Source organism: Flavobacterium kochi (assembly GCF_048286715.1).
Taxonomy (GTDB): domain Bacteria; phylum Bacteroidota; class Bacteroidia; order Flavobacteriales; family Flavobacteriaceae; genus Flavobacterium.
Genome location: NZ_JBLVPW010000033.1, coordinates 1 through 41128, shown reverse-complemented (window position 1 = coordinate 41128; position 41128 = coordinate 1). Strand labels below are relative to the sequence as shown.

The following is a 41128-nucleotide window of genomic DNA, read 5'->3' as shown; positions in this document are numbered from 1 at the left end:
AACCAGAATTCCGGCAGGGATAGTATTCACCATTGAGGTGCTAGGTTTTACCGCTGCAATAGTAAAGTTAGCTATTTGGTTCTACTTTTTGTATGTATTTGAATTCCGGTTTAAACTTTCGTCGGAATATCTATATATTTCAAATAATTGTATTTTAATGTCGAATAAAATAAAAACAATTTAATTTAAAGCATTCATTTTAAAAATCATAATGAGTCTAAATTATTATAAAAAAACCTTAAGGTGTTCGAACTCTCTATTACCAGTAAATATGGAGATTTGGAGATTTTACACAAATAGTCAACAATTTTTCGAACCATAAAAAAACCTCCAAAATCAAATGACTTTGGAGGTTTGTAAATTATGGTGGGCGATGAGGGGTTCGAACCCCCGACCCCCTCGGTGTAAACGAGGTGCTCTGAACCAGCTGAGCTAATCGCCCTAATGCTGTGCAAATATACATCTAGAAATTGTATTTACAAGCGAATTACAAAATAAAATAAACAAAAAATAGATAAAATTTCCTTTTACGCTCTTTTATAGCACTTTAATTATCCAATGAAACAGTGCTGTTTTTTTGTAATGAGTCGTTATAGTTATACATTTGCGATATAAATAATATATAATGGCACGATTCAAAGAAAACGATTTACCAAAATCAAAAATTACCGCAAGTTCACTCAATAAAGCGACTATTATATTTCAATATGCAGGAAATCATCGTTGGAAATTTTATGTGGGTCTTATTTTTTTATTATTTACAGGGGCAACAGCATTGGCTTTTCCTAAATTAATGGGAATGCTTATTGATTGCGTAAAAAACAAAGATAATTCACAGGCTAATACTATTGCTTTAGGTTTAATTGCTATCTTATTTCTACAATCCATTTTTTCATTTTTCAGATTGTATTTATTTGTCAATTTTACAGAACATACATTGGCAAATCTTAGATTATCACTTTACAGTAATTTGGTAAAGCTTCCGATGTCATTCTTTTCACAAAAGCGCGTAGGAGAATTAAACAGTCGAATCAGTTCTGATATAACGCAAATACAAGATACATTAACCTCTACAATAGCTGAATTCTTAAGACAATTCATTTTAATTATTGGGGGTGTTCTTTTGTTGGCGAATGAAAGTATCAAGTTAACATTGTTAATGTTATCTGTTGTTCCGCTTGTAGCTGTTGCGGCAGTTATTTTTGGAAGATTTATCAGAAAATATTCAAAAAATGTTCAAGATAAAGTTGCTGAAAGTCAGGTAATTGTTGAAGAAACCATGCAGGGAATTACTATCGTAAAGGCTTTCGCCAATGAATGGTACGAAATTGCACGTTATAATGGCAAGATAAAAGAAGTGGTTAAAATAGCCATCAAAGGAGGAAAATATAGAGGGTACTTTGCTTCATTCATTATTTTTTGTCTTTTTGGAGCTATTGTTGCCGTAGTTTGGTTTGGTGTTCGTTTGAGCATTAGCGGAGAAATGAGCGTGGGACAACTAATTTCGTTTGTATTGTATTCCACTTTTGTAGGTGCTTCTTTTGGAGGAATCGCGGAACTTTATGCGCAAATCCAAAAAGCAATTGGTGCAACTGAACGTGTTTTTGAATTATTAGATGAAACTCCTGAAAAAATTAATTCAGTTCAAAATGCATCAGCCAGCCATAAAATTAAAGGCAATGTTACTTTTAAGAATGTAGCTTTCAGTTATCATTCCAGAAAAGAAATCAAAGTATTGAAAGATGTGAGCTTCACCGCTAATTATGGCCAAAAAATAGCGATAGTGGGGCCAAGTGGAACTGGAAAATCGACTATTGCTTCTTTATTGTTGCGTTTCTATAATATTGATAGTGGAGAAATATTGGTTGACGGGAAAAACATCTACGATTATGATTTAGAAAATCTTCGCGGTAATATGAGTATTGTACCTCAAGATGTGATTTTATTTGGTGGAACCATTAAAGAAAATATTGCCTACGGAAAACCGAATGCTACTGAGGAAGAAATTCTTCTGGCAGCAAAACAAGCCAATGCCTTAAATTTTATTGAAGGATTTCCTGAAAAATTTGAGACTGTTGTTGGCGAAAGAGGGATTAAACTCTCCGGCGGACAAAGGCAACGTATTGCAATTGCGAGAGCATTGCTAAAAAACCCAAGTATTTTGATTCTGGATGAAGCTACATCTTCATTAGACAGTGAAAGTGAAAAATTAGTTCAAGAAGCATTAGAAATTCTGATGGAAGGAAGAACAAGCATCATTATTGCCCATCGTCTTTCTACTATCAGGAGCGCAGATCAAATTTTGGTTCTTGATAAAGGAAAAATTACTGAACAAGGAACACATCAGGAATTAATTGCTTTAGAAAATGGTATGTATAAAAATTTAAGCAATTTGCAGTTTAGCAATTCTTAGGCTACCTAAAATTCCAATAAAAAACTCCATTCGGCCAGTTCAAGCCGAATGGAGTTTTTTTATTTATACCCTTCTGCATTTAAATCCTGATTACAGAGGCTTTGTTACCTAGACCTATGATTCCTATTTCCCTTTTCTTCTGTTGCGTTCCGCTTTTATCATTGCTAATTCACGGCTGGTTTGCCCGGCAACTGAAGTGTTTTCTTCTGCACGACGAATCAAATACGGCATCACATCTTTTACAGGGCCAAAAGGCAAATATTTAGCAACATTATAACCATTAGCGGCTAAATTGTAACTGATATTATCACTCATCCCATACAATTGACCAAACCAGATTCTGTCATCGTTTGATTTAATTCCTTTCTCTTGCATCAATTCCATCAGCTTATAGGTGCTTTCCTCATTATGGGTTCCAGCAAAAATAGACATCGTATCTAAATGTTCAATCATGTAATGCACTGCCTCGTCATAATTTTCATCTGTAGCCTCTTTTGAAGTACATATTGGTGAGGGATACCCTTTTTCTTCGGCACGCTCAATTTCTTTTTCCATGTAGGCACCGCGAACCAATTTCATTCCAATTAAAAATCCTTCTTTTTTGGCTTGTTCATGTACTTTTTTCAAATAATCCAAACGGTCCCAACGATACATTTGCAGCGTATTGAAAACAATTGGTTTTTCTTTATTGTATTTACGCATCATTTCGGTAACTAAATCATCAGCAGCATCTTGCATCCAACTTTCTTCACCGTCAATTAGCAATGCTACATTTTTTGAATGAGCTTCTTTACAAACCAAATCAAAACGCTCCACTACCCTATTCCATTCTGCCTGCTCTTCTGCACTTAATGTCTGTTTTTCTCCAAGTTTTTCATACAATTCAAAACGTCCAAACCCAGTTGGTTTAAAAACTGCAAAAGGAATTGCTTTACGCTCTTTGGCAAATTCTATCGTTTTTAAAGTCATTTCCAATGCAGCATCAAACTGATCTTCCTCTTCTTTACCTTCTACAGAATAATCCAATACAGATGAAACCCCTTTGGTAAACATTTTATCCACCACTGAAAGACAGTCAACCTCATTTACTCCGCCACAAAAATGGTCAAAAACGGTAGCGCGAATTAAACCTTCAACAGGAAGATTTGCTTTCAGTGCAAAATTCGTAACCGCTGTTCCAATTCGAACCAAAGGCTGATTATCAATCATTTTGAAAAGAAAATAAGCTCTATCGAGCTCGGTATCGCTTTTTAATGCAAACGCAACTTGTGTGTTATTGAATATTTTTTTCATTTTTTGTGATATTTTTGTACAAATATAGATAGAGTTTTGAATATTATTCAGCAAAAATTACCTTATTTTGCTCTTTCAATTAATCAATACAGATGCAATCAATTCAAGCCAACAGTTATCCGATTCATTTCAACGAAAAAGGATATGAAGCATTAAACCTTCATTTAAAAGAGAACAAATATTCTAACATATTTATTATTGTGGACAGCAATACAAATGAGTTTTGTTTGCCAAAATTTCTAGCTTTTTTAGAAACTGATCTTACTATTGAAATCATTGAATTTGAAGCAGGGGAACATAACAAGAATATAGAAACCTGTGTGCAAATTTGGAATGTCTTAACTGAGCTTGGTGCTGACAGAAAAAGCCTTGTGCTTAATTTGGGTGGAGGTGTTGTTACTGATTTAGGTGGCTTTGTCGCTTCAACATTCAAAAGAGGAGTTGATTTTATTCATATCCCTACCACTCTATTGTCCATGGTTGACGCTTCAGTAGGCGGGAAAAATGGTGTTGATCTGGGAAATTTAAAAAACCAGATCGGAGTTATCAATGTGCCTAAAATGGTTCTTATTGACACCCAGTATCTAAACACATTACCACAAAACGAAATGCGTTCCGGTCTAGCCGAAATGTTGAAACACGGTTTAATATACGATAAAGAATATTGGGAACAATTTCTAGATTTGAAAGCCATTGATTTTGCTGATTTTGATGAATTAATATATCGTTCTGTCGCAATAAAAAACGAAATTGTTAAACAAGATCCAACGGAAAAAAACATCCGAAAATCATTGAATTTTGGTCATACTCTTGGTCATGCTATTGAAAGCTATTTTCTGGAGAATGAAAACAAAAATACTTTATTACACGGAGAAGCTATTGCTGTTGGAATGATATTAGAAAGTTATATTTCTTTGAATAAAAATTTGATCAATCACGAGGAATATTTTCAAATAAAATCAACTATCAAGACTATATATGATGACATCATTTTTGAAGAAAATGATATCGAACCTATTTTGGAATTGCTTATTCATGACAAAAAAAATGAGTACGGAACTATTCAGTTTGCGTTAATCGAAGGCATCGGAAACATAAAAATTAATCAATCAGTTGAGAATGAATTAATTCTTAAAGCATTTCTGGATTATAAATCTTAATTGTTTTTTTATAAAAAAGGATTGCATTACGTATATAATATTTTTTACATTTGCTGAGATGAAAAAAAATCAAAACAAGAGAAATTATAGTTCTAAGAAAAACCGAAACAATATGTCTTTTTTAAGAATATTGAAACGTTTTTATTCTATCAAAGGAAACTTTAGTTTTGATCTTTTTCAATATTTGAAATCAGACAATGAAAAGCTTCAAATAATTTATGCAAATATCAGAGTCTGAATTTTAGATTAATTATTTTTTCGTGTATTTAATCTAAAATTCTAAAAACCAAATGAATACAAAATATTCTGATTTAATAAATCAAACTTATTACTTTCCACAAGAAGAGTTTACTTTAAACAAAGATAATCTTCAGTTTCACAATATTGATTTGATGAAACTGGTAGAGAAATATGGTACGCCATTAAAATTTACTTATTTACCTCAAATTTCCAATAACATTAACAAAGCCAAAAGCTGGTTTCGTAAATCGATGGAAAAAAATAAATATGAGGCAAAATACTATTATTGTTATTGCACAAAGAGTTCCCATTTTGAATTTATCATGAATGAAGCTTTTAAGAATAACATTCACATTGAAACTTCTTCCGCTTTTGACATTAACATTGTTGAAAATTTATTGGCAAATGGAAAAATCAATAAAAGCACTTATGTGATTTGTAATGGTTTTAAAAGAGATCAATATATTGAGAACATCGCCCGATTAGTAAATAACGGACATAAAAATGCCATTCCAATTATTGACAATTACGAAGAATTAGATTTACTTCAAGGTCAAATAAAAGGAAAATTCAAAATCGGAATTCGGATTGCTGCTGAGGAAGAACCTAAATTTGAGTTCTATACTTCAAGATTAGGAATTGGATACAAAAACATAGTTCCTTTTTATAAAAAAGAAATCAAAGAAAATAAGAAATTGGAACTTAAAATGTTGCACTTTTTTATCAATACAGGAATTAATGACAATGCGTATTACTGGAATGAATTAGTAAAATGTATCAAAGTTTATGTTGCATTAAAAAAAGAATGTCCTACATTAGATGGATTAAATATCGGTGGGGGCTTTCCAATCAAAAACTCATTGGCATTTGAATATGATTACCAATATATGATTGACGAGATCATCAATCAGATCAAAATTGCCTGTGATGAAGCAGAAGTTGATGTTCCAAATATCTTTACAGAGTTCGGTTCCTTTACTGTTGGTGAAAGCGGCGGTGCAATTTATCAGATTTTGTATCAAAAACAACAAAATGACAGAGAAAAATGGAATATGATTGATTCCTCTTTTATCACCACTTTGCCAGATACATGGGCTATTAACAAACGTTTCATCATGCTGGCAGTAAATCGCTGGAATGAAACTTACGAAAGGGTACTGTTAGGCGGAATGACCTGTGACAGTGATGATTATTACAATTCAGAGCAAAATATGAATGCCATATATTTGCCAAAATACAACAAGGAAAAACCATTATATATTGGATTTTTTAACACCGGAGCATATCAGGAAACTATAGGTGGATATGGCGGTTTACATCACTGCTTGATTCCACAACCCAAGCATATACTGATCGATCGGGACGAAAATGGAATTTTGGCAACTGAGATTTTCTCAGAACAACAAACCTCAGATGATGTTTTAAAAATATTAGGTTACGACAAAAAATAAATATTTAATTATACAATTAGTCAATTTAAAAATTCGTTAAATTTGAAATACAAATTCAATGTTTCGATTTTTAAATCTTTAAATTTAAAAAAATGAGCAAAGGACCAATCAGTCAGTTTATTGAGAAGCATTACCTGCATTTCAACTCTGCATCTTTAGTTGACGCGGCTAAGGCATATGAACAACAATTAGCCAACGGCGCAAAAATGATGGTGAGCATGGCCGGTGCTATGAGTACAGCGGAGATTGGAAAGATTTTTTCGGAAATAATCCGTCAGGACAAAGTTCAGATTATTTCTTGTACAGGAGCAAATCTTGAAGAAGACATTATGAATTTGGTAGCCCATTCTCATTATGAAAGAGTTCCCAATTATAGAGATTTAACGCCTCAAGATGAATGGGATTTATTAGAAAGAGGTTTAAACCGAGTTACCGATACTTGTATCCCAGAACACGAAGCATTTCGTCGTTTACAAAAACATATTTACAAAATTTGGAAGGATGCCGATGATAAAGGCGAAAGATATTTTCCGCATGAGTTTATGTACAAAATGTTACTTTCCGGTGTTCTTGAGGAATATTATGAAATTGACTTAAAAGACAGCTGGATGTATGCAGCTGCCGAGAAAAATTTACCTATTATTGTACCAGGATGGGAAGATAGTACGATGGGAAATATATTCGCATCTTACGTGATTAAAGGTGATTTGAAAGCATCAACAATGAAATCAGGAATAGAATACATGGTTTTCTTGTCAGATTGGTATCCAAAAAACAGTACTAATGGTGTAGGTTTCTTCCAAATTGGTGGCGGAATTGCAGGGGATTTTCCAATATGCGTTGTACCGATGTTATACCAAGATATGGAAATGCACGACATTCCGTTTTGGAGTTATTTTTGTCAGATTTCAGATTCAACAACCAGTTATGGTTCTTATTCTGGAGCGGTACCGAATGAAAAAATTACTTGGGGTAAATTAGATATAAAAACTCCTAAGTTTATTATTGAGTCCGATGCTACAATTGTGGCACCTTTAATTTTCGCTTATTTATTAGATTTATAGAATAACTTTATGAAAAGAGTAATAGTTGATTACGCAAAACTTACGAACGAAATTTTGAACCTTTTGGTAGAAAAATTTCCTGAAGGATATGATGATTCAAACATTATCCGTTTTAGAAATGCTAAAAATGAATTAATAGAAGCTGTCGAAGTACGCACGGAAGACACCATTTATTTAGTAAAAGTCAGTACAAAATTAGCAGACAGAATTGAAAATTATGATGAAGATGATGATCTCGATGCAGTTGTTGAACCGATAAGCGGTTTAGAACTTGACGATGATGATTCAGTGGACGACGATGACGACGATGACGATGCTATCGATAAACCAGATTCTGATTCAGGAGATGACGGAGACGATGATGACGATGATATTGAAGATAAAGATATATCGGATGAAGACGATGAGGATGATGAAGATTAATTCAACTCTTAGATAACAAAAAAGGAACTCTCAAAACGAGTTCCTTTTTTGTTAATTTAGAATTCAAAATAAACGCCAAAATGATCCAGCAAATTTTACATACCAAACTCAAGGAAAACTTTGGTTTTGAAAAATTCAGACCCAATCAGGAAGACATAATAAATTATGTACTTTCCGGTCAGGATACTTTGGCTATAATGCCAACTGGTGGTGGTAAATCAATTTGTTTTCAATTGCCGGCTTTAATTTTGCCCGGAATAACAATCGTGATTTCGCCATTAATTGCTTTGATGAAAGATCAGGTTGACAGCTTAAAAGCGAACGGTATTGAGGCCTGTTTTATAAATAGCAGCCAAACTGAAGCCGAACGTCAATTTTATATTGAAAGCTTAAAAACGAACCTAATAAAATTAGTTTATATTGCTCCGGAAAGTTTATCGTATCTGGACACTATTTTCCATACTTTAACTGTAAGTCTTATTGCTATTGACGAAGCACATTGCATCTCAGCTTGGGGACACGATTTTCGTCCTGCATATACTAACTTGGGTTATCTAAAAAATCGCTTCTCCTCTACTCCAATCTTAGCTTTAACTGCAACTGCCGATAAAGCTACCAGGAAGGACATTAGCGAGCAATTAAATCTAACAAACCCTAAAACAGTTGTTGCTTCTTTCGACAGGAAAAATCTAAGTTTAGAAGTACGTCCTGCTTTAGATCGCGTAAAACAGATTATCGATTTCATTCAGGAAAAACCAAACGAATCCGGAATAGTTTATTGTTTAAGCAGAAAAACAACTGAAGAGCTTGCTGAAAAATTACAAAAAATTGGCATTAATGCTAAAGCATATCATGCCGGTTTAGACAATAAAATTCGTTCAAAAACCCAAGACGAGTTCATCAATGATGATTGTCAGGTAGTATGTGCTACCATAGCTTTTGGAATGGGAATAGACAAATCAAATGTCCGTTGGGTAATTCATTATAATTTACCAAAAAACATCGAAGGCTATTATCAGGAAATAGGCCGTGCCGGCCGTGATGGATTATCTTCAGAAACGGTATTATTTGAAAGTTATGGTGACGTAATTCAATTGCAAAAATTTGCTGCTCAAGGTTTAAATGCCGAAGTACAATTGGCAAAACTGGAAAGAATGAAGCAATATGCTGATGCCTTAAGTTGTCGCAGGAAAATATTGCTTTCGTATTTTGGAGAACTCGTTACGGAAAACTGCGGGAATTGCGACATTTGCAAAAATCCACCTTCCTTTTTTGATGGAACTGTAATTGCCCAAAAAGCATTATCGGCCATTATTCGTTTGCAGGAAACGGAACCTTTACCGGTAATCATTGACTTTTTACGTGGTTCAAAAAATGCATATATTTACGAAAAAGAATATCAAAATCTTAAAACCTATGGCATCGGTATTGATCTTTCTTGGTTTGATTGGAATCAATATTTAATCCAACTTATCAATCTTGGATATTGTGAAATTGCTTTTCATCAGCAAAACAAGATTAAACTGACTGCATTTGCAAAAAAAGTATTGTTTGAAGGAGAGAAAGTACAACTGACTATAGTCCAAAAAACCAATACCTACAAGCAAGAATTCAAAGAAACAAAAAGCAAATCTACTGCAAATACATTATTTGATCTATTACGAAAACTACGGTACGAAATTTCGAAAGAGGAATCTGTTCCTGCTTATGTGATTTTTAGCGATGCCGCTTTGCGCCATATGGAAATCGAAAGACCTACAAGCGACCAGGAATTACTGACAATTGACGGTGTTGGAAAAGCAAAATTGGAAAAATATGGCGATCTATTCATCAAAGCTATCATAGATTTTCAAAAGTCCAAAGTGGTAAAAAAAAAGAAGGAAGCCACAACTTATAAAAAGACATTAGAGTTGTACCAAAATGGATTATCAGTTGAAGAAATTTCTCAAAAGCGAAAATTAGGCTTGAGTACGATTATGTCACATTTAGCCAAATTATATGTTGACGGAGCCGCCATTGATTTAAATCCGTTTATATCAAAAGAAGAAGTATCTCAAATCGCTGAAGCACAAATAAAACTTGCATCTCCAAATGCTTTGAAACCATATTTTGATTATTTTGAAGAAAAAATAGATTACGGGAAAATTCGATTAGCATTGGCTATTCTTGAAAAAGAAAACGCTGTAGTTTAAAAATTATGATACAATCATTCTCTCCTTTTGTAAATTCTAGCACTAAAATTTTAATTTTAGGAACGATGCCTGGTATCGCCTCCTTGGAAAAACAGGAATATTACGCGCACAAAAGAAATCATTTTTGGAAAATAATGTATACTATATTAGGTCATCAACTCATATCAGAAATTTTTGAAGATAAAATACAATTACTACAAGATAACAAAATTGGATTGTGGGATGTATTGGGAAATTGTGAAAGAAAAGGAAGTTTGGATATCCACATCAAAAATCATACTGAAAATGATTTCGAAACATTGTTCAAAGAATTTCCGGCAATCACCAAAATCATTTTTAATGGAAAAGAAAGTCACAAGTACTTCCTGAAGAAATTCGGACAAATAAAAGGCATCACATATCATGTGATGCCTTCAACTAGTCCTGCTAATACAATGTCTTTTGAAAACAAGCTAAAAATCTGGTCAACTTGTTTCGAACAAGCTATAAATACCTTTCCTTAAAAACCCTTTGATGGTGTTTTTGATGACCAATAATAATAAAACCTATAGCACGAACTGAAATAGACGTATTAGAAGCTGTTCCAATTCTCTTTAGTTGTTCCTCTGTAAAGCTCTTAAAAAGAAATAAATTAGAATGTCTGACTGCTGATAATTCCGCCAATAAGTCTTGAATATTTCTATCGTCTGCATTCGTATTATCTACATAATCATTTTCTTCAAAACCAGGTAATGGTGTTTTGTCATTTCTGGAAATTCGCAACGCACGATAAGCAAAAATTCTTTCCGTATCAATGATGTGTTGAATGATATCCTTGATGGTCCACTTTCCTTCAGCGTACGTGTAATCAAATTTATCCATGGGGATATTTTGCACAAAACGAATAAAATCGTGAAGACAAATTTCCAATTCATCAATCATTTCAACATTCCCGGCAGCTTTAACATAAGTTGCGTTAAATTCAGAATATTCACTAATAGGCAGTTGATCTGTTTTCATTTTTTTAGAATTAAGCTGAATTTCTACTTGCGTTCGTATTTCCAAAAAGAGAACGGGTTACAATTTTTTCGTAAACTTTAATCAAGCTTAGATCTGGATTTTTCTCCTTATTAATTTCATTAATTCTCAACAAAGCATATTGTTGTATCGTTAATAATGGCAATACAATACGCTCTCTTATCTGTATAGATGCTTTACCATCAGGGTAATTCTCCATTAATTCTTTATGACCGGCTATTTTCAAAAGCAAACGTTTTGTTTCTAAAAATTCATCATAGATTATTTGCCAAAAAACACCAAATTCCGGGTCTTTTTTCATGTAGGCTGTCAATGGGAAAAATGATTTTGCCAATGACATCATACTGTTTTCCAATAAGGTTTTAAAGAACAAAGAGTTGTCATATAGATCCTGAACTTTATTCCATTGATCCGTATCTTCAAAATGTTTCAAAGCAGACCCTACTCCAAAAAATCCAGGTACATTTTGTTTTAACTGACTCCAGGATCCCACAAAAGGAATTGCTCTCAAATCTGCAAAATCTAAACTTTCCGATTTACTTCTTTTCGAAGGACGACTTCCAATATTTGTTTTAGCATAATATTTCAAAGTACTCATTTGCTCCAAATAAGGAATAAATTTAGGATGATTTTTAAAACTCAAATACTTTTCATATCCTAATCCTGCTAATTGATCTAAAATTTCTTTTTCATTAATTGACAATTCATTTTTACCTTTACTAAAAACCTGATTAGTGACACCGGCACTCAATAAATTTTCTAAATTGTAACGACAAGAATCTAAAGTTCCAAAATTAGAACTTATCGTTTGTCCTTGTACAGTAACCTGAATTTCGTTGTTTTCAATATTTGGACCCAGCGAAGCATAAAATTTATGTGTTTTACCGCCACCACGAGCCGGAGGACCACCACGACCATCAAAGAAAATAGCTTTTATACCATATTTTCTAGAGATTTCAGTAAGTTCTTCTTTGGCTTTATAAATACTCCAGTTTGCCATTAAATAACCGCCATCTTTCGTGCCATCAGAAAAACCAAGCATTATAGTTTGCTTATTATTTCTGTTCACCAAATGTTTCGCATAAGCCGGATTGGTATATAATTTTTCCATGATCGCATGCGCATTTTGTAAATCATCAACAGATTCAAAAAGCGGAATAATATCAACTGATGGATTTTCCCAATTACTTAAACGGAATAATGCAAAGGTTTCCATTACATTCAGAGCGCTTTCATTATTACTGATGATATAACGGTTTGCACCAAATTCTCCGTTCTTTTCTTGAATTGTTTTTATAGCCTGAATCGATTCAATAGTCGATCTCGTCATTTCATCATTAAATACATTTGGATTTAAATCCCCACCAATAGTAGAAAGAACTGCAAATTTTTCTTCTTCCGATAATTCAAAATAATTCTCGGGAAAAATATCAGGATTTGAATTCAAATAAAATTCTACAACATCATTAAATACCGCATCATGAATTTTACTGTTTTGACGAATATCCAAAGAGGCAAAATGAAAACCAAATAAATTAACTTTAATTAAAAGTGCATCTAGCTCATCAAGATATAATGATTGATGCTGGTCTATAATTATCTGTTTTATTTTTTTTAACTGTGACTTAAATTCATCCAAAGTGATATAAATCTCTCCTCGTGAATAAAAAACAGAACGATAAAGTTTATATTCAAGTTCTGAAACCAAAGTATCTACACCTGAAAATGTTAACTTACGTTTTAAATTTCTCATTTCAATGTAATAACATTTTAAAATAGAAGTTCTTAAACGCTCAGCAACTTTCAAAGTAATCTCTGTCGTAACAAATGGATTTCCATCACGGTCTCCACCAGGCCAAAATCCAAGTTTAATTAATGGATTTTTAATTGAATTTCCATTAAAAATATTCTTCTGAAGATAATGAACCATGTCTCCCGAAGTTTTATAAAATACATTTTCAAGATACCAAATCAAACTCACCGCTTCATCAAAAGGATTCGGTTTTTCATTTTGAATGAAAGGAGTTTTACCCAATTGAGCCAACAATTGTTTGATGTCAAGCAAATTATTTTTACGGATAGCATCCGTTAAATCATTGATAATACCAAGTACAGCACCTGGATAAAACTGTGTAGGATGAGCGGTTAAGACCGTTCTAACATTGAAATCTTCTAAGAAATCAATCAATTCCTCTTCCTTTTCTTTTGCTTCTGATTTTTCTTTAATGTCTCTTAACGATCCTCTTCCTTCCATATTGTTCACTACAGGAAAAGCAGCATCTTCAATAGCATCAAACAACACTATTTGGCGTTCGATATATTGAATAAAACGGAACATCAAATCAATTTTTTCCGTTTCTGAAGCACTATGCAAATATCTTTTAGCAAAAAAATCGACTATTTCTTTAGGTGTTTCTTGTTTTTTAAAACCCGTATCGCAAACATCTGTAAACAAAGGAAGTAAAACACCTGTATTATCTATAGAATCAAAAGGTAATGTAATAAAAACACTATTATAAATGTGATATTTTGAAAGAACATCTTGATTAAAACGTTCTATTTTAGGCAGCGTGTACATAATTCAGTTATAGTTGATTTAGTTAGTTAATTTGTCATAAAAAAACCCCAAGAATAAACTTGAGGTTATATTTTAGAATATAGCGTTCAAGATTAATTACATATTTTTAAAAATAGTATGCATTAGGCGCTTCTTATCATTTATACTTTCTTCAAGCGAAATCATAGTTTCAGTTCTGTAAACACCTTCTATATCGTCAATCATAAAGATAACATCCTTGGCATGTTTCGTGTCTTTAGCTCTGATTTTACAGAAAATATTAAATTTACCTGTTGTTACAGAAGCAACTGTTACATAAGGAATTTCATTAATACGCTCTAAAACAAATTTTGTTTGAGACGTATTGTTAAGAAAAACACCTACGTATGCAATAAAAGAATATCCTAATTTGTCATAATCAAGAACTAATGAGGACCCCATTATAATTCCTGCATCTTCCATTTTTTTTACTCTAACATGCACCGTTCCAGCTGAAATCAACAATTTTTTTGCTATATCTGTAAACGGAACTCTTGTGTTGTCTATCAACATATCTAATATCTGGTGATCTACTTCATCTAAACGAAACTTACTCATATTTCTTTAATTAATATTAATAATTGTAATTACAAAGTATAAATATACATAAAAATTAATAAAACGATATAAATATTAAACTTTTATCATTCCGTTAACAAATTTTATGTTATTATCTAAGCAAAAATCAGCTTTTTGATTTAATTTCGGAAAACCACCAAACTCATCTTTATATACTGCTCCTTTAGCATCGTACACATAATGACCAAAATGATTTTCTAATTCGCCAATTTGTGAAATGTAGGCGTTAAAGTAAATCTGATTTTCAATTAACTCTTCTTTGTATTGTGCTGCAAAATTGGTGATTTTTTCGATACCATCATAATTTATTTTGATGTTTTTATACATTAAATCATAAAAAACGACTTTATTTTGAGGAATATTCAAATATTTGTTAATTCCATTATCAACTATAACGTTTTCGCTAAGTATCGTAAAACTGGAAATTAACGCCATAAAGACAAATTTTCTCGTTTCTTCCCTTTCATAATCATTTGCAAAATGTCCAGCTTCAAACAATAAAGTAGGCGCCCCTAAATACTGAAATGTATCTCCGATACAATTTATATTAAAAGAATCGTCAAAACGTCCTATCTGACCTGGTAAATAGGACTGCAACACATCGTTTATTGCTGCAATTAAATTAATCGCCTTCAATCTGGATTCATTTATCTCCCGTCCTTCATTATAAGAAGGCGCTAAAAAAGATAATGTTGCTGGTTTGCCCGTATCATTAACTCCAAATATAGTACGTTGATCATGAAGATTAAAACAGTAGTCAGGTTTAAAAGATTCAAAAGTTTCTCTTAATACCTTGCTTTCGGGCTGTGAAAGATCCTGAGAGTCTCGATTAAGATCGATTTTATTAGCATTTTCACGGGTATATAAAGTAGCTCCATCAGGATTTAACATTGGGATACTGCAAAAAGTAAAGCTAGCAAGCAATTGCTTCGCCAAGTCTGAACCGCCAGTAAGCACATTTAAGAAATCAAAAAGAGCTTTTGTAGTTGTACTTTCATTTCCATGCATTTGAGACCAAAGAAAAATTTTAGTTTTACCTTCTCCAATTTGATAAGAATAAATCGACTTTCCGAGGACTGACTTTCCAATAATTTTAAGTTGATTATTGGTGTTTAATTTCTGCAATAAAGGTTCAATTGAATCTAAAGTAACATAACGACCACGAATAGATTCTTCTTTATATTGATTGAATAATTGTTCTAAATTCATACTATATTATTTGATTTACAAAAGTAAACATCTTTATATTTACATTTGTAAACAAATTAAATTTCAATTATTTCAATGATGTAAACACTTTTTCACTTGCTGCTATTCTAAAGTACGTTCCTGTAATTGACAAATGTTACGAATATATTAATACTAGATCAATCTGCTATTTATCAATCTAATAGACATAACTATTAATAGTTTTAGTTTAGACTAATTGTTAAATTAAAGGCTATTTACACTTGTAATTTTGGTGCTTTCGCTTAATTTAGTTACATTTGTAAATCGATTATTTTTAATCACAATTCACAATGGTAAACACAGAAGATTTTATAAAAAGATTAGAAATTATACTGGATTATTACGGTCTGAATGCTTCCTCTTTTGCAGATAAAATTGGTGTACAGCGTTCCAGTTTATCCCACCTGCTTTCCGGAAGAAACAAACCAAGTCTGGATTTTATCCTTAAAATTTTAGACGTTTTTCCGGATGTTGATTTGTATTGGATTTTGAATGGAAGAGGAACATTTCCAAAAAGCACGGAGTACAGTGATACAAAAGAAAATGCGTCTGAAGAAATTGTAAAACAAAATATTCCTACTCCATTAAACAACGAAAGTAATCAAGGAAATTTATTCGCAGAAATAAAAAATACGAATCTGATTAATGCTTTTGAAACAAAAAAAATAGAAAGTCAAAATATAGTAAGTAAATCTACTTCTGGTGAAATTGATAAGATTGTAATTTTTTATAAAAATGGAACTTTTAAAAGTTATGTTCCTGATTAGGAAAAAAAACAATCCAGATTTCCGAGGGCACTGAAAAAGTCCCCTATGAAAAATACTACGAGAAATAACCTGGTGTAAATACAAATAAACGCTCTAAGAATTGCTTATTTGATACAAAAATATTTAGGCATGCAAATATGACAAAGAAAAGGGCTTGTACACACATAATTGTACAAGCCCTTATCATGAGTTTTTCAGTGCCTTCCAGATTCCCGAATTGTTTTTTTTTCAAAAATAAAATAAATAACCAATTTTCTTAAGGATTGAAATTACACCAGTCTGTATTCATAAATTCATTGAAACCCTATTGGTTTAAGTTTTTGATCACTAAACGCTATTACTCTCTTTCCCCTTAGCAGTTACTCTGCTGTAAACAACTTCAACAGTATTTACTAAAAATGTTCTGGTTGCATCTGAACTTATTTAAAAAAATATCCCTTTTCAGGAATTTTTCCTTCTACTCCAATGTAATGTTTTTTCAGAATATCCATATCAGCTTCAAAATTTCCTGAAGGCATTAATGGAGTTCCTAAATTGACTTCTTTTTTACCAAAATTAAAAGTAACTGGTATCATAGGAACATTTGCTTTTAAAGCAATGTAATAAAATCCTGTTTTTAGTTCAGTTACTTTTTTACACGACTGACTTCTTTTGTTAAATAAGCACCCGCTTCAGTAAGTTCAACTTTTCTATTATTAACACGTTTTGCTTTATCAAAAAGTTCAAAACCCAACTCACTTTCCAATTGTTGAATTTGATGGGTCAAGGCAGGTTGAGTAATGTTTAATTTTTCAGCAGCATTACCAAAATGCAGTTCTTTTGCAACTACTAAAAATGATTTTAATTTACGCAATTCCATTGTTAATGTATTTTATAAAGATCCCCTAAGAATCAGTTCAAACGGATTTTCTATATGTTCTTTTGAAGCATTCAACACCAATTCCGCTGCAGATTTTCCCATTGTTGCAAAATCAGTTGAGATTGTGGTCAGTCCATTCATTATAAATTTTTTGAGAGGCGTTTCATTATAAGAAATTACTCCAACCTGTTCTCCTACCGTTAAATTTAATGTTATAATTTTATCCAGGATTTTTACTAAATCTTCTTCCATTAAATTGATGTAGACTTCTCCCTCATTTACTTCTTCAAGATCTAAATCATGAACTATTTTATAGTTAAAAGCATAACTGTAACAAAAATTTTCAAACCCTTTTACTATCTCTTTAGGAAAATAACTATTTTCTGGGAAAATTAGTTTTAACGTGTGGTATTTGCTTAAAGGTTCTAATGCTTTGCTAAGCGCGTTATAAATATCTTCTTCAAAATTCTCATAAACGGCGCCATAGTTTCCAGTAATTCCTTCAATTTTTTTACCTACAATGATTAATTTTTCTTTTGGAATTTCCTCAATCAATAATTGATATCCTTCTGCTTTTTCAATAAAATGGGGAATAATAACATAATGGGTATACGCATTTTTTTGTTGGTTTAACAATTTTTTGAACAACCCGTAGTCATTGTTATAGATATAAAAATCAATAGCCGCTTTTTCGCACAAAGTCTCTACAAAAGCATCGTAAATAATTTTCTTATGAGCACTTAACTTATTGAACATTAAGAATATTTTCAAATCCTGTGAGACATCCGTATTGGCAATAAAGTAGCCTTTTCCATGAAAAGCTTCTAAAATACCCATTTTACGAAGTTTATTATATCCTTTTTCTATTGTAACCCTGGATATTTCGTATTGAAAACTCAACTCATTAATAGACGGCATAGCATCCCCTTTTTTAAGAACACCTTGCTTTATCGCATTCAGTACCGCATTGACTAACTGCTGGTACTTTGGAGTAGCAGAAAGTTCATCAATTCTGAGGCTATCAATTTTTGACATTTTTTTCATATGTGTTTTGTTTTATAGCTTTTGGATCATGACGATTTCTAGCAAGTTTAAATTATCAGGAATCAAAATAACAAGCTAATTTTATTCACTAATGAAACAGCAGTTATAATTAAGTAAATATACTTACTTTGCATTTAGAAGCATAACTATTTTAAAAGTTGAATATAAAACATTTCTAATTCAATTTAATAAACGCATTGTGTTTTTTTTAGCACAATGACCTAAGAAATATAAAATTCTAATTATAACCTTACAAAAAAGCCTCAAGAAATTCTTGAGGCTTTAAAATTAATACGGTGTATCAAAAAACAAAATGTCTCTAATAAATCTGTCCGTTAAACATTTAATTTGGTTTCTTTCTTTTTTCTCGTTCCTGTACATCAATCACTGCTACAGCAGTCATATTAACGATTTCATTTAAGTACAGCCGATCGCTACGAAATAAAAATGATTTCAAGAATTAATGGATAAACAATAGGTGTAAATGACTCTCTTTTCATCTATTCTATCTAAGTAATTACTGTATATTTACGACCGTACTAATAATTCAAAACAGCACCAGAATAATCAATATATTTAAAAAATATCTTACATTTAACTTAGATTAAATACGATCACAACTGAAATCTTTATTTTGAGTAAAACTGTCTCCAATGATTAAAAAAATATTTAGTTATCTCATTCCAATAAAAATTTATCAAACGAAATCTTCATTAAGCAAATCGATAGAAGTAACTTGGGCAAATGGGGAGTTAGTTTTAGATTCTGAAAATGCCAATTATTCTTATGGAAGTCTGCAACGTATTTTAAGGATAGGACTAAAAAACATTGGCTACGAAAAAATAGCCAATATGGAACATATCTTGGTTTTGGGAGTGGCTGGAGGTAGTGTCATAAAAACGTTGGTTGATGAAATTAAATTTAAAGGAAAAATAACCGGAGTTGAAATTGATTCCGATATAATTACAATAGCTAACAAATATTTTGACTTAGACAAAATACCCCAACTTGATATTGTTATTGAAGATGCATTTGAATTTGTTTTGAAAACCAAAAACAAATATGATTTGATTATAATCGATGTTTTCCAAGATATTACAATGCCAAATTTTTTATTTGAAACATTTTTTATCAACCGTATCTGTTTCCTTTTAAGAAGTCGAGGTTTTATTCTTTTCAATACCATGATGTTGAATGAAACACAAAATATAAGAAATCAAAAATATGTTTCTGAATTTTATGAAAACCACTTCAAAATAAAAACGATTCCAAGAATTGAAATACACAATGAATTGATTGTAATTGAAAAATTAGAATAAAAACTGCTCCTACTAATCATTATAATAAATCGCAGATTTAACACTGAATCTGTGAATCTGCCGTTGAAATCAAACAAAAAAAATTACAAAATTACCGCTAGGAAAAACAGCTACAGGATATCAGCCCTAGTTTAATCCCATACAAAAACGGATTCTAACGATCCAAACGATTAAAAATAATGACCGTCAGGATGACAATTACAGCATCTTTCTCGCTTTTTCTAAGTCTTCCAGGGTATCAATTCCGATTCCGACATGAGTAGTTTCGACCATTTTTATTTTTTTTCCAAATTCTAAATAACGAAGTTGCTCTAGTTTTTCGGACGCTTCCAATGATTTCATCGGTAAACTATAAAAGTCTAATAAAGCCTCTTTTCTAAAGGCGTAAATCCCGATGTGCTGCATATAACGAACACCTACATTTTTTTCTCTGGGATATGGAATTACCGAACGCGAAAAGTATAGTGCAAATCCATTTTGATCCACCACAACTTTTACATTGTTGGGATTGTTGATGTCTTCTTCGTTTGTAATTTCGCGCATTAGTGAAGCCAAATCCACTTTTTCATCCAAATCATTTCTAAAAATTTCAATGACTTTTGCCAAAGGTTCCGCATCAATAAATGGTTCGTCTCCTTGTACATTAATCACAATATCAACATCTAGATTTTCGACGGCTTCCGCAATTCGATCACTCCCCGATTCATGTTCCTTGATGCTTCGAATCGCTTTTCCACCATGAGAAACAATTTCATCATAAATTAAATCCGAATCGGTTACTACAAAAACATCATCAAACAAATGGGTATTTATGGCGGCTTCATAGGTCCTTAAAATGACCGTTTTACCTCCCAGATCCTGCATTAGTTTCGCAGAAAATCGTGTGGAAGCGTAACGAGCGGGAATAACTGCTATTATTTTCATTTTTATATTTTTCATTTTGCCACGAATACATTAAGTTGCAAAGTTTTTATTTTTTAATTTTTATCTGCTGCAAACGGGACGATCAGGTTAGTTGGGCGCTAAGTTAGTATGTTTTTAGGATTTACAAAATTGTTCTTAAGGCAATCCCTAAGTTTGTTTTAAGGCAACTAATGAGCAATTTTAAAACATCCTACATAATCTTCATCGAAGTCATGCTTAACGAACCCGCCAATAATTTGTCATTAAATAAACTGAGTTCTTCGCTTTTTCCTTTTAATCCTAAAGTATAAATCAAAGGCAAATAATGCTCCGGTGTAGGAATAGCTAATTGGAGCGCTTTGCTTTGTTTTTCAAAATCAATCAATGGTTGAAAATTACCGTCCAGCAAATAATTGTTTACCGTTTCCCTTGCTTCAATTGCCCAATCGTAACCGTAATTGTCTTTATCGAAATTGCGATAGTCGACCAATCCCAAATTATGAACAATATTGCCACTGCCGACAATCAGGATTCCTTTGGTACGCAATGCGCTTAATTTTTGAGCCAGTTCAAAATGGTATTGTCCGGATTTTGTATAGTCAATGCTCAACTGGATCACTGGAACATTCGCTTGGGGATATAAATGTTTGATTACACTCCAGGCACCGTGATCTAAACCCCAATGTTCGTCTAACTCAACTGCTACCGGTGTCAATAATTGCTTTGTCGCTATAGCTAATTCAGGACTGCCTTTTGCGGGGTATTGTACATCAAACAACGCTTGCGGAAAACCACCAAAATCGTGAATCGTTCGAGGCATTTCCATTGCGGTAACTTTGGTTCCTTTAGTAAACCAATGCGCCGAAATACATAAAATAGCATTCGGTTGTGGTAAGGTTTTAGCCAAGTTTCTAAAACCGGTTACAAACTGATTTTCCTCAATGGCGTTCATCGGACTGCCGTGTCCCAAAAACAGCACTGGCATTTTTTCGGTGTTCGAAAAAGAGCCTGATATTTTATGTAAGTCGTTTAATGTGTTCATGATTATAATTTATAAAATTATTCTTCAAAATTCTCATCCTTAAACCCTATCAAATATAATTTATTTTTTGCTCTGGTCATCGCGGTGTACAACCAGCGTATGTAGTCCCTGTCAATTCCGTTTGGCAAATAGGGCTGTTCTATAAAAACCGTATTCCATTGCCCACCCTGCGACTTATGACAGGTTATTGCGTACGAAAATTTTACTTGTAAACCATTAAAATACTCATTGGCTTTTACTTTCTGGAATTGTTTGAATTTGGTTTCTCCTTCGTAATCTTTCAACACTTCCTGATACAATCGGTTTGATTCCTCATAGGTCAGCGATGGCGATTCACTTTTTATGGTATCCATTAACAATACGGTTTCAAATGGAATCTGATTTGGGTAATCAATCATTCGGATTTTTACTTTGGCAAACTTAAAACCATACAATTCTTTGATATTGAAAATTTCTAATATTTCAATAATATCACCATTAGCAATGAAACCTGCTTCATCAGAATCTTTTAACCAAAAATAATTGTTCTTCACCACCATCAAAAAATCGCCTGTGGAAAGTTCGCTTTCTTTATCAAGGATTTTGGTTCTGATTTGCTCATTGTATTGATTGGCTCTTTTATTGGAGCGAACAATAAAAGCGGTATCTTCTATACTGTAATTACTGTAGGCCGAATTGATGGCATCCTGAATATCGTATCCATCGGTCAGACGAACAATATCTTTAAATTTTTTCACATTAAATTTGAATTCATCGATAAAGGAATCTTTCAATAACTCCCTAAGTTCGGTTGCATTATGCAAAATTCCGGAACTTTCTTCCTGACGCATGACTTCATCCAACTCGATATGTTCTACCTCCTTGTCATAATTCATTCCTAAAGTGCGGATGTCCAAAGCGGGGCTGATATCCAAATTCACCGGAGGCAACTGAGCAGTATCTCCCAATAAAATCATTTTGCAATTGGTTCCTGAATACACATAAGAAATCAAATCATCCAGCAAGGAACCGTTTTCATATAACTTAGAATCTGAATTGGTGTCCGAAATCATCGAAGCTTCATCGACTATAAATATAGTGTTCTTGTGTTTGTTTTGTTGTAATGTAAACGAAACGCCACCACCGGAAGATTTCTTAGGGAAATAGATTTTTTTATGAATTGTAAAAGCCGGTTTATTCGAATAATTAGCAATTACCTTAGCTGCACGACCCGTCGGTGCCAGCAAAACATATTTTTTGTTGATGTCTAACAAACTATTTACAATCGTTGAAATTACGGTTGTTTTTCCAGTTCCCGCATACCCTTTTAGGACGAAAATGGTTTTATTATCAGCTTCGGTTAAAAAAATAGCGATTTTTTGAAAAAAAATATCTTGTTTGTACGTGGGTTGAAAAGGAAATTTTCTCTGTAAAAGACTGTAAAACAAGGAGGAATTCATGTCGAATTGATTACTATAAATGAACATCAAATATAAGTATGAAAATCGAGGCAATCGCATAAATTGGCATTAGAATCAAAAAAAATTGTAAGTTTGTCTCCGCATTTAATTCTTGTAGTATATATAAGGTAGAAATGGATTGAAAAATCAAATTATGTCAATACAAAACACAAATATCACCGAAAAAAAATATAAAAAACTGTCCATCCAAGTTTCTTTGACTGGACTTTCTTTTTGTTGTTTTGACACGCTAAACAATACAGTAACTTCATTTAACGAAGTGCATTTTGATACTTTTCATAAAGCCACAAAAATTGAAGAATTATTTGGTGATGCTTTTCGGGATTATCCACAATTAAAGGATTCTTATGATGAAATTCTGATCATTCACAATAATAATCTTTCTACTTTTGTTCCTTCAGCTCTTTTTGACGAGAACTTTTTAGGTAGTTATCTGCAATACAATACCAAGGTTTTTGAAACCGATTTTTTTGCTTTTGATGAAATTCCAAACTATCAGATGAATGCGGTTTATATTCCCTATGTGAATATCAATAATTTTTTTATTGACCAATTTGGTTCTTTCGATTACAAACATGCCAATAGCATTTTGGTTTCCAAATTATTGGTTGCATCCAAAAATAAGGATGAAAAAAAGATGTTTATTCACATCAATTCCGGGCATTTTGAAATTATTGTGGTTCAGAACCAAAAATTATTAGTTTTCAATTCTTTTGATTACAGCACACCCGAAGATTTCTTGTATTACATTTTATTTTCAGCCGAACAACTGAATTTAAATCCCGAGAACTTCCCATTGGAATTAATCGGAAATATTGATGCCGAAAGTGATTATTTCAAAATTGCTTACAAATACATTCGCAACGTTTCACTTATTGATGTGGAAGATTTGCGATGGAACAATTATTTTTCTGAGGCCGAAAACAGAAATCATTTTATACTTTTCAACTCATGAGAATCATTTCAGGAAAATACAAAGGAAGACGCATTTTTCCTCCAAAAGGACTTCCCGTTCGTCCCACCACCGATATGTCTAAAGAAGCATTATTCAATGTTTTGAACAACCATTTCAGTTTTGAAGGACTAAAAATATTAGACTTATTCTCAGGAACCGGAAATATCAGTTTCGAATTTGCCTCGCGCGGTAGCACGCCAATCACTTCTGTTGATGCTGATTTTGGCTGCGTAAAATTCATCAAGCAAATTGCCTCTGAATATGATTTTAATATTGCTGCCACAAAAAGCGATGTTTTCCCCTATTTAGAAAGATGTAAAACTTCCTATGATATTATTTTTGCTGATCCTCCCTATGCATTAGATCAAAATACTTTTGAGAAAATTATAGAATTGGTTTTCGAAAAAGAGTTACTTAATGATGAGGGAATGATGGTAATCGAACATTCTAAATACACCAAACTGGATCACATGATTCACTTTTCGTTTAAGAAAAGTTATGGTGGTTCCATTTTTAGTTTTTTCGAAATAAGCACTGATAACGACACGGAAGATTCTGAAAATGAATTAACCCAAAGCGCTGACGAAGAAGAGTAATCTCGCTATTTCATAAAGAAACTCCTGAAATCTCAAGGTTTTCTCTATTTACATTTACCGAATTCTACTCGAATTTTCATCAATATTTTTTTCCTTAAATTCTGTATTTTTTATTTTTCCAAAGGAATATTTTATTGAAAAGGAAACTAAGTTTGCATCGGTATAATAAATTCCTTTTGCAGTTATGTTATTGATGGTAAAGTCTTCATGATATTTCATTTGTCTAAAAATATCGTTATAACTTATTGTACAATCAAATTGCTTAAAAAGCGTGTTAGAAATGGCAAAATCTATTGTAAACAAAGCGCTTCTTTCAAAAATACCCTGTTGCTGTCTTGTCAAGCCCCAACCGGTTAAGGACACTTTTATTTCTTTTGGCAACTTGAACGAATGATTCGAATAATAATATAAATACGGTTTGGTATCATTTACAATAGCTTGTTTATCTTCAATTTTACTCAAGATAAAATTTAAAGTATTGGTTGTTGTCCAAAATTTATATTTGAATGGAATCGAAAATTCTAAATTGAAACCTGTTTCTTTTTCAAAATTTGTAGTTTTTAAAGTCAATACGTTTTGAGAGGAATCATAAGAAGAACCGTAATAAACCGGATTGATAATTTTGTTGCAACTCACTTTTACGGATTTATCCCCATATTGATAACTCACAGCCACTTCATCCGTAATTGTTGGGTCCAGGTTGATATTGTTCGACCAAACAAAATAGGGGTTTATATATGCGGAAACCTGACTTGTTGTGGAAAAATTAGGTCTTGAAATGCTTTTAGCATAATTAAGATTAATTGTATTTGTGCTGTCCATTGGAATTTCGATCGTAGCTTTTGGAAACAGATTAATGTAATTTTTATCAATTAATAAACTGTTTTCCGCTTGATATTTTCCTTTTGCAATGGTATTCTCAGCCCTCAAACCAAAGAAATACTTTACTTTTTTGACGCTTCCGGAAAGTTGCGAGTAGGCTGCAATATTAGTTTCATTATAATTATAGTCTGAATTTATTGTAATACTTGGATTTACATTTTCTACTAAAAAGTTAGTATTCGAATCTGCCTGAAGGTAAAGTGTTCCGAGTTCCAGCTTCATTTTGTTTCCAAACTCTTTTTCGAAATCAGATTTTCCCGAAAAAACAGCAATACTAATTTTTTGATTCCTATTTTGTGAAAGTTCAAAACTGGTATTATTATAATTATTTGTAATTGTACTGGCAACTTGCTGATTGAACCTGGAATATTGAAAGCCCGAAAATAAAATCCCATCGACACTTTTTATTTTATGATTGTAGTTTATATATCCATTTGAAAAGTTCCGGTATTCGTCATTCAAATTCAAAGTTCTAATCCTATTAATTATACTTTGTTGCTGATTATAGGTATCTGTTAGGATATCAAATATGTCTTTTTGGGTTCTTCTACTAAAATTTAAAGACCAATAATCCACTTCATTAATTTTATAGAAAATTCCTCCTCCAAAAATAAATTGCGGTCGCTTAGTAACTGCTGTAGCCAAATAATTTGAAATAATAGTACGAGATGGAATCATAAAATCATTACCGTTGCTTTCCCAGACTTTAATTTGATTGTAATTAAAATTTGTTTTAAACTCCAATTTGTTTTTCTTCAGGCTAGCGCTAATCTCCAAATAATTATTGAAATACTTTTTAAAAGATGCCACTTCAGATACAATAGTTTGAAAACCTTCTTTTTTACTAAACTTGCGGGTAATCAAAATAACAGCTCTTCCGGCTGCTTCAAATTTAGAGGAGGGATTGCTGATTATTTCAATAGTTTTAATATCATCAACAGCTAACGTATTCAAATCATTCATTCCTACCTTTTGATTGTCGATATACAGTAATGGATTTCCTTTTCCTATAACCGTAATGTTTTCTTTATCTACACTCACCTGAATATTGGGTAATTTTGCTATTAAATCTATAGTATTAGGAATTGAATTATAAATAGAATTGGCAATGTCAACTTTACTATTTCCATTTTTGTTAGTAAACAATTTAGTTGGAGCACTGACGATTACTTCGCTTAATTTATTAGAAATACTGTCTTTCGGGGTTTCATTTTGTCCATATCCAAATCCTGATATAAAGAGACAAAGTGCAATGATGTTATTTTTAATTCCTATATTTTTTTTCATTTAAAATTGTAATTGCATTCGAAACATTGCAAAAATGCTTCTAAATAAGCACCGCCTGAGTTAATCGAAGGTTAATACAAGGTTAATGGCTGAATTGAGTTATAAAAGACTTATTTTTGAATTGTATTTTGTAGCAAATGAAACAAAGAATCAATTTATTAATTGTGTTTTCTGTCATCGCTTTGATAGCTTTATCGCTTGTGCAATGCTATTTGGTAAAAACAAGTTACGATTATAAGGTAGCTCAATTTCACTCGGAAATTAAAGAGGAGATTGCTGCTGTCTCTAATGATTATAGCGATATTGATTCGGCAATGATATACAAAAAAGAATCCCTTTATAAGCAATTAGCGGAAAATTATATTCGAGATAAAAAAACTAAATTTCAAATTAAAAATGCGCTCCTTCAAAACCATTTTAGAGACGAGTTAACCCGAAAACTGCAACTTAAATTTGAAAGAGAAATCCCAAACATTACTATTGATTTTGCCGTTGTTCTCAACAAGTTTATCATTTACAGTCGAAAAAAAACCGACACTATTTATTCCGAAAAATCATTTATAAAAAACAAATTGTATGGCGATTTGGCTTCTTTGGACAATGCTTTTTTAGTACGAAATTATGTTGGAACAACAAGTGGTTCACCGACGCTGGATTATAAATTACTTACCGAAGATTCTATGTATGTTTCCGTAATTGATTGGGAAACCATAATTCTAAAAAGAATGAGAATGGTGTTGTTCTTATCCCTATTTTTAATTCTAACGTTAATAACTCTTTTTGTAATTGCCATTAAAGCATTAGTCAAACAAAAAAAGGTGAACGAAATCAAAACTGATTTTATCAATAATATCACCCATGAACTCAAAACACCTTTGACAAGTTTGGGGATTTCCACAAAAATATTGGAGCGAAAAGACATTCGGGATAACGAAGTCCAATTCAACGGTATTCTCCATACAATTTCACGGCAAAATAATCGTTTGCAAAATTTGATTGACCAGGTAATGGCAAGTTCATTGGGAGAAAACGAAATTGAATTACAAAAAGAAAAAATTGATTCGCAGATTTTTTTGAATACAATTATTGGCGATTTTAGAATTTCAAATCCAAAAATGAAGATCATAGTGGACTTCAATGCAGAAAAAATTACTTTGTTATTAGATCAATTTCATTTAACAACTGCCATTCAAAACGTACTCGAAAATGCCGTAAAATATGGCAGCACCACTATTACCATTAAAACAGAATTAATTCGAAACCAATTTTACATTAGTATTAAAGACAATGGAATTGGAATTTCGAAAAATAACCATTCCTTACTCTTTGATAAATTTTACAGAGTCGAGCAAGGCAATTTACATAATGTAAAGGGACTGGGTTTAGGGCTTTATTATGTACATCAAATCATAAAAGCACACCAAGGCTCGATTGCTGTCATCAGTGATTTAGGAAAAGGATCTGTATTTACTTTTATGTTTAATGTTTAATAATTCTCTATTGAAAAAACTACTTTTAGTCGAAGACGATGCTGATTTTGCATCTGTTCTGAAACAATATTTGGAATTGTATTCATATGACGTCACCTGGGCCGAAAATGGAGAAGAAGCATTGGTCATTTTCAAGTCTTCCACTTTCGATATTTGTGTTTTCGACATTATGATGCCAAAAATGGACGGGTTCACACTTGCTGAAAAAATCATTAAAATCAATCCTGAAATTCCTTTTGTTTTTCTAACGGCAAGAAAGTTAAAAGAAGATAAAATCATTGGATTAAAATTAGGTGCCGATGATTATATTGTAAAACCTTTTGAGGCTGAAGAACTTGTTTTACGATTGACTAATATCTTAAAGAGAAGTCAACAAAAACAAACGATTTTTTCAAAAACTGATGAATTACGAATTGGTATGTATTTATTCGATACCAAACGTTTGTGTCTAAAAAATAACATTAAAACACAACAGCTCACAGAGAAAGAAGCATCTCTTATTCATTTCTTTTATATTCACAAGAACCAAATGCTAAAACGAGAGCAAATCTTAAAAGCGATTTGGGGAAACGACGACTTTTTTTCCGGAAGAAGTATGGATGTCTACATCAGTAAAATTCGAAAATATTTCAAAGAGGATTCTCGAATTAGTATCGATAGCGTTCGGAATATTGGATTAGAATTTAAAATTAAAGACTAAGTCATTCTTTTTTATCGCAACAATTTCTCCAATATCATTTGATACATAGGTGTTTCAACCGCATATTTTATCCCTTCCTTTACCACATAGTCTGTCAAGGAAGCTACTTCTGTTTCTCGATTTGCTAAAAAATCCCTGTGCATCGATGAAGTGGCATCTTGTGGAGATTTTTCCAGTTTGACAATCGTTTGGGCAACAATGTCCTTGGGCATCGCTAATCCTTTTGCCGCAGCTACTGAAGTAATTTCATTTAGCAGTGAAATATAAATTGACTTGCTAGCCGGATTATTCAAAACAGCGCCGATATTTTGATTTAAATACGAAGTAGCCGAAGCCAAAGCTGAAATAAAAATAAATTTTTCCCAAACCGTTTCTTCAATACTTTCTGCAAGATAACTTTCGATTCCGGCATTTTTCAATATGGCTTCTAACGTATTCAATTGGGAAACAGGAGCGGTTCCTGAACCAAAAAATAGTTTTTCAAAATGGCCTAATTTTCTAATAACTCCGGGAGACAGAATCATCGAAACAATATAGGCGCAGCCTTGCAAAACAATATTTTCAGGAAACAACGTTTGTATGCGTTCCGTAGCATCAACACCATTATATAAGGGAAGAATTACCGTATTCGGCGAAATACAGTTTTGTACAGAAAGAAAACTGGATTCGATATCATAAGTTTTAGTCGCACAAATAAGGTAATCCAGTCGCCCAATTTCTTCCGGATTGTTAGAAACCAAATTTGGAAAAACAATCATTTCACTTTCGTCTAAAATAATTTTCAATCCATTTTGGGATATTGCTTTTTGGGTTTCTCCACGGGCAATAAATATAATTTCTATGGCATCGGAATGAAAGTAAGCTTTGGCCAATAATCCCCCAAAATAACCACCTACTCCACCCAATCCTAAAATTCCAATTCTTGTTTTCATATTAATACTGTCAATCGATGATAATTCATTATATCAAATCGAAACACAAAGTTACACAATCAAACTTGTCACAAAGACACGAAGGCTCAAAGAAAATGAGTTATTGATACATAATTCCAAAAAAGTAAAGTGTAAAAAACGAGAAAAAAAGTAGTGCCTTTGTGGCAAAAAAAGAAGGAACCTAACGTCTTCACTTCTTTGTAGATCAAATACATAAAAACTTAGGGTCTTTGCGCGCCTTCGCGACAAAAAATAAAAAATGCAGACCTATAAGCCGGATTCTGTCACCGAAAAATCGGAGCCTTATCATTTATCTAGGCTTATAATTACTCATAAGCTCAAGCTATCTACCCTTCAACAACGGACGAGAAGCCCCTAAATGCTGATATACTTGATATTTCACCGCATAGAGTTTACCTGGTTTCACTACAGCATTACCTGTACATACTTTCTGTTGCACTTGTCCTGAATCGATTTCTCAACCCGACGGGCGTTACCCGTTATGCTTCCCTATGGTGTCCGGACTTTCCTCCCTTCTGATTGCTCAAAACGACGATAAGGCGGTCTGCGGTGCGAATTTACAACATTTAATCCTGTTTTTTGGTTTTAGATTATTTACTTTAACAACTCTTTGACAATGAATTCATAATAAAATAGTTATCTTTAAACATTAACAATAAATCTAATATTATGTCAAACATATATCATTATGCTAATGTTTCTAAAGCCTTAGACGATTTGAATGAAATGGGATTTACGTTCGATTTTAATCTTCATGAGGAAGACATTATCAAAAATCCACATCGATATGAAATAGAACACATATACCGATACGAAGGAGACAGCGATCCTGACGATGAAGCTACTGTGTACGGTATAAAATCCAGTAGCGGTAAAAAAGGGGTGTTTGTAGCTGGTTTTGCTGCAAATTCTGAAAATGATGCTGCAAGGGTTTTGCATGAAATCAGCATTAAAGGAAGACAAAAGTAAAAATAAAGTAGATTTATTTCGACCTCCTTTTTTTAAATTATATCAAAGGCTATTTGTAATTTATTTATGAGAAAAAACTTCACGATTTAATATATAAATTAGATGTCGCTTTCCGAAATAATAATAAGACGAATTGAAAAAGAAGGTCCATTATCTTTTAGAGATTTTATGGAGATGGCCTTATATTATCCTGAATTGGGATATTATAATTCTACTCAAAACAAGATTGGGGCGGATGGGGATTTCTATACCAGCGCTAATCTTACTGCTGCATTTGGTGCTATGATTGGACGTCAAATCGAAGAAATGTGGCAAAACTTAAAGAAAAAGCCTTTTAAAATTGTGGAATATGGTGCCGGTACAGGCCTATTGTGTCATGATATTTTAGATTATCTCAAAAATAATAACTCTTTATATAAGAAGGTAAGCTATTGCATTATTGAAAAAAGTGCCCGCATGCGGGAAATACAAAAGAAACATTTAAATGAAAAGGTTACTTGGTATAACTCTATTCAAGATATTCCTGAAATTAACGGCTGTATTTTGTCCAATGAATTGATTGATAATTTTTCGGTTTATCAGGTAATTATGGAAGAGCAACTGAAAGAAGTCTTCGTAGATTATAAAGAGGGTTTTATTGAACTACTACAACCTGCAAAAAAAGAACTCCTAGATTATTTAACTGCATTAAATATTCAATTGCCAGCAGGATTTCGCACAGAAATTAATTTAGAAGCCGTATCATGGATAAAAGAAATTGCTCAATCTTTACAGAAAGGTTACGTACTCACCATCGACTATGGGTCATTATCACCTGAATTATACAACAGCCGTCGGAGTTGCGGTACCCTCTTATGTTATTATAAACATCAAAAAAACGACAATCCTTATCAATTTGTCGGGCAACAAGACATTACAACACATATAAACTTTTCTGCGCTATCGTATTGGGGTTCACAATTCGGAATGGATTGTTGTGGAATTGTGGACCAAGCGCAATTTTTATTGGCGTTGGGTATTAAAGAATATCAAAATTCAGCTTTAAGTGCTAATCCTGATAATCTGGTATTGGCCATGCAGGAATCAATGATTAACTACCGATTATTGATCGATATGGGAATGAAATTCAAAGTGTTAATACAACAAAAAGGAATCCCTGAATATCCATTATCAGGTCTGAAACTTTCCAATTCTTCAAGAGCTCTTTTTAGTTAAGAACGATACGACAATTTAATTTCAATTAAATAAAGAATAAAAAAATAGAATGCCACAAATTTAATCAACCGTTATTTCCAGCTATCTTTCACCAGTGAAATTCACTTAATTCTTCTGAAAATAAAAATACAATAAAGCAATCTTAGGCACAGCAGTCCGGAACATAACGATTCCCACTCCGATACGCGCTGAGCATTTGGGAAATAAAAAGCATTTGGAAAAATTATAAAATCTTTCAAGCCGCAAATTTTTCAATCTTTAAATTAAAACCTATATTTGCTTTCGAATAAATTTCTATGGAACAATTTGTTGTATCGGCTCGTAAATATCGTCCTCAAACATTTAAAGATGTTGTAGGACAAAAAGCCATTACCAATACTTTGTTGAATGCCATAGAAAGCAATCACCTTGCTTCTGCCCTATTATTCACGGGACCTCGTGGGGTTGGTAAAACAACGTGCGCCCGTATTCTGGCCCGAAAAATAAATCAGCCAGGATATGATGATCCCAATGAAGATTTTGCCTTTAATGTTTTCGAATTAGATGCTGCTTCCAACAATTCTGTTGATGATATCAGGAATTTAATTGACCAAGTCCGTATTCCGCCACAAACGGGACAGTACAAAGTATATATTATTGACGAGGTCCACATGTTGTCTTCGGCAGCTTTTAATGCTTTCTTAAAGACATTAGAAGAACCGCCAAAACATGCCATTTTTATACTAGCAACGACCGAAAAGCATAAAATTATTCCAACGATACTTTCTCGTTGTCAGATATTTGATTTCAAAAGAATTACCGTAAAAGATGCCAAAGAGCATCTTGCCGAAGTTGCCACCAGTCAAGGTGTCAATTTTGAAGATGATGCTTTACATATCATTGCTCAAAAAGCAGATGGAGCGATGCGTGATGCTTTATCTATTTTTGACAGAGTAGTTTCTTTTTGTGGAAAAGATTTAACACGTCAGGCAGTTACAGAAAACTTAAATGTTTTGGATTACGAGACCTACATTAATGTAACTGATTTGATTCTGGAAAATAAAATTCCAGACCTATTAATTGCTTTCAACGAAATTCTTGCCAAAGGATTTGATGCACATCATTTTGTATCCGGATTAGCATCTCATTTTAGAGATTTATTAGTTTCTAAAACACCTGCTACTTTATCCTTATTAGAAGTTGGGGAACAAGCACAACAAATGTATGGTGTGCAAGCACAAAAATGCAGCCAAGACTTTCTTTTAAAAGGAATAGAAATTGCAAATGATTGTGATTTAAAATACAAACTGAGCCAGAATCAACGCCTTCTTGTTGAACTATGCCTGATGCAACTTGCCTCTATCACTTTTGATGGAGAAAAAAAAAAGTTGAGCAATTTATAATTCCTCCTACTTATTTTAGAAAGAACGATTACTCGATAGTCGACTCCAGCGCAAGTGAACAAGCGAAGCAAAACCCAACAGCTAAAGAAATTAGTCTAACTCCTCCAGCAGTAGAAACAATTCAAGAAAAAGAACAGGAAACTTTTGTTAGTGCTCCTTCAACTCCAGTTCCTACTGTTAAAGTCAAAATTGCTATTCCAGAATCCAATGAACCAAAGGTTTCCGCTTTTTCATTATCGAGTATTCGTGCCAAAAAAGCATTAGAAGAAAGTAACAAAGGAATAGTAAAAGAAGTACTTCATTTACCAACCGAAACTTTTACCGAAACGGAAATGTTAGTGCATTGGAATAAATATGCACAGCGTTTAGGGGACAAAGGGTATAAAATCATGGAATCTTTATTACTCATCAACGACCCTAAATTAAATGGAACCGCAATCTCAATTGAATTACCAAATGAAGGTTCTAAATTAGATTTTGAAAAAGAATTAAATGGGCTTTTAGGACATTTGAAAGGTCATTTACACAATCATGATATTACTATAGAAGTTATTGTAAATGAAAGTGTAGAAAGTAAAAGAAACTTCAATGACCAAGACCGATACAACAGGCTTCTTGAAATAAATCCAAACATTGAACTCTTACGAACAACATTTGGATTAGATTTGGATGCATAATATCATGCGATACGAGTTAGGTCATTTCATTAGAATTGATAACTTTTTCAATTCTTTTATCAGGTATAAGCCATATCATTGCCACTATAACATAAATAGAAGCAGCTACGATTTCATAAAAAAAAGAAATGACTATTGCGCTAAAGTATAAAAGGTTAGAAATATTTCCTTTAAAATTTTTCCCAACTGCTTTTGCCAATATTGAATTTTCTCCTTCACTGGATATAATTATTTTTTGAAGCAACCAAAAAGCAATTGCTGCGAAAAAAAGAATTACTCCGTACAATGTAATGGTAGCTTTGGCAAAATTATGTTCTCCCATCCATCCCGTAGAAACGGGAATTAATGACAGCCAAAATAACAAATGAAGATTTGCCCAAAGAATTTTACCATTTACTTTAGTAACACTTTGCAGCATATGATGATGATTATTCCAGTATATGCCTACATATACAAAACTTAATATGTAACTGATAAATTTAGGAAACAAAAATTGCAGATCGCTAAAATTTTCTCCTTCCGGAACTTTTATATCCAGTATCATAATAGTAATTATGATAGCCAAAACACCATCACTAAATGCTTCTAATCTGTTTTTATTCATATAGATAAATTATATCTTACCGTAATACATAGCTTTTACAATACCATCTGAAAGCCCAATTTTTGGCACATAAATATTTCTTGCTCCACTCCACTTCATTGCATTAAGATAAATTCTGGTCGCTGGAAGAATTACATCGGCACGATCCGGATTTAATCCTAATTCTGAAATTCTCTGTTCATAAGAAAGTGAATTCAAGAAAGCATATTGAGAATTCATGTAAATGTAAGACAAAGGCTTTTCTTGTATTTTGCCTGACATTTTGAAGATTTTATTAATATTTCCACCAGAACCAATCAAAGTAACTTCATCATATTCTTGCGTATTTGTCTTTATCCATTTCTCAATTTCATCCCAAACCACATCGCAAACCATATCATTCAGCAAGCGCACTGTCCCTGCCTTGAATGATCTTGAATTTATCATTTTACCATTGGAAAATAAGGTAAATTCAGTACTTCCACCGCCAACATCCACAAAAAGATAGGTCTGATCTGTTTTTAACAAATGATGCAAATCAGTTGAAGCAATGATTGCCGCCTCCTTTTTTCCATCAATGATTTCTATTTTAATATCCGCTTTTTTCTTGATTAATGCTACAACTTCCTTACCGTTGTAGGCTTCGCGCATCGCCGAAGTTGCAAATGCCATATAGCGTTCCACCTTATGTACTTTCATTAATAGATTGAATGCTTTCATGGCATCACACATCCTTTCCATATTCTCTTGAGAAATTTCACCTACTGTAAAAGCATCTTGTCCCAAACGAATTGGTACACGTACAAGAGAACTTTTATTGAATTGGGGTTCTTTTCCATCTTGCTCAACAATATTTACAACCAGTAAACGCATCGCATTTGAACCGATATCTATTGCAGCATATTTTTTTAATTTAATCATTCTTAATCTAAGATTTGAATTTAGTTTCTTATTTTATTCGAGGACAATAGCAAATATGAAACCACTTTTTAAACAATTTCTTCTAAAACGTCAATTTTATTTCGATAATATTTATACGTCTCTAATTGGGCTCTAAAAATTGGATTATGATTTCTTACCCTGTATTTATTATCTAATTTATAAGAATGATATCTCGCTTTTACATTTCCTTTCCAACCTAAATCGAAATTATCTATGAGTTCATTTTTAATTTCCTGATCATAAATTGGACAAGTAACTTCGACACGACCATCGAGATTTCTTGTCATAAAATCAGCTGAAGAAATGTAAACTTCTGTTTGTCCGGCATTCCCAAAAATATAAACTCTGGAATGTTCCAGATAATTATCTACAATACTTATTGCTTCTATGTTTTCACTCATCCCAGGAATTCCAGGTATCAATGAACAAATACCTCTGATTTCCAATTGTATTTTTACTCCCGCATTACTGGCTTCATATAATTTATCAATCATTTTAAAATCTGATAAACTATTCATTTTTAACTTTATATGCGTTTTTCTACCTGCTGAAGCATGCAAAATTTCTCTATCGATCAGTTTATAAAATCTAGTTCGGGTGTAATGAGGAGAAACAATAAGATGTTTGTATCGATGAACTCTATAATTAATATCGAAAAATTCGAAAATTTTTGTGATGTCTTTTAAAATTTGTTGGTGACTTGTAAATAGAGTAACATCAGTATACACTTTTGCTGTCGATTCATTAAAATTCCCTGTAGAAATAAAACCATATCTCTTAATTTTATCGTTTTCAGTTCTCTCAATAACACAAATTTTACTGTGGACTTTTAGCCCTTTTATTCCGAAAATAAGTTCAATGCCTTCCGTTTTCATTTGCTCCGCATATGAAATATTAGAAGCTTCATCAAAACGAGCTTGCAATTCGATTTGAACAGTTACTTTTTTCCCGTTTTTGGCAGCATTTATAAGTGAACTTATAATTTGAGAATTTTTTGCCAATCGGTATAATGTGATTTTTATGGAAGTTACTTTTGGGTCAAGAGCTGCTTCCCGCAAAAATTTAGTGAGATAAGAAAAAGACTGATAAGGTGCGTTTAACAAATAATCTTTGGTACTGATTTTTTCCAATATACTTCCTTCAAGACTTAATCCAGGAATCGGCAAAGGTTCGTTTGTTTGATACAATAAATCGAACCTGCCAAGATTTGGAAAATTCATATAATCACGTCTGTTGTGATACCTACCACCGGGAATAATACTGTCGGTAGTAACAATTTTCATTTTATCGAGGAAAAATTGAAGCGTATCTTTTTCTATTAACTGATCATAGATAAACCGAACAGGCTCCCCTATTCTCCTATCTTTTACGCTTGTAGAAATTTTTTCGATCATACTTTTACTCAAATCACTATCGATGTCTAATTGCGCATCTCTGGTGATTTTTATCATATGTGCGGAAACGCTTTGGTAATCGAAAATATTAAAGATACTTTTCAAATTATGTCTTATAACGTCATCCAGTAGGATTACGTATTGCTTTTCATTACTAGAAGGTAAAACAACAAATCGATTAATTGTTTTTGGAATTTCAATAACTGCATATCGCACTTCTGCGGTTTCATTCATAACCAATTTTACAGCCAAATATCCTAAAGTATCTTTCAACAAAGGAAATTCTGCTAAATCATTCAGTATTATGGTTACTAACTCGGGACTTAATTTCTGAATAAAAAAGTCTTTTAAATAATTTTCCTGTTCTCTGGAAATTTCATTTTCATTAATAATGAATATGTTTTCTGTCTCAAGTTTGGTTTCGATAATGTTCAAAATTCGGAGACTTTCGGATTGTTGCTGAATTACTATCTCTGTAATATCCTTCACTAATTGTTGCGCCGAAATACCACCAAGATATTTCTCTCCTGATATTCCTGAAAGGCTTAATCTTCTGATAGCGGCAAAACGAACTCTGAAAAACTCATCCATATTATTCGAAAAAATACCTAAAAATCGTAATCTGTCCAATAACGGTACCGAATCATCCGCGGCTTCCTGTAAAACTCTTGCATTGAACGCTAACCAACTTTTTTCTCTATCAATATATTTATGTTCTGACACTTTATTTATTTTAAATCTTTGGGAAATATTACTTTTTTAGTTTTGCCCTTTTTAATGCTATCCCAGTTGTCTGTATCAAATTTTAAAGACACAAACCCGGCTGTAGGAACATTATTAATAAATGCATCTCCAAATTTATTAACAAAATTTGTAATAGCCTCATTATGTCCGAAAAGAATAACACTTTCTATACCATTATCGCACGATTTGATAACTTTTTCCAGTTTATTTTCATCAAAAGTATAAAGTGCGTCTTTATAATCAATACATTCGATGGGATATGATATATTTTGAGCAAAAATCAGTGCTGTTTCTAAAGCTCTTTCTGCCGTGCTGCTCCACATCACATATGACTTCGGAATAAAATCTTTTACGTGAGAAGCTACCAGATGGGCATCTTTCATTCCCTTATGCGTCAACGGACGATCTTTATCATGCAACGGAGCATCCCAACTTGATTTTGCGTGCCGTATTAATATTAAATTTTTCATACTTACAAGTTTTTATTCATCAATGCCATCGGATCCAATTATTAGAGATTACAAATTACAAAATATTTTTCAAACCTACTTTTTATTCAAACACAAATAATGGAAATAAAACTAGTTTATGATAACTAATCTTATAAAAAAACATAATAAAAACGTTTTAATAATTCATATTAACATACGATTATTCTTATAAAAAAATAACTAAACATCCATGTAATCAATATTTTAAGAATTTTCTCTTATTTTTTTTTGTTAATATTAATTTAAAATATAGATTTGAAATGTTAAAATTTTATTTAAAAAAAACAGAAACACTATAAAAAGAAATTTAAATTCTCTTAAAAAAGGCTGATAACTAGCATTTTTTATTTTTTTTAACAAGAAATGTCGTTTCAACGAGTATTTAGGTAATTGGTAGAAAAAAAAAATTTAATCAAATCATTCTAGCTAGTTTAGCATAAAAATACTGGGATTTTACTACAAAAACGGTCAATTTAAATAAATATTTAGTTTTTTGTCCCAAATAAATTAAACAAGAAATCATGAAAAAAATTACTTTTTTTAGATTCGTTTCTTCATTAATGTTGTTGCTTACGACTACATTTTTTGATTTAGGTAACGTTTATGCACAAATTACAACTGGCGATGCTTGTATCAGTATTACCAATTGTCCAGCTAACCAAACCAAATGTGCAGATGCGGTCGTTGGAGGTCAGTCTGGCGCTTATTTTACTTGGGATGCCCCTAATGTTACCCAAACTTGCTCTGGTGGAAATCAGAATGCCAGTTTCGAAATGTTATTTGAATTAAATGAGTCTCTTTTAAAGGCTAACTGTTGGAAATTTAATTATATACAAAGAGTTGGAGGCAGCGGTGGACATATTAAGTTGTTTTCAGGCAATGATGGCGATAACTCACATGATTCAAAAATCAGTACTCCATACTTAACAATCGAAGACGATACAAATGCATCTATAAATGTAACTTATGATGGTTCAAATCCTTATACCGTTCAACTGATTTTAGTTGGGGATGGTACACCATCCCGTCCTGACATACCGTTAGCTACCCAACAAGTAACTTCTACTACCAGTACCTATAGCTGGGCCACTAATTTTGATGTAGGAACTGGTTCTTCTACCCATTTAACTGGAGTTTACAGGCTTCAATTTGTTTTTCATTATACTGGTAATAAACCTAGTAATGCAAATAAAGGGGATACAATTATTGCTGTTAAGGCTTTTTTAAACGATACAGGTTGTTCTGCAGGTGTCGACTTTACAGTTACAGCTCCAACCCCTGGTTTCTATACTGTTGGTTCTCATGATTTGCAATATGTTGCTACATATTTCGGATCTACTGGAACAAAAACAAAAACTTGTTCATTTAACGTTACAGTATACGATTTACCAACAGCAGCTATAACCGGAACATTAAATTCATGTTTATCAACTACTTTAACTGCCAATACAAATGCCGCCTCTCCAAGTTATGTTTGGTATAAAGACAATTTAATTATCAGCGGCCAAACAGCATCAACACTTATTGTTACAGCAAATGGAAATTATAAAGTAAAAATAAAAAATGGAATAACTTCATGTGAGCAGACTTCTGCTGCATCTACAGTTAACGTTGAGGACACTACTGCCCCTGTGATTACTTGTCCTGCAGATTTCAATACTGGAACTAACACAGCTTGTACTTATGTTGGTGCCATCGGTGCTGCAACTGCAACTGACAATTGTGATACTTCTGTTACCATAACCAATAATGCGCCTGCTGCTTTCCCGATTGGACAAACAATCGTTACATGGACTGCTACAGATCATGCCGGTAAATTTGCGACTTGTACTCAAAAAGTAATGATTACTGATACCACCAAACCGGTAGTTCCTGTTTTGGCTGATGTAACTGGACAATGTAGCGCTACCGCTACTGCTCCTGTAACTACTGATAATTGTTCCGGTACAATCACCGGAACAACATCAGATGCTTTAACTTATTCTACTCAGGGAACGCACACCATCACTTGGACATTCACTGATGCTGTTGGAAATGCTTCTACCACTACCCAAAATGTAGTGATCACTGATACCACCAAACCGGTAGTTCCTGTTTTGGCTGATGTAACTGGACAATGTAGCGCTACCGCTACTGCTCCTGTAACTACTGATAATTGTTCCGGTACAATCACCGGAACAACATCAGATGCTTTAACTTATTCTACTCAGGGAACGCACACCATCACTTGGACATTCACTGATGCTGTTGGAAATGCTTCTACCACTACCCAAAATGTAGTAATTACCGATACCACCAAACCGGTAGTTCCTGTTTTGGCTGATGTAACTGGACAATGTAGCGCTACCGCTACTGCTCCTGTAACTACAGATAATTGTTCCGGTACAATTACCGGAACAACATCAGATGCTTTAACTTATTCTACTCAGGGAACACACACCATCACTTGGACATTCACCGATGCAGTTGGAAATGCTTCCACTGCTACCCAAAAAGTAGTAATTACCGATACTACCAAACCGGTAGTTCCTGTTTTGGCTGATGTAACTGGACAATGCAGCGCTACCGCTACTGCTCCTGTAACTACAGATAATTGTTCTGGTACAATTACCGGAACAACATCAGATGCTTTAACTTATGCGACTCAAGGAACGCACACCATCACTTGGACATTCACCGATGCAGTTGGAAATGCTTCCACTGCTACCCAAAATGTAGTAATTACCGATACCACCAAACCGGTAGTTCCTGTTTTGGCTGATGTAACTGGACAATGTAGCGCTACCGCTACTGCTCCTGTAACTACAGATAATTGT

At 32.8% G+C, this 41128-nt stretch carries 37 protein-coding genes, 1 tRNA gene and 1 other RNA gene; 19 read left to right on the top strand and 20 right to left on the bottom strand.

Annotation, left to right across the window (positions count from 1 at the left end; translation table 11 throughout):
- Nucleotides 1–184: hypothetical protein (locus tag ACNQGH_RS19725; protein WP_417957741.1), on the top strand; the 184-nt coding region annotated here is incomplete at its 5' end.
- Nucleotides 185–364: 180 nt separating this feature from the next.
- Here ACNQGH_RS19725 and ACNQGH_RS19720 read toward each other — a convergent pair.
- A tRNA-Val gene (locus tag ACNQGH_RS19720) sits at nucleotides 365–442 on the bottom strand.
- 183 nt (nucleotides 443–625) lie between these two features.
- On the opposite strand from ACNQGH_RS19720, the gene ACNQGH_RS19715 reads away from it, so the two are divergent.
- On the top strand, nucleotides 626–2413 hold the full coding sequence (locus ACNQGH_RS19715; protein WP_417957740.1) for an ABC transporter ATP-binding protein: 1788 nt from the start codon (nucleotides 626–628) through the stop codon (nucleotides 2411–2413).
- 123 nt (nucleotides 2414–2536) lie between these two features.
- Here the strand turns inward: ACNQGH_RS19715 and ACNQGH_RS19710 are convergent, their stop codons facing one another.
- A complete protein-coding gene (locus tag ACNQGH_RS19710; protein ID WP_417957739.1) occupies nucleotides 2537–3706 on the bottom strand; it encodes a proline dehydrogenase family protein in 1170 nt (389 codons plus the stop codon).
- Nucleotides 3707–3798: 92 nt separating this feature from the next.
- Here ACNQGH_RS19710 and aroB point away from each other — a divergent pair, with 92 nt between their 5' ends.
- The 6 genes from aroB (at nucleotide 3799) to ACNQGH_RS19680 (ending at nucleotide 10739) form a co-directional block, all read left to right on the top strand.
- Nucleotides 3799–4866, top strand: a complete 1068-nt coding sequence (gene aroB / locus ACNQGH_RS19705) for a 3-dehydroquinate synthase (RefSeq protein WP_417957738.1) — start codon at nucleotides 3799–3801, stop codon at nucleotides 4864–4866.
- 290 nt (nucleotides 4867–5156) lie between these two features.
- Nucleotides 5157–6557: a type III PLP-dependent enzyme domain-containing protein gene (locus tag ACNQGH_RS19700; protein WP_417957737.1), complete on the top strand. Its 1401-nt coding sequence runs from the start codon at nucleotides 5157–5159 to the stop codon at nucleotides 6555–6557.
- 92 nt (nucleotides 6558–6649) lie between these two features.
- Nucleotides 6650–7621: a deoxyhypusine synthase family protein gene (locus ACNQGH_RS19695; protein WP_099715600.1), complete on the top strand. Its 972-nt coding sequence runs from the start codon at nucleotides 6650–6652 to the stop codon at nucleotides 7619–7621.
- Nucleotides 7622–7630: 9 nt separating this feature from the next.
- The gene (locus ACNQGH_RS19690; protein ID WP_417957736.1) at nucleotides 7631–8044 is read left to right on the top strand and encodes a DNA primase; all 414 of its coding nucleotides are present in this window, start codon (nucleotides 7631–7633) and stop codon (nucleotides 8042–8044) included.
- A gap of 80 nt (nucleotides 8045–8124) precedes the next feature.
- On the top strand, nucleotides 8125–10236 hold the full coding sequence (recQ, locus tag ACNQGH_RS19685) for a DNA helicase RecQ (RefSeq protein ID WP_417957735.1): 2112 nt from the start codon (nucleotides 8125–8127) through the stop codon (nucleotides 10234–10236).
- A gap of 5 nt (nucleotides 10237–10241) precedes the next feature.
- Complete coding sequence (locus ACNQGH_RS19680; protein WP_417957734.1) at nucleotides 10242–10739, top strand: DNA-deoxyinosine glycosylase; 498 nt, start codon at nucleotides 10242–10244, stop codon at nucleotides 10737–10739.
- On the opposite strand, the gene ACNQGH_RS19675 is transcribed toward ACNQGH_RS19680, so the two are convergent.
- The 4 genes from ACNQGH_RS19675 to ACNQGH_RS19660 form a co-directional block, all read right to left on the bottom strand.
- The gene (locus ACNQGH_RS19675; RefSeq protein WP_417957733.1) at nucleotides 10720–11235 is read right to left on the bottom strand and encodes a DinB family protein; all 516 of its coding nucleotides are present in this window, start codon (nucleotides 11233–11235) and stop codon (nucleotides 10720–10722) included. The genes ACNQGH_RS19680 and ACNQGH_RS19675 overlap by 20 nt on opposite strands.
- Nucleotides 11236–11245: 10 nt before the next feature.
- Nucleotides 11246–13831 carry a phosphoenolpyruvate carboxylase gene (locus ACNQGH_RS19670; RefSeq protein WP_417957732.1) on the bottom strand — a complete coding sequence of 862 codons (2586 nt, stop codon included), beginning with the start codon at nucleotides 13829–13831 and terminating at the stop codon, nucleotides 11246–11248.
- A 96-nt stretch (nucleotides 13832–13927) separates the two neighbouring features.
- Complete coding sequence (locus ACNQGH_RS19665; protein WP_035672404.1) at nucleotides 13928–14407, bottom strand: Lrp/AsnC family transcriptional regulator; 480 nt, start codon at nucleotides 14405–14407, stop codon at nucleotides 13928–13930.
- A gap of 75 nt (nucleotides 14408–14482) precedes the next feature.
- Entirely contained in the window at nucleotides 14483–15637 is a 1155-nt protein-coding gene (locus tag ACNQGH_RS19660) for a M14 family metallopeptidase (protein WP_417957731.1), read from the bottom strand.
- A 311-nt stretch (nucleotides 15638–15948) separates the two neighbouring features.
- On the opposite strand from ACNQGH_RS19660, the gene ACNQGH_RS19655 reads away from it, so the two are divergent.
- Nucleotides 15949–16425 carry a helix-turn-helix domain-containing protein gene (locus ACNQGH_RS19655; protein ID WP_417957730.1) on the top strand — a complete coding sequence of 159 codons (477 nt, stop codon included), beginning with the start codon at nucleotides 15949–15951 and terminating at the stop codon, nucleotides 16423–16425.
- A gap of 419 nt (nucleotides 16426–16844) precedes the next feature.
- On the opposite strand, the gene ACNQGH_RS19650 is transcribed toward ACNQGH_RS19655, so the two are convergent.
- Genes ACNQGH_RS19650 through ACNQGH_RS19640 form a run of 3 tightly spaced genes read right to left on the bottom strand, consistent with a single transcriptional unit; the run spans nucleotide 16845 to nucleotide 18328 of the window.
- A complete protein-coding gene (locus ACNQGH_RS19650; protein ID WP_417957729.1) occupies nucleotides 16845–17000 on the bottom strand; it encodes a lysophospholipid acyltransferase family protein in 156 nt (51 codons plus the stop codon).
- Nucleotides 17001–17050: 50 nt separating this feature from the next.
- Nucleotides 17051–17284 (bottom strand): LysR family transcriptional regulator, encoded by a 234-nt coding sequence (locus ACNQGH_RS19645; protein WP_417957728.1) that lies wholly within the window; start codon nucleotides 17282–17284, stop codon nucleotides 17051–17053.
- Between the two features lie 12 nt (nucleotides 17285–17296).
- Entirely contained in the window at nucleotides 17297–18328 is a 1032-nt protein-coding gene (locus ACNQGH_RS19640; protein ID WP_417957727.1) for a GntR family transcriptional regulator, read from the bottom strand.
- 653 nt (nucleotides 18329–18981) lie between these two features.
- Here ACNQGH_RS19640 and ACNQGH_RS19635 point away from each other — a divergent pair.
- Nucleotides 18982–19647, top strand: a complete 666-nt coding sequence (locus tag ACNQGH_RS19635) for a spermidine synthase (protein WP_417957726.1) — start codon at nucleotides 18982–18984, stop codon at nucleotides 19645–19647.
- A 198-nt stretch (nucleotides 19648–19845) separates the two neighbouring features.
- Here ACNQGH_RS19635 and kdsB read toward each other — a convergent pair whose 3' ends face one another.
- From kdsB to ACNQGH_RS19620, 3 genes are all read right to left on the bottom strand, one after another.
- Nucleotides 19846–20571 carry a 3-deoxy-manno-octulosonate cytidylyltransferase gene (kdsB, locus tag ACNQGH_RS19630; RefSeq protein ID WP_417957725.1) on the bottom strand — a complete coding sequence of 242 codons (726 nt, stop codon included), beginning with the start codon at nucleotides 20569–20571 and terminating at the stop codon, nucleotides 19846–19848.
- 190 nt (nucleotides 20572–20761) lie between these two features.
- Nucleotides 20762–21592: a 4,5-DOPA-extradiol-dioxygenase gene (ygiD, locus tag ACNQGH_RS19625; RefSeq protein WP_417957724.1), complete on the bottom strand. Its 831-nt coding sequence runs from the start codon at nucleotides 21590–21592 to the stop codon at nucleotides 20762–20764.
- Nucleotides 21593–21609: 17 nt separating this feature from the next.
- The gene (locus ACNQGH_RS19620) at nucleotides 21610–23031 is read right to left on the bottom strand and encodes an ATP-dependent DNA helicase (RefSeq protein ID WP_417957723.1); all 1422 of its coding nucleotides are present in this window, start codon (nucleotides 23029–23031) and stop codon (nucleotides 21610–21612) included.
- Nucleotides 23032–23185: 154 nt separating this feature from the next.
- Here ACNQGH_RS19620 and ACNQGH_RS19615 point away from each other — a divergent pair, with 154 nt between their 5' ends.
- Both ACNQGH_RS19615 and ACNQGH_RS19610 read left to right on the top strand, forming a co-directional pair.
- Nucleotides 23186–24007, top strand: coding sequence for a DUF3822 family protein (locus ACNQGH_RS19615; RefSeq protein WP_417957722.1), 822 nt, complete (start codon nucleotides 23186–23188; stop codon nucleotides 24005–24007).
- On the top strand, nucleotides 24004–24603 hold the full coding sequence (locus ACNQGH_RS19610; RefSeq protein WP_417957721.1) for an RsmD family RNA methyltransferase: 600 nt from the start codon (nucleotides 24004–24006) through the stop codon (nucleotides 24601–24603). The genes ACNQGH_RS19615 and ACNQGH_RS19610 overlap by 4 nt, the downstream gene beginning before the upstream one ends.
- A 54-nt stretch (nucleotides 24604–24657) precedes the next feature.
- Here the strand turns inward: ACNQGH_RS19610 and ACNQGH_RS19605 are convergent, their stop codons facing one another.
- Nucleotides 24658–26772 (bottom strand): outer membrane beta-barrel protein, encoded by a 2115-nt coding sequence (locus ACNQGH_RS19605; protein ID WP_417957720.1) that lies wholly within the window; start codon nucleotides 26770–26772, stop codon nucleotides 24658–24660.
- Between the two features lie 137 nt (nucleotides 26773–26909).
- Between ACNQGH_RS19605 and ACNQGH_RS19600 the strand changes: the two genes are divergently transcribed.
- Together ACNQGH_RS19600 and ACNQGH_RS19595 are read left to right on the top strand one after the other, a co-directional pair.
- A complete protein-coding gene (locus ACNQGH_RS19600; protein WP_417957719.1) occupies nucleotides 26910–28262 on the top strand; it encodes a sensor histidine kinase in 1353 nt (450 codons plus the stop codon).
- 10 nt (nucleotides 28263–28272) lie between these two features.
- Nucleotides 28273–28962, top strand: a complete 690-nt coding sequence (locus ACNQGH_RS19595) for a response regulator transcription factor (protein ID WP_417957718.1) — start codon at nucleotides 28273–28275, stop codon at nucleotides 28960–28962.
- A gap of 11 nt (nucleotides 28963–28973) precedes the next feature.
- Here the strand turns inward: ACNQGH_RS19595 and ACNQGH_RS19590 are convergent, their stop codons facing one another.
- Together ACNQGH_RS19590 and rnpB are read right to left on the bottom strand one after the other, a co-directional pair.
- Nucleotides 28974–29894 carry a ketopantoate reductase family protein gene (locus ACNQGH_RS19590; RefSeq protein ID WP_417957717.1) on the bottom strand — a complete coding sequence of 307 codons (921 nt, stop codon included), beginning with the start codon at nucleotides 29892–29894 and terminating at the stop codon, nucleotides 28974–28976.
- Between the two features lie 254 nt (nucleotides 29895–30148).
- Nucleotides 30149–30466: RNase P RNA component class A (gene rnpB, locus ACNQGH_RS19585), an RNA gene on the bottom strand.
- Nucleotides 30467–30584: 118 nt separating this feature from the next.
- Here rnpB and ACNQGH_RS19580 point away from each other — a divergent pair.
- The 3 genes from ACNQGH_RS19580 (at nucleotide 30585) to dnaX (ending at nucleotide 33481) form a co-directional block, all read left to right on the top strand.
- Nucleotides 30585–30884 (top strand): SH3 domain-containing protein, encoded by a 300-nt coding sequence (locus tag ACNQGH_RS19580; protein WP_417957716.1) that lies wholly within the window; start codon nucleotides 30585–30587, stop codon nucleotides 30882–30884.
- Nucleotides 30885–30986: 102 nt separating this feature from the next.
- On the top strand, nucleotides 30987–32099 hold the full coding sequence (locus ACNQGH_RS19575) for a class I SAM-dependent methyltransferase (protein WP_417957715.1): 1113 nt from the start codon (nucleotides 30987–30989) through the stop codon (nucleotides 32097–32099).
- A gap of 296 nt (nucleotides 32100–32395) precedes the next feature.
- Complete coding sequence (dnaX, locus tag ACNQGH_RS19570) at nucleotides 32396–33481, top strand: DNA polymerase III subunit gamma/tau (protein ID WP_416836735.1); 1086 nt, start codon at nucleotides 32396–32398, stop codon at nucleotides 33479–33481.
- 121 nt (nucleotides 33482–33602) lie between these two features.
- Here dnaX and ACNQGH_RS19565 read toward each other — a convergent pair whose 3' ends face one another.
- Nucleotides 33603–33734 (bottom strand): hypothetical protein, encoded by a 132-nt coding sequence (locus tag ACNQGH_RS19565; protein ID WP_417957714.1) that lies wholly within the window; start codon nucleotides 33732–33734, stop codon nucleotides 33603–33605.
- A gap of 79 nt (nucleotides 33735–33813) precedes the next feature.
- Here ACNQGH_RS19565 and ACNQGH_RS19560 point away from each other — a divergent pair, with 79 nt between their 5' ends.
- Nucleotides 33814–34158, top strand: coding sequence for a DNA polymerase III (locus ACNQGH_RS19560; protein ID WP_417957713.1), 345 nt, complete (start codon nucleotides 33814–33816; stop codon nucleotides 34156–34158).
- A 16-nt stretch (nucleotides 34159–34174) separates the two neighbouring features.
- Here ACNQGH_RS19560 and ACNQGH_RS19555 read toward each other — a convergent pair whose 3' ends face one another.
- From ACNQGH_RS19555 to ACNQGH_RS19540, 4 genes are all read right to left on the bottom strand, one after another.
- Entirely contained in the window at nucleotides 34175–34762 is a 588-nt protein-coding gene (locus tag ACNQGH_RS19555) for a TMEM175 family protein (protein ID WP_417957712.1), read from the bottom strand.
- 9 nt (nucleotides 34763–34771) lie between these two features.
- Complete coding sequence (locus tag ACNQGH_RS19550) at nucleotides 34772–35662, bottom strand: Ppx/GppA phosphatase family protein (protein WP_417957711.1); 891 nt, start codon at nucleotides 35660–35662, stop codon at nucleotides 34772–34774.
- Nucleotides 35663–35730: 68 nt separating this feature from the next.
- Entirely contained in the window at nucleotides 35731–37800 is a 2070-nt protein-coding gene (ppk1, locus tag ACNQGH_RS19545) for a polyphosphate kinase 1 (RefSeq protein WP_417957710.1), read from the bottom strand.
- Nucleotides 37801–37805: 5 nt separating this feature from the next.
- A complete protein-coding gene (locus ACNQGH_RS19540; protein ID WP_417957709.1) occupies nucleotides 37806–38291 on the bottom strand; it encodes a SixA phosphatase family protein in 486 nt (161 codons plus the stop codon).
- Between the two features lie 542 nt (nucleotides 38292–38833).
- Between ACNQGH_RS19540 and ACNQGH_RS19535 the strand changes: the two genes are divergently transcribed.
- On the top strand, nucleotides 38834–41128 hold a 2295-nt coding region (locus ACNQGH_RS19535; protein WP_417957708.1), incomplete at its 3' end, for an HYR-like domain-containing protein.

What these genes read in the sequence shown, in the direction of transcription:
- ACNQGH_RS19715 (WP_417957740.1), top strand. Translation starts at nt 626, where the DNA reads ATGGCACGATTCAAAGAAAACGATTTACCAAAATCAAAAATTACCGCA.
- ACNQGH_RS19710 (WP_417957739.1), bottom strand. Translation starts at nt 3,706, where the DNA reads ATGAAAAAAATATTCAATAACACACAAGTTGCGTTTGCATTAAAAAGC.
- aroB (WP_417957738.1), top strand. Translation starts at nt 3,799, where the DNA reads ATGCAATCAATTCAAGCCAACAGTTATCCGATTCATTTCAACGAAAAA.
- ACNQGH_RS19700 (WP_417957737.1), top strand. Translation starts at nt 5,157, where the DNA reads ATGAATACAAAATATTCTGATTTAATAAATCAAACTTATTACTTTCCA.
- ACNQGH_RS19695 (WP_099715600.1), top strand. Translation starts at nt 6,650, where the DNA reads ATGAGCAAAGGACCAATCAGTCAGTTTATTGAGAAGCATTACCTGCAT.
- ACNQGH_RS19690 (WP_417957736.1), top strand. Translation starts at nt 7,631, where the DNA reads ATGAAAAGAGTAATAGTTGATTACGCAAAACTTACGAACGAAATTTTG.
- recQ (WP_417957735.1), top strand. Translation starts at nt 8,125, where the DNA reads ATGATCCAGCAAATTTTACATACCAAACTCAAGGAAAACTTTGGTTTT.
- ACNQGH_RS19680 (WP_417957734.1), top strand. Translation starts at nt 10,242, where the DNA reads ATGATACAATCATTCTCTCCTTTTGTAAATTCTAGCACTAAAATTTTA.
- ACNQGH_RS19675 (WP_417957733.1), bottom strand. Translation starts at nt 11,235, where the DNA reads ATGAAAACAGATCAACTGCCTATTAGTGAATATTCTGAATTTAACGCA.
- ACNQGH_RS19670 (WP_417957732.1), bottom strand. Translation starts at nt 13,831, where the DNA reads ATGTACACGCTGCCTAAAATAGAACGTTTTAATCAAGATGTTCTTTCA.
- ACNQGH_RS19665 (WP_035672404.1), bottom strand. Translation starts at nt 14,407, where the DNA reads ATGAGTAAGTTTCGTTTAGATGAAGTAGATCACCAGATATTAGATATG.
- ACNQGH_RS19660 (WP_417957731.1), bottom strand. Translation starts at nt 15,637, where the DNA reads ATGAATTTAGAACAATTATTCAATCAATATAAAGAAGAATCTATTCGT.
- ACNQGH_RS19655 (WP_417957730.1), top strand. Translation starts at nt 15,949, where the DNA reads ATGGTAAACACAGAAGATTTTATAAAAAGATTAGAAATTATACTGGAT.
- ACNQGH_RS19650 (WP_417957729.1), bottom strand. Translation starts at nt 17,000, where the DNA reads ATGATACCAGTTACTTTTAATTTTGGTAAAAAAGAAGTCAATTTAGGA.
- ACNQGH_RS19645 (WP_417957728.1), bottom strand. Translation starts at nt 17,284, where the DNA reads ATGGAATTGCGTAAATTAAAATCATTTTTAGTAGTTGCAAAAGAACTG.
- ACNQGH_RS19640 (WP_417957727.1), bottom strand. Translation starts at nt 18,328, where the DNA reads ATGAAAAAAATGTCAAAAATTGATAGCCTCAGAATTGATGAACTTTCT.
- ACNQGH_RS19635 (WP_417957726.1), top strand. Translation starts at nt 18,982, where the DNA reads ATGATTAAAAAAATATTTAGTTATCTCATTCCAATAAAAATTTATCAA.
- kdsB (WP_417957725.1), bottom strand. Translation starts at nt 20,571, where the DNA reads ATGAAAATAATAGCAGTTATTCCCGCTCGTTACGCTTCCACACGATTT.
- ygiD (WP_417957724.1), bottom strand. Translation starts at nt 21,592, where the DNA reads ATGAACACATTAAACGACTTACATAAAATATCAGGCTCTTTTTCGAAC.
- ACNQGH_RS19620 (WP_417957723.1), bottom strand. Translation starts at nt 23,031, where the DNA reads ATGAATTCCTCCTTGTTTTACAGTCTTTTACAGAGAAAATTTCCTTTT.
- ACNQGH_RS19615 (WP_417957722.1), top strand. Translation starts at nt 23,186, where the DNA reads ATGTCAATACAAAACACAAATATCACCGAAAAAAAATATAAAAAACTG.
- ACNQGH_RS19610 (WP_417957721.1), top strand. Translation starts at nt 24,004, where the DNA reads ATGAGAATCATTTCAGGAAAATACAAAGGAAGACGCATTTTTCCTCCA.
- ACNQGH_RS19605 (WP_417957720.1), bottom strand. Translation starts at nt 26,772, where the DNA reads ATGAAAAAAAATATAGGAATTAAAAATAACATCATTGCACTTTGTCTC.
- ACNQGH_RS19600 (WP_417957719.1), top strand. Translation starts at nt 26,910, where the DNA reads ATGAAACAAAGAATCAATTTATTAATTGTGTTTTCTGTCATCGCTTTG.
- ACNQGH_RS19590 (WP_417957717.1), bottom strand. Translation starts at nt 29,894, where the DNA reads ATGAAAACAAGAATTGGAATTTTAGGATTGGGTGGAGTAGGTGGTTAT.
- ACNQGH_RS19580 (WP_417957716.1), top strand. Translation starts at nt 30,585, where the DNA reads ATGTCAAACATATATCATTATGCTAATGTTTCTAAAGCCTTAGACGAT.
- ACNQGH_RS19575 (WP_417957715.1), top strand. Translation starts at nt 30,987, where the DNA reads ATGTCGCTTTCCGAAATAATAATAAGACGAATTGAAAAAGAAGGTCCA.
- dnaX (WP_416836735.1), top strand. Translation starts at nt 32,396, where the DNA reads ATGGAACAATTTGTTGTATCGGCTCGTAAATATCGTCCTCAAACATTT.
- ACNQGH_RS19560 (WP_417957713.1), top strand. Translation starts at nt 33,814, where the DNA reads ATGTTAGTGCATTGGAATAAATATGCACAGCGTTTAGGGGACAAAGGG.
- ACNQGH_RS19555 (WP_417957712.1), bottom strand. Translation starts at nt 34,762, where the DNA reads ATGAATAAAAACAGATTAGAAGCATTTAGTGATGGTGTTTTGGCTATC.
- ACNQGH_RS19550 (WP_417957711.1), bottom strand. Translation starts at nt 35,662, where the DNA reads ATGATTAAATTAAAAAAATATGCTGCAATAGATATCGGTTCAAATGCG.
- ACNQGH_RS19540 (WP_417957709.1), bottom strand. Translation starts at nt 38,291, where the DNA reads ATGAAAAATTTAATATTAATACGGCACGCAAAATCAAGTTGGGATGCT.